The 40,617-nt window shown below is 59.4% G+C and carries 42 protein-coding genes; 13 read left to right on the top strand and 29 right to left on the bottom strand.

The genetic code is table 11. The annotated features are described in order from the left end of the window. Positions 1 to 284: 284 nt before the first annotated feature. The 4 genes from HNQ83_RS19975 to HNQ83_RS19960 form a co-directional block, all read right to left on the bottom strand. Positions 285 to 2,078: an alpha/beta fold hydrolase gene (locus HNQ83_RS19975; protein WP_175390517.1), complete on the bottom strand. Its 1,794-nt coding sequence runs from the start codon at positions 2,076 to 2,078 to the stop codon at positions 285 to 287. A 247-nt stretch (positions 2,079 to 2,325) separates the two neighbouring features. Then, positions 2,326 to 2,769: a hypothetical protein gene (locus HNQ83_RS19970; protein ID WP_175390520.1), complete on the bottom strand. Its 444-nt coding sequence runs from the start codon at positions 2,767 to 2,769 to the stop codon at positions 2,326 to 2,328. 277 nt (positions 2,770 to 3,046) lie between these two features. Continuing rightward, the gene (locus tag HNQ83_RS19965) at positions 3,047 to 3,247 is read right to left on the bottom strand and encodes a hypothetical protein (RefSeq protein ID WP_175390516.1); all 201 of its coding nucleotides are present in this window, start codon (positions 3,245 to 3,247) and stop codon (positions 3,047 to 3,049) included. A 104-nt stretch (positions 3,248 to 3,351) separates the two neighbouring features. Beyond that, the gene (locus tag HNQ83_RS19960) at positions 3,352 to 4,188 is read right to left on the bottom strand and encodes an NAD(P)H-binding protein (RefSeq protein WP_175390515.1); all 837 of its coding nucleotides are present in this window, start codon (positions 4,186 to 4,188) and stop codon (positions 3,352 to 3,354) included. A 175-nt stretch (positions 4,189 to 4,363) separates the two neighbouring features. On the opposite strand from HNQ83_RS19960, the gene HNQ83_RS19955 reads away from it, so the two are divergent. After that, positions 4,364 to 5,029, top strand: a complete 666-nt coding sequence (locus tag HNQ83_RS19955; RefSeq protein ID WP_175390514.1) for a TetR family transcriptional regulator — start codon at positions 4,364 to 4,366, stop codon at positions 5,027 to 5,029. A gap of 67 nt (positions 5,030 to 5,096) precedes the next feature. Here HNQ83_RS19955 and HNQ83_RS19950 read toward each other — a convergent pair whose 3' ends face one another. From HNQ83_RS19950 to HNQ83_RS19915, 8 genes are all read right to left on the bottom strand, one after another. Continuing rightward, complete coding sequence (locus tag HNQ83_RS19950; protein WP_175390513.1) at positions 5,097 to 5,381, bottom strand: hypothetical protein; 285 nt, start codon at positions 5,379 to 5,381, stop codon at positions 5,097 to 5,099. Between the two features lie 208 nt (positions 5,382 to 5,589). Further along, entirely contained in the window at positions 5,590 to 5,820 is a 231-nt protein-coding gene (locus tag HNQ83_RS19945; protein WP_008055683.1) for a hypothetical protein, read from the bottom strand. A 128-nt stretch (positions 5,821 to 5,948) separates the two neighbouring features. After that, on the bottom strand, positions 5,949 to 6,170 hold the full coding sequence (locus HNQ83_RS19940; RefSeq protein WP_175390512.1) for a hypothetical protein: 222 nt from the start codon (positions 6,168 to 6,170) through the stop codon (positions 5,949 to 5,951). A 72-nt stretch (positions 6,171 to 6,242) separates the two neighbouring features. Beyond that, the gene (locus tag HNQ83_RS19935) at positions 6,243 to 7,262 is read right to left on the bottom strand and encodes a DNA topoisomerase IB (protein ID WP_175390511.1); all 1,020 of its coding nucleotides are present in this window, start codon (positions 7,260 to 7,262) and stop codon (positions 6,243 to 6,245) included. Between the two features lie 89 nt (positions 7,263 to 7,351). Further along, on the bottom strand, positions 7,352 to 8,431 hold the full coding sequence (modC, locus tag HNQ83_RS19930; RefSeq protein ID WP_175390510.1) for a molybdenum ABC transporter ATP-binding protein: 1,080 nt from the start codon (positions 8,429 to 8,431) through the stop codon (positions 7,352 to 7,354). A gap of 3 nt (positions 8,432 to 8,434) precedes the next feature. Next, complete coding sequence (modB, locus tag HNQ83_RS19925; RefSeq protein ID WP_175390509.1) at positions 8,435 to 9,115, bottom strand: molybdate ABC transporter permease subunit; 681 nt, start codon at positions 9,113 to 9,115, stop codon at positions 8,435 to 8,437. Further along, positions 9,116 to 9,883: a molybdate ABC transporter substrate-binding protein gene (gene modA, locus HNQ83_RS19920; protein ID WP_256669078.1), complete on the bottom strand. Its 768-nt coding sequence runs from the start codon at positions 9,881 to 9,883 to the stop codon at positions 9,116 to 9,118. A 304-nt stretch (positions 9,884 to 10,187) separates the two neighbouring features. Beyond that, a complete protein-coding gene (locus HNQ83_RS19915; RefSeq protein WP_175390508.1) occupies positions 10,188 to 11,252 on the bottom strand; it encodes a nitronate monooxygenase family protein in 1,065 nt (354 codons plus the stop codon). A gap of 188 nt (positions 11,253 to 11,440) precedes the next feature. Between HNQ83_RS19915 and HNQ83_RS19910 the strand changes: the two genes are divergently transcribed. Further along, positions 11,441 to 12,424 carry an MDR family oxidoreductase gene (locus HNQ83_RS19910; RefSeq protein ID WP_175390507.1) on the top strand — a complete coding sequence of 328 codons (984 nt, stop codon included), beginning with the start codon at positions 11,441 to 11,443 and terminating at the stop codon, positions 12,422 to 12,424. 99 nt (positions 12,425 to 12,523) lie between these two features. Here HNQ83_RS19910 and ada read toward each other — a convergent pair whose 3' ends face one another. The 5 genes from ada to HNQ83_RS19885 form a co-directional block, all read right to left on the bottom strand. Further along, the gene (gene ada / locus HNQ83_RS19905; RefSeq protein WP_175390506.1) at positions 12,524 to 13,591 is read right to left on the bottom strand and encodes a bifunctional DNA-binding transcriptional regulator/O6-methylguanine-DNA methyltransferase Ada; all 1,068 of its coding nucleotides are present in this window, start codon (positions 13,589 to 13,591) and stop codon (positions 12,524 to 12,526) included. A gap of 87 nt (positions 13,592 to 13,678) precedes the next feature. Beyond that, positions 13,679 to 14,344: a DNA oxidative demethylase AlkB gene (alkB, locus tag HNQ83_RS19900; RefSeq protein WP_175390518.1), complete on the bottom strand. Its 666-nt coding sequence runs from the start codon at positions 14,342 to 14,344 to the stop codon at positions 13,679 to 13,681. A gap of 5 nt (positions 14,345 to 14,349) precedes the next feature. Further along, positions 14,350 to 15,054 carry a 2OG-Fe(II) oxygenase gene (locus HNQ83_RS19895; RefSeq protein ID WP_175390505.1) on the bottom strand — a complete coding sequence of 235 codons (705 nt, stop codon included), beginning with the start codon at positions 15,052 to 15,054 and terminating at the stop codon, positions 14,350 to 14,352. 166 nt (positions 15,055 to 15,220) lie between these two features. Further along, a complete protein-coding gene (locus HNQ83_RS19890) occupies positions 15,221 to 15,391 on the bottom strand; it encodes a hypothetical protein (RefSeq protein ID WP_175390504.1) in 171 nt (56 codons plus the stop codon). A 35-nt stretch (positions 15,392 to 15,426) separates the two neighbouring features. Next, positions 15,427 to 15,729, bottom strand: coding sequence for a DUF1883 domain-containing protein (locus HNQ83_RS19885; protein WP_007958929.1), 303 nt, complete (start codon positions 15,727 to 15,729; stop codon positions 15,427 to 15,429). A gap of 215 nt (positions 15,730 to 15,944) precedes the next feature. On the opposite strand from HNQ83_RS19885, the gene HNQ83_RS19880 reads away from it, so the two are divergent. Beyond that, on the top strand, positions 15,945 to 16,301 hold the full coding sequence (locus tag HNQ83_RS19880; protein ID WP_175390503.1) for a hypothetical protein: 357 nt from the start codon (positions 15,945 to 15,947) through the stop codon (positions 16,299 to 16,301). Between the two features lie 72 nt (positions 16,302 to 16,373). Next, positions 16,374 to 16,604 carry a hypothetical protein gene (locus HNQ83_RS19875; protein WP_175390502.1) on the top strand — a complete coding sequence of 77 codons (231 nt, stop codon included), beginning with the start codon at positions 16,374 to 16,376 and terminating at the stop codon, positions 16,602 to 16,604. An 11-nt stretch (positions 16,605 to 16,615) separates the two neighbouring features. On the opposite strand, the gene HNQ83_RS19870 is transcribed toward HNQ83_RS19875, so the two are convergent. Then, a complete protein-coding gene (locus HNQ83_RS19870) occupies positions 16,616 to 16,897 on the bottom strand; it encodes a hypothetical protein (protein ID WP_175390501.1) in 282 nt (93 codons plus the stop codon). Between the two features lie 126 nt (positions 16,898 to 17,023). After that, a complete protein-coding gene (locus HNQ83_RS19865) occupies positions 17,024 to 17,212 on the bottom strand; it encodes a hypothetical protein (protein ID WP_095194737.1) in 189 nt (62 codons plus the stop codon). Positions 17,213 to 17,503: 291 nt separating this feature from the next. Between HNQ83_RS19865 and galU the strand changes: the two genes are divergently transcribed. After that, entirely contained in the window at positions 17,504 to 18,343 is an 840-nt protein-coding gene (gene galU / locus HNQ83_RS19860) for a UTP--glucose-1-phosphate uridylyltransferase GalU (protein ID WP_011061681.1), read from the top strand. A 112-nt stretch (positions 18,344 to 18,455) separates the two neighbouring features. Then, positions 18,456 to 19,814: a glutathione-disulfide reductase gene (gorA, locus tag HNQ83_RS19855; RefSeq protein ID WP_175390500.1), complete on the top strand. Its 1,359-nt coding sequence runs from the start codon at positions 18,456 to 18,458 to the stop codon at positions 19,812 to 19,814. 336 nt (positions 19,815 to 20,150) lie between these two features. Here the strand turns inward: gorA and HNQ83_RS19850 are convergent, their stop codons facing one another. Further along, positions 20,151 to 21,161, bottom strand: a complete 1,011-nt coding sequence (locus HNQ83_RS19850) for a DNA-binding protein (protein WP_175390499.1) — start codon at positions 21,159 to 21,161, stop codon at positions 20,151 to 20,153. Between the two features lie 177 nt (positions 21,162 to 21,338). Here HNQ83_RS19850 and HNQ83_RS19845 point away from each other — a divergent pair, with 177 nt between their 5' ends. The 3 genes from HNQ83_RS19845 (at position 21,339) to ahpF (ending at position 24,776) form a co-directional block, all read left to right on the top strand. Then, on the top strand, positions 21,339 to 22,271 hold the full coding sequence (locus HNQ83_RS19845) for a site-specific integrase (RefSeq protein WP_175390498.1): 933 nt from the start codon (positions 21,339 to 21,341) through the stop codon (positions 22,269 to 22,271). A gap of 245 nt (positions 22,272 to 22,516) precedes the next feature. Continuing rightward, positions 22,517 to 23,080: an alkyl hydroperoxide reductase subunit C gene (gene ahpC / locus HNQ83_RS19840; RefSeq protein WP_095194743.1), complete on the top strand. Its 564-nt coding sequence runs from the start codon at positions 22,517 to 22,519 to the stop codon at positions 23,078 to 23,080. Positions 23,081 to 23,210: 130 nt separating this feature from the next. After that, a complete protein-coding gene (gene ahpF / locus HNQ83_RS19835; RefSeq protein ID WP_175390497.1) occupies positions 23,211 to 24,776 on the top strand; it encodes an alkyl hydroperoxide reductase subunit F in 1,566 nt (521 codons plus the stop codon). Between the two features lie 303 nt (positions 24,777 to 25,079). On the opposite strand, the gene gloA is transcribed toward ahpF, so the two are convergent. Next, entirely contained in the window at positions 25,080 to 25,601 is a 522-nt protein-coding gene (gene gloA, locus HNQ83_RS19830) for a lactoylglutathione lyase (RefSeq protein WP_175390496.1), read from the bottom strand. A gap of 145 nt (positions 25,602 to 25,746) precedes the next feature. On the opposite strand from gloA, the gene HNQ83_RS19825 reads away from it, so the two are divergent. Next, a complete protein-coding gene (locus HNQ83_RS19825; RefSeq protein WP_175390495.1) occupies positions 25,747 to 26,271 on the top strand; it encodes a DUF4946 domain-containing protein in 525 nt (174 codons plus the stop codon). Between the two features lie 175 nt (positions 26,272 to 26,446). Here HNQ83_RS19825 and HNQ83_RS19820 read toward each other — a convergent pair whose 3' ends face one another. From HNQ83_RS19820 to HNQ83_RS19810, 3 genes are all read right to left on the bottom strand, one after another. After that, positions 26,447 to 26,812 (bottom strand): histone-like nucleoid-structuring protein, MvaT/MvaU family, encoded by a 366-nt coding sequence (locus tag HNQ83_RS19820; protein WP_175390494.1) that lies wholly within the window; start codon positions 26,810 to 26,812, stop codon positions 26,447 to 26,449. Between the two features lie 234 nt (positions 26,813 to 27,046). Continuing rightward, a complete protein-coding gene (locus HNQ83_RS19815) occupies positions 27,047 to 28,579 on the bottom strand; it encodes an EAL domain-containing protein (protein WP_175390493.1) in 1,533 nt (510 codons plus the stop codon). Between the two features lie 112 nt (positions 28,580 to 28,691). Then, the gene (locus tag HNQ83_RS19810) at positions 28,692 to 29,564 is read right to left on the bottom strand and encodes a LysR family transcriptional regulator (RefSeq protein ID WP_175390492.1); all 873 of its coding nucleotides are present in this window, start codon (positions 29,562 to 29,564) and stop codon (positions 28,692 to 28,694) included. Positions 29,565 to 29,642: 78 nt separating this feature from the next. Between HNQ83_RS19810 and HNQ83_RS19805 the strand changes: the two genes are divergently transcribed. Next, a complete protein-coding gene (locus tag HNQ83_RS19805) occupies positions 29,643 to 30,590 on the top strand; it encodes a DMT family transporter (protein ID WP_175390491.1) in 948 nt (315 codons plus the stop codon). A gap of 245 nt (positions 30,591 to 30,835) precedes the next feature. Further along, complete coding sequence (hppD, locus tag HNQ83_RS19800; RefSeq protein WP_175390490.1) at positions 30,836 to 31,912, top strand: 4-hydroxyphenylpyruvate dioxygenase; 1,077 nt, start codon at positions 30,836 to 30,838, stop codon at positions 31,910 to 31,912. A gap of 128 nt (positions 31,913 to 32,040) precedes the next feature. Here the strand turns inward: hppD and rarD are convergent, their stop codons facing one another. The 5 genes from rarD to HNQ83_RS19775 all read right to left on the bottom strand — a co-directional run bounded on the left by rarD (position 32,041) and on the right by HNQ83_RS19775 (position 39,047). Beyond that, the gene (gene rarD / locus HNQ83_RS19795) at positions 32,041 to 32,922 is read right to left on the bottom strand and encodes an EamA family transporter RarD (RefSeq protein ID WP_175390489.1); all 882 of its coding nucleotides are present in this window, start codon (positions 32,920 to 32,922) and stop codon (positions 32,041 to 32,043) included. 215 nt (positions 32,923 to 33,137) lie between these two features. Next, positions 33,138 to 34,151, bottom strand: coding sequence for an aldo/keto reductase (locus HNQ83_RS19790; RefSeq protein WP_175390488.1), 1,014 nt, complete (start codon positions 34,149 to 34,151; stop codon positions 33,138 to 33,140). A gap of 33 nt (positions 34,152 to 34,184) precedes the next feature. Next, positions 34,185 to 35,252 (bottom strand): NAD(P)/FAD-dependent oxidoreductase, encoded by a 1,068-nt coding sequence (locus HNQ83_RS19785; RefSeq protein WP_175390487.1) that lies wholly within the window; start codon positions 35,250 to 35,252, stop codon positions 34,185 to 34,187. Next, positions 35,239 to 37,551 carry a hypothetical protein gene (locus tag HNQ83_RS19780; protein ID WP_175390486.1) on the bottom strand — a complete coding sequence of 771 codons (2,313 nt, stop codon included), beginning with the start codon at positions 37,549 to 37,551 and terminating at the stop codon, positions 35,239 to 35,241. Before HNQ83_RS19780 ends, HNQ83_RS19785 begins: the two co-directional genes overlap by 14 nt. A gap of 182 nt (positions 37,552 to 37,733) precedes the next feature. Further along, entirely contained in the window at positions 37,734 to 39,047 is a 1,314-nt protein-coding gene (locus HNQ83_RS19775; RefSeq protein ID WP_175390485.1) for an MFS transporter, read from the bottom strand. A gap of 168 nt (positions 39,048 to 39,215) precedes the next feature. Here HNQ83_RS19775 and HNQ83_RS19770 point away from each other — a divergent pair, with 168 nt between their 5' ends. After that, entirely contained in the window at positions 39,216 to 40,328 is a 1,113-nt protein-coding gene (locus tag HNQ83_RS19770) for a sugar diacid recognition domain-containing protein (RefSeq protein WP_175390484.1), read from the top strand. Positions 40,329 to 40,617: the final 289 nt, after the last annotated feature.

Raw genomic sequence — 40,617 nt, 5'->3', positions numbered from 1 at the left:
GGCGTGCCGGTTCGATTCCGGCTTCGGGCACCATGAATATCAAGGGCTTGCATGAGATACCTCATGCAAGCCCTTTTTTGTTGCAGCGTCATTCCCAGCTGGCGCGCAATGGGCCTGGCAAAAACACAGTAGCGGGTGGCAGAGTCACTGGCCGGCGACGATCCGTCCGGCCCTGGGAAATGGGAGTGATGTAGATGAAGCAGGGACCCCGGTCGATCCCCACCTGTGCAAACCGCTGAAACCCACGGGTGGCGTGGGCTCAGATCGAGGAAGAGATGGTTGCTTCAACGCTCCATGACATAAGTGCCAGGAGCGGGGCAAAGGGGCGGGTATTTGCGTGAGCCGAGCTTCTTCGGCGCCGGCAGGTGTTCGCCCGAGCGCTGCCCGATCCATTCGCGCCAATGCGGCCACCAGCTGCCTTGCTGGCGCTCCCCGGCGTTTTGCAGCCAGGCTTGCGGGGTCTCATCGGCGGCAGGCGCCGCGTAATAGAACGATTTGGGATTGCCCGGCGGATTCACCAGGCTCTGCAGGTGGCCGGCGTTGGACAGCACGTAGGTTGCGTCTTCGCCAAACAGTCGGGCGGTGCCGTAGCAGCCCTGCCAGGGGGTGATGTGGTCGGTGGTGCCGCCAACCACATAGGCTCCCACCTTCACCTGGGTCATGTCGATCGACTCGCCGGCAATCTCCATTGAGCCCGGGTTGCTGTAGGGGTTCTGCTGGATCAGGTCGAGGTAGTCCGCGTGCAGCTGGGCAGGTAGACGCGTGGTGTCGTTGTTCCAGGCCAAAATGTCGAAGGCCGGCGGCTTATTGCCCAGCAGGTAGTTGTTGACCCAGTAATTCCAGATCAGGTCGTTGGGCCGCATCCAGGCGAACATGCGGGCCATGTCCTGGCCGCTCAGCACGCCCTTGCGCCGGGAGCTGGCCTTGGCCGCGCGCAGGGCGGAGGGGGTGGTGAACAGCCCCAGGGTGGTGTCGTCCAGCGCCGAGGGCATGTCGAGTACGCACACGGCCCAGCTGGTGTTGGCCACCTTATGGCCTTCGCCACGGGCCGCCAGCCAGCCCAGGTAGGCCGCCAGGGTGATGCCGCCCGAGCAGGAGCCCCACATGTTCACATCCGGGCTACCGGTGATCCTGCGCGCCACGTCCACCGCCTGGTCGAGGCACAGGGCGTAATCGGACAAGCCCCAGTCGCGGTGCTCGCGGGTGGGGTTGCGCCAGCTGATGACGAAGAGGTTTACGCCGCTGTCCTGGATCCACTTGATCAGGCTTTTCTCCGGCGAAAGGTCGATGGCGTAGTACTTGTTGATCTGCGGTGGCGACATCACCAAAGGTCGGGCATAGACCTTCTCGGTGGTGGGCGCGAACTGCAGCAACTCGAACATCTCGTTGCGAAACACCACTTCGCCCTTGGCCGTGGCGATGTTTTCCCCCACCGTGAACGGTGTGCTGTCGACCTGCCTCGGCAGCCCACGGTTGTTCAGTACATCCTGGCCGAATTGGCGGATACCCCTGGCCAGGCTCATGCCACCGGTGTCCACCAGCTTGCGCAGCGCCGCGGGATTGGTCAGCGGTGAGTTGCTCGGTGCCATTGCATCCGCCAGGAGCGCTGCGACGAACCGCGCCCGGCTCTTTTCCAGCGGGGCAAGGTCGGTGGACTCGATGAAGCGGGTCAACTCACTTTGACCGGCCAGGTAGCTCTGCAGCAGTGCGCGCAGGAAGGCGTTGGATTGCCAGGCCGGATCGGCGAAGCGCTTGTCCTTCGGGTCCGGCGCGACGCTGGAGTTGCCGCCGACAATGCCGCGCAGCGCCTTCAGGTAGCCACCCAGATGAGCGCCAGCCTTGAGCGGCGACTTGCCCACGGCCTTGAGCAGGTAGCCGGCCGAGCTGGCCAGGTCCGCCGCCCGCATGCTGACCAGCGGATTGCCTGCCAGGGTCTGGTTGGCGGCCGTGCCGATCAGCTCTTGTTGCTGAGTGTTGTCCGGGAGATCGACATCCTTGCGAGCACGACGCTTTCGGCCGGTCGCCTGGGGGCGTTGGGTAGGGGTTGCGGTCTCGCTCGTTCGGGTGGTTCTGCTCATGGCGGCTCTCGTGGTTCCGGGCGCTGTGTTGTTATGCACCGACTCTAGGGCAGCAGCAGCTACAGCCACCTCGCATCGCACGACAGCGATTTTTCATTTCATGACAAGGGCAATTGGGCCGACGAGTTGAATCGGTGGCCTGCGGGACAGTCAGCGGCCACTTGGAGGGGGAATCGGGATAGGTATGTTTAGAATCGAACCTGCATGCTTTGTGATTGCATTCGATCTGGAGCGGACCAACCGCACATCACTGACAGGCCGTGCTGACGGCCTTCTCGGCGCGCTGGATTTCCTGCTTGACGTCCGTTGTGATTCGCTGCTCTTTGAGCTGTTGCCCAAGGAAAGGTTGATCGCCTCGCGATTTCACTTCTGCGTCCGTTGCGGCGACCTGTGCTTGTACGGTGGCGGAGTGTTCCGAAATGACCGTTTCCACTTCTTCCTTGGTTTTAGCGGTATCCAGTGCATTGATGAGTTTGCCTACTTCAGCCTTTTCCGCTTCGGCGTAGTCTTCGACAGACAAGCCGGCGGCCATGGCCCGTGCCTGGATTTCTATGGTCTTGAGATGCTCCTGAGCGACCTTGCACAGTTCTTCCTGACGCCGGTTTTTACTGGCCTCCCACGTGCTTAAACCGTACGTCAGGCCGCCCACCAGTGTCGCGACGACAGCAATCCCAATAAATCCGCCTTTCACGTTCACGTTCTCTTAAAAGGAATGATCTTCGATTCTGATTTAGAGTGGAAAGACTAGCCCAGGATGGAAGAGAAAGGTTGCCAACTCAATCGCAGGCAAGCAAACGATCCAGACCAAAGGGTACAAGAAAGCATAGGCCGCAGACGCGCGCCCGGCATTCAAGGACTGCGCAGAGCGCGGAGAAGGGAAAGGTGTTGAGCGCCTGACGAGTGGAAAAATCAAAAGCCCGGCGCTGGATGCCGGGCTTTTTTGATGCGCAGTTTCTGCTGGGGTCGAGTCATCCGCCATTGTCCGGTTCAGCCTTGCGCCGATCGCTGCCGTTGGGGTTTCCGCTATTGATCAGCCTCCTTTCCAGCAGAATATTTTGCAACGCCTCGCGGTCTGCCGGTTCCAGTTGGTGCTCTCGCTCCTTGAGTTCGAGCAGGATCGGGCTGGACCACTGGCGATAGGTTTGTTCGGCACTACGTATGGATGACATTGCTTCCTCCTTGATCAGGCTCCTGCCAATAAAGGCGCCGCAGTTCGATACGCAAGAGACCCTAGTCGAGGAAGTCGATTGTCGCCAATGCAGTACGTCGGCGCTCAATCCACTGTGTTCCAGATACCCGTCGCCGCTGTGCGGCGGACATAATCCGAAAAGTCTTTCGCAGGTCGTCCAAGGGCACGTTGCACGCCATCAGCCAGTGGCGTGTTACGCCCGTCGAGCACGGTGGTGAACAGATACAACACCAGGTCGATCAGCCCGGACGGCAATTGTTCCTGCACTAGCGCGTCACGATAGGCATCTGGCGGCACCGCGACGAAACCGATATTGCGATTTGTCGCATCGGCGATTTCGGCAACGGCTTCGGCAAAGGTGAGTGCGCGCGGCCCGGTCAACTCATAGAGCTGGCCAGAGTGCCCGGGTCGGGTCAGTGCGGCGACGGCGATTTCGGCGATGTCCTCCACGTCGATAAACGGCTCGGCGATGTTGCCGACGGGCAACGCCAGTTCTCCCTGCAGGACCGGTTCGAGAAAGTGCGCTTCGCTGAAGTTCTGGCAGAACCAGCTGGCTCGCAGGATGGTCCAGTCGACACCACTGTTCTGCACCACGCGTTCGGCCTGTTGCGCCTCTATCTCTCCACGCCCGGACAACAGCACCAACTGGCCGACACCGGCTTTCACCGCCTGGTCGGTGAAGGCCTGGATTGTCTCAAGGGCGCCAGGCACCGCGAGGTCCGGCTGGAAGGAGATGTACGCGGCGTGGACGCCATCCAGAGCAGCGGCCCAGGTCGTCCGGTCTTCCCAGTCGAAAGGCGGGTTGGCCCCACGGGAACCGAGGCGAACGTTCTGTCCGGCCGCTTCGAGACGTTGAGCAATGCGGCGTCCGGTCTTGCCCGTGGCGCCAAGAATCAGAACGGTCTGCGGGTTGCTGTTCATCGCGTTCATCTCCATTGGTAATGTGAGTGATGCTCACGTTTAAAAGATGATAGACCCTCATGTTTTGTCGTCAATCAACGGAATGTAGAACCCGACGTACGGCCACGGCCTATTGGGCGCCGACGCGCAGTGCTAAGGTGAGTGAAAGTCATGTTTTAGTTCGGGAAGTGCGGCCGTGCGCAAGAAGTCTAGCGAAGTGTTTGAACAGCCTGTTCCAGAGCCGATTCGGCGCCATCCCACGCAACAACGCAGCCGCGAACGCCAGGAACGCATCCTCGCAGTGGCGACAGAATTGATCGCAACCAAGGGCAGTGATCAGCTCAAGATGAGTGAAATTGCCGAGCGGTGCGACATTTCCATCGGATCGCTGTATCAGTACTTCCCTGATAAAAGCTCGGTCATTCGCACCCTGGCCGAACGCTACAACGCCGAAAGCCGCTGCTGCATCGAAGCGGCGCTCAGGGCGGTAGAGGATGTATCAGGACTGCAAGCTGCCTATACGGACTTGCTCGATCAGTATTACGAGCTTGTACTGGCGACCCCGGCGATGCGTGATATCTGGTCAGGCATGCAGGCCGACAAGCACCTGTTGGCGCTGGAGCTGGAAGAGAGCCGCGTGGCCGGTGGGTTGTTGGCCGAAACCATGCTGCGGGTTTATCCCCATAGCGATGCGCGACAGGTGCGGGAGTCCGCGTTTCTGGTCTGGCATCTGGGCGAGGCGACCATGCGCCTGGCGATCTCTTGCGCGCCTGAGGAAGGGCGTGGATTGGTCGAGGCCTTCAAGCGCATGTCGCTGCGCGAGATCCTGCAGCCAGCGGGCATGAACGCAACGACGCAATAACAACAATGCCTTGGCAAAATCAGGCGGCTGGATCGAATCCACTCGACTCAGCCGCCGAAGCTGTCGCCTATACGAAAGGTTGGCCGGTAAAACCACGGGGCAGCCTTTGCAGGCCGGGCAGGGCGGTCAGGCGCTCGGTCCAGGACTGACGCCAGTCAGCGGCGGTTTGGCTGGCCTTGGCTTTGCGTGCGGCGCGGCGCGCGGCGTTGCGTTGGGCTTTGCGCGCCTCTTTGTAGGCATCGGTGTTGCGGCAGCTCCTGCATTTGACCCGGTTGAGTTCGCGGGTCGAGGTGAGGTTGTTGCCTTTGTGACCGCAGGCCAGGTGCCCGCTGACTTTGAAGTGAGTAACCATTGGGACGTCTCCTCGTGACGTGTGATCGTTGGACCCCACGTGGCGGGTGACATTCGTTGCGTGTCTTGGCGCAAAAAAAATCCCAGCGCAGGGCCGGGTTGGGGGAGAAGCGTGAAATGAGCGGGCAGGCATTCACTCGGTGACGAAAATGTCGCCGATCATGCCTGCGATGTCAGGCCGTATCTTCGCATCGACTGTCCGGATCGACTCATCTGAACCGTGGCAGCGGTGGGTCGACAGGTTTGAGTGACGACAAGGTATTGCGGATCAGCGGCGTATCCTTCTCGATGTCGTTCAAGCGATCGCGAATCCTGAGGGCCGTCGGATGTCCGCCTTGATGGTCGACCCAGTCGGCGATTTCCTTGCACGCCGCAGCCAGGCGAACCTGACGGGAATCGAGCAGGGTGAGCAGGGTGGTGATGGACTCTTTTTCGGACATGGGAACACCTCCGTTGAAGACACCTGGCAGGGCAGTAAAAAGCCCGCAGGGTGCGAGCTTTCTACCGATGGGGCGCTGATCCTTCAGCTCTTTTCAGTATAGACCCGTAAAAAGCACGTCAAGGTTCATCAGCCTTGGCGGGCCGCTACTTGTGACCTGGCATTCAGCTGCCAACAGATGCGTTGGGCGTCTTCTTCAAGTTCATAGCCGTCGCCGATGAAGCCGTTGGTACGGGTATCGGCGATGCGGTACCAGACGGCGGCTTCAGGGGGTGGGTGACCGGTTTCTCCGGCCCTTCGGCCATGAATGATGATCTTGTTGCAACGCCTCACGACGAAAATGTCTTCCATGGCTTCACCGCAGCTGATTCGTGTACAGATCAACTATAGAAGTCATTTGTAATCGTGCAAAAAATAGACAGGTCAATTCGTCGGCTCAGAGGCCAGTTTCTCCAGCAGCATCGCCAGGCCGACCTCTTCGGCACGCAAACCTTTTCGCGTTCGCGGCCTGGGCATCTCGGCCAGCGCGCCGAGCAGAAAACCCTCCAGCACTGCCGGGTGGATGTAGCACTTGCGGCACACCGCCGGGGTATTGCCCAACTGTCGGGCGACGTTTTTAACCATCTCCACGACGTGTCGTTTCGCTTCGGACTCCGGCTGCCACTGCAATTTACGCAACACCGCCAGTGCCAGGGCGCTGCCGGCCCAGGTGCGGTAATCCTTGGCGGTAAAGTCGGCGCCGGTCAGTGTTTGCAGGTAGGCGTTGACGTCGGCGGACGTGATGCTATGTCGCTCACCGTCCTCGTCCAGGTATTGAAAGAGGTTTTGCCCGGGGATCTCCTGGCAACGCTTGATGATCCGCGCCAGGCGCCGATCCTTCACGGTGATCTGATGTTCGACGCCGCTCTTGCCGCGAAACTGGAACAGGATCGCACTGCCGTTGATCTCAACGTGGCGGTTGCGCAAGGTAGTCAGGCCGTAAGAACGATTGTCCCGCGCGTATTGAGTGTTGCCGACCCGGATCAGCGTGGCATCGAGCAAGGTGATGACGGTGGCCATGACCTTGTCCCGGCTGAAGCCCGGCGCGGCCAGCAGCGCTTCCAGTTGCTTGCGCAGTTTCGGCAGCGCCAGGCCGAAATCCCGTAGCCGTGAATACTTGTCGCTGTCGCGCACTTCCCGCCAGCGCGGGTGATAGCGGTATTGCTTGCGACCCCGTGCGTCGCGGCCGGTGGCTTGCAGATGGCCGCGCGGATCGGCGCAGATCCACACATCGGTGTAGGCCGGTGGCACCGCGAGCGAATTGATGCGCTGAATCTCGTCCGGATCGGTGATGCGTTGCCCGGCCGGGTCGAAATAGCAGAACTGGCCGCGTCGTTTCTTGCGGCTGATACCGGGCTGAGTGTCATCGACATAATGCAGGTCGGGCGGCAGCGCGTCGGGCATGGCGATTGTCCTGAGCGAAGAATCCGGGGTCGTTACAGCCATTGACCCCACGGCGGCCCAGTCGTGCCAGCGCCGTTATACCTGCACGGCTAGGCCAATACCGCCACCGCCTTGATCTGCGCCCAGAGCTGCTGGCCGGGATGCACGTTCAACTGGTCGCGGGAGTAACGGGTGATACGCGCCAATAGTGGTGTGCCCGCCGCATCCAGCCGCACCAGCACGTGGGCGGCGTTGTCGGCCCCCATTTCGCTGACCACGGTGACGGGCAGGCGATTGAGGATGCTGCTGTGTTCGGCGTTGTGCAGGCTCAGGCTCACATCTCGCGCCTGAACCTTGCAGCGCAATGCCTGGCCCGGCGCCATCGGCGTGTGCGCCACACGAATGTTCAGCGCCGTGTCGGGAAGGTCCAGGGTCAGTAACTGGTAATCGGCGTCATAGCGGCTGACACGTCCTTCAATGACCACGCCGGCGTCATCGCCCAGCGCCAGCGGCAAGTCGAGGCGGGCCAGGGTTTGACCGATGGGGCCGCTGGCCAGTGCCTTGCCGTTGCTGAGCAGAACGATATGGTCGGCCAGTCGCGCCACTTCATCCTGAGAGTGACTGACGTACAGCACCGGGATGTCCAGTTCATCGTGCAGCCGTTGCAGGTAAGGCAGGATTTCGCTTTTGCGCCGGGCGTCCAGTGCGGCCAGCGGTTCATCCATCAACAGCAGTTTCGGACTGGTGAGCAGGGCGCGGGCGATGCCGATGCGTTGCCGCTCGCCACCCGACAGGTGCTGCGGATGGCGATCGAGCAGGTGGCCGATACCCAACAGTTCGGTGGCGTGGGCCATATCGACCCGGCGCTGGTGTTTCGCGATTCTTTTCAGGCCGAATTCCAGGTTGGCCAACACCGACAGATGGGGAAACAGGCTCGCTTCCTGAAACACGTAACCCAGGGCGCGTTTGTGCGGCGCGACGAAAATCTTCTTGTCGCTGTCCTGCCAGACTTCATCGTTGACCTGGACAAAGCCCTGATCGGCCCGTTCCAGGCCCGCGATGCAACGCAGGCACGTGGTCTTTCCCGAGCCGGAGTGACCGTAAAGCGCCGAGACGCCGCGGCCGGGCAACTGCCAGTCGACATCCAGGGCAAACCCCGGGTAACTCAGCTTGAGGCGCGTTTGAATCATCGATCAGCTCCAGCCGGCTTTGGTTTTTCGGCTGGAGTAAAGCGCCAGCAATACCGCAAAGGAGAACACCAGCATCGCCCCGGCCAGCCAATGGGCCTGGGCGTATTCCATGGCTTCGACGTGATCGTAGATCTGCACCGAAACCACGCGGGTCTTGTCGGGGATGTTGCCGCCAATCATCAGCACCACACCGAATTCGCCGACGGTATGGGCGAAGCCCAGGATGGCCGCGGTGATGAAACCGGGGCGAGCCAGGGGCAGGGTGACACTGAAAAAGGTGTCCCAGGGATTGGCGCGCAAGGTTGCGGCCACTTCCAGTGGGCGAGTGCCAATGGCGGAAAAAGCGTTTTGCAGCGGCTGGACCACGAACGGCATCGAGTACAGCACCGAGCCGATGACCAACCCGGCAAAACTGAAGGTGAGGGTGCCGAGCCCCAGTGACTGGGTGAAGTGGCCGACAAACCCGTTGGGGCCGAGCGCCAGCAACAGATAAAAACCAATCACCGTGGGCGGCAGCACCAGGGGCAGGGCGACGATCGCCCCGACCGGGCCGCGCAGCCAGGATTGGGTGCGCGACAGCCACAATGCCAACGGAGTGCCGACCAGCAACAGGATGACGGTCGTCAGGGACGCCAGTTTCAGGGTCAGCCAGATAGCGGAAAAATCGGCACTCGTGAGCGACATTTAGAGTTGGTAACCGTAGGACTTGATGACAGCAGCGGCTTTCGGGCCCTTGAGGTAATCAACCAGTGCCTTGGCAGCCGGGTTGTCCTTGCCCTTGTTGAGAATCACCGCGTCTTGTTTGATCGGGTCGTGCAGGTTGGCTGGAACGATCCAGGCCGAACCGCTGGTGACTTTGCCGTCTTTATAGATCTGCGACAAGGCGACGAAGCCCAATTCGGCATTGCCGGTGGACACGAACTGGTAGGCCTGGGTGATGTTCTGGCCTTCAACGATCTTGTCCTTGACCTTGTCGGTCAGGCCTTGCTTGGCCAGCACCTGGGTCGCGGCCAGGCCATAAGGCGCGGCTTTCGGGTTGGCGATGGACAGGTGTTGGTACTGGTTGTCGCTCAGCACTTTGCCCTGGGCATCGACGTAGCCTTCCTTGGCCGACCACAGCGCCAGGGTGCCGACAGCGTAGGTAAAGCGCGAGCCCTTGACCGTGTCACCTTCCTTCTCCAGTTTTTCCGGGGTGGTGTCGTCCGCCGAGAGGAACACTTCGAACGGCGCGCCATTCTTGATCTGGGTGTAGAACTGGCCGGTCGCACCGAACGAAGTCACCAGTTTGTGGCCGGTGTCTTTTTCGAAATCGGCGGCAATCGCCTGGATCGGTGCGGTGAAGTTGGCGGCGACCGCCACCTGGACTTCATCCGCCTGGGCGGAGCCAAAGGCGAACACAGCGATCAGGGTCGCCAGGCAGGTGGGGGCAAAACGTGAGGCACGCAGGGTCATGAAACGGCTCCGTTGCAGGCAAATGTTATGAGGGGGTCAATCGCTATGTATTTAAATATATAGCGAAATGCCTGCAAACGGAATGTATTGAATCAGGCGTACATTGATCGTTGGTTCAAGCACTGAGTTGTGAGGCGCGCACTTCCCTGTGGCGAGGGGATTTATCCCCGTTGGGGCGCGTAGCGCCCCCGCTTTTCAAGCCTGCCTTCAACTTGCGTCTGCTGCGCAGTCGAACGGGGCGATGCGACGTTTCGCTAAATTCCCTCGCCACAGGGAAATCCTCCTCCCCAGTATTTTCGCTTGTTCAACGTCGAAGTAATTTCGCCAACCCTTCCTCCGCCAATCGCCGGGTCAGTTCCGCCGTCGTCAATTCAACCCCCAGAGTGAACGCCTGTCCGGCCCAGAGGTTGCTGAAGTCGGCTTCACCTTTGGCCCGCAACGGCATGAGGGCGCCACCCGCGAGGGGGAAGGCCGGTGCCTTGGCGTTCATCGGTCCGAGCTCGCGCATCACCCGATTGAGAATCCCCCGCGCAGGGCGCCCGGTGAACAGGTTGGTGACCGCTGTCTCGCTTTCCTTCGCGGTGCGCAGTGCCTTGTGATGCGAGGCACTGACCTTGGCCTCGGGGGTAAACAGATACGCCGTGCCCACCTGTACCGCTGATGCACCCAGCATGAACGCCGCCGCAACACCCCGTGCATCGGCAATGCCTCCAGCAGCAATCACCGGCACCTTCACCGCGTCGACAATCTGTGGCACCAACGCGAACGTGCCGACCTGACTGCTCAGGTCACCGCTCAGAAACATCCCGCGGTGTCCGCCCGCTTCGTACCCCATGGCGATGATCGCATCGCAACCATGCTGCTCAAGCCATACCGCCTCTTCGACCGTGGTCGCCGAAGACAGCACTTTCGCCCCGGTGGCCTTTACCCGGTCCAGCAGGGATTTTTCCGGCAGGCCAAAGTGGAAACTCACAACTTCCGGGCGAAATGCCTCGATCACTTCGCAGCCCGCGGCATCGAACGGTGCACGGTTGGACACCGGTGTCGGCGCATCGAAGTCGACACCCAGTTCCCGGTAATAGGGTTCCAGCAGTTGCTTCCACGCTTGCGCGCGTTGCTCGTCGACCGGCGGTGGTTGATGGCAGAAGAAATTAACGTTGATCGGGCGCTGAGTGTGTTGACGGATGACCTTCAACTCGTCGCGCAATTGCTCGATGCTCAGCATGGCCGCTGGCATCGAACCCAGGCCGCCGGCGTTGCTCGCGGCGATGACCATGGAAGCGTTGGTGGCGCCAGCCATGGGGGCCTGAATGATCGGCAGTTCGATCCCGAGCAGGTCAAGAATGCGGGTGTCTGGCCATTGGCTCATTTTGCGTGTTCTCCGACGGTGAGACCGGGCAGGGTATGTCAGGATTTGTAGCATGACTGACCCAGGGCCAGTCATGTTTTGTTTAGCGCCCCGGTCATTTCATGAATTGGCTTAAAGTCGTGTACGGGATTTTTTTGCGATGTGGTATTTAAATCACATCACAACAAGTGAAACCACCGGAGGCAGTCATGTTTCAAGGCATTTTGATCGACAAAGACGACAGCGGTTACCGAGCCACCCTGCAAGAGATCAATGACGATCAACTGCCCGAGGGCGATGTGACGGTACGTGTGGCGTATAGCACGTTGAACTTCAAGGATGGCCTGGCGATCACGGGCAGCAGCCCGGTGGTGCGCAAATTCCCGATGGTGCCGGGGATCGATCTGGCGGGGACCGTCGAAACCAGCGGGCATCCAGACTACAAGGTCGGCGACCACGTCCTGCTCAACGGCTGGGGTGTCGGCGAAGGGCATTGGGGCGGCCTGGCGCAGAAAGCGCGTTTGAATGGCGACTGGCTGATTCCGCTGCCCAAGGCATTCACCGCGGCGCAAGCCATGGCCATTGGCACCGCCGGGTATACGGCGATGCTGTGCATCCTGGCGCTGGAACATAACGGCGTGACACCTGATCAAGGCGAGATACTGGTCACTGGCGCCAATGGCGGCGTGGGCAGTTTCGCTATCGCACTGCTGAGCAAACTGGGTTATCGGGTGGTCGCTTCCACGGGGCGCACTTCAGAGCATGACTACCTCAAACAATTAGGTGCCAGCGAAATCATTGATCGCGCCACATTGTCGGAGCCGGGCAAGCCCTTGGCCAAGGAGCGCTGGGCGGCGGTTATCGACTCGGTCGGCAGTCACACCCTGGCCAACGCGTGCGCCAGCACCAAGGCCAACGGCACCGTCGCCGCCTGTGGCCTGGCCCAGGGCATGGATTTCCCGGGCTCCGTCGCACCGTTCATCTTGCGCGGCGTGACCCTGGCCGGCATCAACAGCGTGACGCAACCCAAAGCCAAGCGTGTGGAGGCATGGGGTCGATTGGCGCGGGATCTGAATTTCAATCTGTTGCCATTGATCAGCCATGAGATCGGCTTGAGTGAAGCGATCGACGCCGCTCCGCGTCTGCTGGCTGGGCAGTTGCGCGGGCGGGTGGTGGTGGATGTGAATCGCTAAATAAGGAGTGCACTGGACCCCTGTAGGAGCAAGGCTTGCCCGCGATGCTTTTGGCGGCCTCAAAGACCCCATCGCGGGCAAGCCTTGCTCCTACAGGGATTAGTTAGTGCTTTCTCGATCAAGCAACTGCCGTTTCCTCTCCACCCCCCAGCGATACCCCGACAGATTGCCATCGCTGCGCACCACGCGGTGGCAGGGGATGGCTACCGCCAGGCTGTTCGCGCCGCAGGCTTGTGCCACGGCGCGAACCGCTTTTGGTGCGCCGATGCGTTGGGCGATATCCGCGTAGCTGGCGGTGCTGCCCGCCGGAATCTCCCGCAAGGCTTGCCAGACCCGCTCCTGAAACGCCGTACCGCGCACATCCAGCGGCAAGTCCAGGCCCAGGGCCGGGGCTTCGATAAACCCCACGACCCTGGCGATCAACTGTTCGAACGCCGAGTCGGCGCCGATCAGATTGGCCCGGCGAAACTTGTCCTGCAGATCGCAGACCAGTTGCTGCGGATCATCACCCAGCAGGATCGCGCACACGCCGCGCTCACTTTGCGCCACCAGAATCGCTCCCAGGGAACACTGGCCCACGGCAAAGCGGATGTCGTTGTTCTGGCCGCCGGCGCGGTAATCGGTGGGTTTCATGCCCAGCACCTGATCGGCCGCCTCATAAAAGCGGCCGTTGGAGTTGAAGCCGGCATCGTACAACGCCTCTGTGATTGAGCCGCCATCCGCCAGTCGCTCACGTACCCGGCGTGAACGATGGGCCGCAGCGTAACCTTTGGGCGTCAGGCCAGTGACAGCCTTGAACACCCGATGGAAGTGGAAACTGCTCAGGCCTGCGGCCTGGGCCAGTTCGCCCAGTGCAGGAAGTTCATCGGCGGTTTCGATATGGCGGCACGCCGCAGCCACGGTGGCGGCATGTTGAGCGGCCCTGTCGCTTTGATCTTTCGCCGCGCGTTTACTTGGACGATAACCCGCCGCTTGCGCCTGCTCGGCGGTGTCGAAGAACTCGACATTCTGCGGTTTGGGCAAGCGCGCCAGGCTGCTGGGATTGCAATAGATCCCGGTGGTTTTCACGGCATAGACAAACTGCCCGTCGGCCTGGGGATCGCGGGCGACAACAGCGGCCCAGCGTGGATCGTTTTCGGTGCTGATTTTTGTCGATTGGCTTGTCATGGCTTTACATCCGTTGACCCGTTTGCCGCAGATTAACCAGCCGCCGATGCGCCCGCACTCCGACGCTTGCGGTCAAATTCCGGGGCGTCATCCTGCACGACGAAACGTGAAGTTGATCCGTTGTTCGCCCAGGCAGGCGTGCTGGCCGTCCTTGATCGGCAGGACGCCGTGATATCGCAAGCGATCCACACCGCCCCAGACCACGATGTCGCCATGCAGCAGTGGCACCCGCTGGCTTTTCTCGCTGCGGGTGAAGCCGCCGAACAGAAACATGGCCGGCAGCCCCAGTGACACCGAAACGATAGGCGCTGCGTAGGACTTTTCGTCTTTGTCCTGATGCAATGACATTTTCGCTCCGGGGACATAGCGGTTGATCAGGCAGGAGTCCGGCACAAAATCGGTGAATCCGGCTTCCCGCGCCGCCGCTTGCGCCAACTGGAAAAACACCTCGGGCATGTCGGGCCAGGGTCGGCCGGTTTGCGGATCGTCGCGAGTGTAGCGATAACCGCTGCGGTCGGTGGTCCAGCCCCAGGTGCCACAGCTGCTCAGGGCAACCGACATGATAAAACCGCCCGGCGTAACCATTTGCCGAAAGGGCGCGGCCGCCAGCACCGTCTCCAGCGCCGGCAGCAAACGGTCCAGCCAGGGCAGGGCAAAGCCTCTCAAGACGCAGGATTGTTCGCCGATCCGGTCGCGCCGGGGTTGTTGCTCGGGCTCCGCGTCGGTGAACAGATCCAGGGTGGTCGGGTTCATGTTGTTCATGTCGCATCGTGAAAGATGATGCCAAGGGTATGCCGTTTTCCGCTGTGCAGGCGACTGACGCCGTGGCGCAGGGTCACCCGGTAGTAGCCGCGCACGCCTTTGACCGGACGCTGGTTGACCGCGAAGATCAAGCCGTCACCTTTTTTCAGGTCCATGACTTGCGGTCGGGACTGCATGCGCGGTCGCTGCTCGGTCAACACGAACTCACCGCCGGTGAAATCCTCTCCTGGCTCTGACAGAAGAATCGCCACTTGCAGCGGGAACACGTGTTCGCCGTACAAATCCTGATGCAAACAGTTGTAGTCCTGCGGCCCATATTGCAGCAACAGGGGTGTCGGACGTTGCTGACCGGCGGCATGACAACGCTCGAGAAAAACTTCATGTCTGTCAGGAAAACGAGTCGGCAATCCCATCTGCTCATGCCAGCGATTGGCAATCGGCACCAGTCGTGGGTACAGCGCGCCGCGCAGTCGGGCCACAAGCTCCGGCAACGGATATCGGAAGTACTTGTACTCGCCACGGCCAAAGCCGTGACGGGCCATGATGACCTGCGAGCGAAAGGGGTCGGATTGAGCGTACAAGGCGCTGATTTCATCGCACGCCTTGTGGCTCAGCAGCGACCGGATGACCGCACAGCCGTCCTGGTCGAGTTGCTGTTCCAGCGACGCCCAATCGAGCTTGTCCAGGTATCGCTCGCTCATGGACTGGCCTCTCGATCCCGCGCAATACTGGCGAAAGGAATGACACGCGTGCAACAGGTGGGCATTGCTCTGACTCCTTGACCCAAGGGTAAAGTGGCCAGTCTAGGGCGCGCCGAGGATGCGGACACTCCGGCGCTTGCGGTCGAATTTCATTGCCTGGGTGACGTTACAGCGCTTTGCTGACGCTGATGTCGCTGATGACGTCGTCGCCCTGGCCGTGCAGCGCATCCAGTGCGGCCTTCGCCTCTTCCTCGGTGCCGTTTTCCAGCTGGGCGAATTCGAAGCGGCGTTCGCCGTTCAGCTTGTATTTGATGACGTATTTGGTTGTCTGGGCCACGTTGATACCTGTGTGTCTGCGTGCTGAAACGTCACTCAGCTCAGTTTCGAGCTGGAGCGGCGAATGATCTTGATCGAGTGGGTCAGGGTCGGTTTGCGGGTCACGCTGATCGCTCGACGGTTGACTGTGTCGATGGTGATGTTCCAGAAGCCGGTGCTCGGTGCCGTGATGCGCGCCGGGAAGGTGTCGAATGCGCCGCCGTGGTAGGTGTGGCGACCGCCGTTCTTGAAACTGCGGAAGTTGGCGTCGTTCATCAAACGGATGTTGCACGTCTGCGAGCATTGAATGACGACGATGTCGTCTTCGTTGAGGTGCTCGCGCTGGTGAATAAATTTCATGGGCGCCTCCAGAAGGGCTTTTTCTACAAAATCAGAACGATAGCAAGGGTCGATTGGCGCGCAGTTTATCAGCCCCGAGGCTTTATTATCCGGCTGTCGTGGCTCGCTTTGGCAATTAAAAACGGCTTTTGGGGATTTGAAGAGCGATAAAATGCAGTGGCCCCCGGAGAAAAACCGTATCTGCGCGGTCGGAGGGTCTTTATCGGAGGTTTTGTATGAAGTGGGGTGTCTGGGGCCTGCCATTGGCATTGGCGATAAGTGGTTGCGCAAGCGTTTCGGACATCAACGAGTCGCTGCCCACCATGAACGTGATTTCCGGCAAGAACCCCCAAGAGTACGCGCAATGCCTGAGCGAGAAACTTGCCGACAGCCGCGGTGCCTTGCAGATCGAGCACCAGAAAGACGGCGTGCGGGTGATCGTGCCGCTGAAACTGTCATCGGGGCCGGCGGCGGTGTTCGATATTGAAGAGCGCTCCGGCGGCAGCGGCATCAAGCTCCATGAACGGATCTCCAACGTGCCGGTGCGGCCCTGGGATGTACGCAATGCCGCGACGGCGTGCATTTCCGGCTGATAGACTGGCGCTACTTAACACCTGTGCCGTCAAAGCAACGCTTTGGCGGCATTGTCATTTCTGGAGTCTGGCATGAAGCGAGAGCAGGTACGGGAACGCCACGCAGAGGGGCAAATCTGCGCCACCCATGTGATTCAAAATCCGGCGAATCTTGGCGAATGGATCGTATTTTTCAAGAAAAGCGCCGGACGCAGTTACTTCCTGGTGGACGACAACGACGAAGTCGAATCCTTCGCGCGCCTCGACGACCTGATTGAGACCTTGCGTAGCCTGGGCATCAAGTTCGCCGAAATCCAAATGTAGGGCAGGGCGCCTTACTTGCAGATCACCACTACGCTGCGGTTTTTGTAATTGCCGACGTCGACCCCCAGGGTCTTGTCGCTTTCTTCGGGCGCCGGCGTGCCATCGGTGCCAACGATGCGGTATCCGGTGCCGGCACAGGAGGCATCGGCCTTTTCATAACAGGCCGCCCATGAATTGGCTTCCCCGGAGCAATCGATGGCCAGGCCTTGCTCGCCGTTGTTCAGGTAAGTGGTTTCGGACGTCGCGCAGCCACTCAGGGCCAATACCGCCATCAGGGGTAAAAATTTCGTCATGTCGTTGTCGTCGTCATAGGGGTGGGCAAGGGCTGTGACAGCGCCACGGGCAAAAGGTTATAGCGAAAGGCCACTTTTCGTAAACGCTCAGAAAAAAGCCCTGCGCAAGGCAGGGCTTTGGGCGTGTCAGTTCTTGTCTTTACCGCGTCGCTTGGGTTCCGGGTGTTCCAACTCCAGCACCGACGCCACTTCGATCGCCATGGCTTCGGTCGGAAAAGGGCCGACGATATTTTCGCCGCCCGCGTTGCCTATCCACCACTGGCCGTCTTTTGCCTTGTTGATCAGGTACCCGTTGACGCTTTTTGCTGCCGACATCTAGCTGCCTCGTTGGCTGGTTCAATTGCGCCATGATAGCGCCAAATAACCTGGCGGGTGTCGAAGGATGCAGGGTGGTGTGATTGTTTGTCAGCAGACATCGCGTGCAAATCGGGCGGTCTCTGCTATCACTTACAGGTTGCCGAAGGACGAACACCACCTCTTGCGGAACTATCGGCAAGAATATTTCTCTATGATGGCATCGGTTAGCCAGCGCGGGGCATTGTAAGGTGCACGCCGCCTGATTAGACTGCGCCGAAACTCGTACACACAGCCCTTTCAAGGACTTATATGATCAAGAAATGCTTGTTCCCAGCAGCCGGTTACGGTACTCGCTTCCTGCCAGCGACTAAGGCCATGCCCAAGGAAATGCTGCCGGTGGTAAACAAGCCACTGATCCAGTACGGCGTCGAAGAAGCACTGGACGCTGGTTTGAACGAAATCTCCATCGTTACCGGCCGTGGTAAACGCGCCCTGGAAGACCATTTCGACATCAGCTACGAGCTGGAAAACCAGATCAAAGGCACCGACAAGGAAAAGTACCTGGTCGGCATCCGCAAACTGCTGGATGAGTGCTCGTTCTCCTACACCCGCCAGACTGAAATGAAAGGCCTGGGCCACGCGATCCTGACCGGCCGTCCGCTGATCGGCGACGAACCGTTCGCCGTGGTGCTGGCGGACGACCTGTGCGTCAACCTGGAAGGCGACGGCGTACTGACCCAGATGGTCAAGCTGTATAAGCAGTTCCGCTGCTCGATCGTGGCCATCCAGGAAGTCGATCCACAAGAGACCAACAAGTACGGCGTGATCGCTGGCGAAATGATCCGCGACGACATCTACCGCGTTCACAGCATGGTCGAAAAACCAAAACCGGAAGATGCGCCGTCGAACCTGGCCATCATCGGTCGCTACATCCTGACCCCGGACATCTTCGACCTGATCGAACAGACCGAGCCAGGCAAGGGCGGTGAAATCCAGATCACCGACGCCCTGATGAAACAGGCCCAGAACGGCTGCGTAATGGCCTACAAGTTCAAGGGCAAGCGTTTCGACTGCGGCGGTGCCGAAGGCTACATCGACGCGACCAACTTCTGCTTCGAGAACTTCTACAAGACGGGCAAGGCTTACTGATAGCGCGCTGCTTGTTTGTATTGAAAAGCCACCTTCGGGTGGCTTTTTCATTTGCGGTGCTTGCCCATCGAGCGCCCGCGGGTATGCTGGTCACCTGCCGAGGAGATAGACAATGGCCCACGATTTTGACCTATATGTGATTGGCGCCGGTTCCGGCGGTGTGCGGGCGGCTCGATTTGCCGCAGGTTTTGGCGCGAAAGTCGCCGTGGCCGAGAGTCGCTATTTGGGCGGCACCTGCGTGAACGTCGGCTGTGTGCCGAAGAAATTGCTGGTCTACGGCGCGCACTTCGCCGAGGACTTCGAGCAGGCATCGGGTTTCGGCTGGAGCCTGGATGAAGCGCAGTTCGATTGGGCGACGCTGATCGCCAACAAGGACCGTGAGATCAATCGCCTCAATGGCATTTATCGCAACCTGCTGGTCAACAGCGGTGTGACCCTGCATGAAGGTCACGCCAAGATCGTCGACCCACATACCGTCGAGATCAACGGCGAGCGCTTCACCGCAAAAAACATTCTTATCGCCACCGGCGGCTGGCCGCAGATCCCGGAAATTCCGGGGCATGAGCACGCGATCAGTTCCAACCAGGCGTTCTTCCTCAAAGAGCTGCCCAAGCGGGTACTGGTAGTGGGCGGTGGCTACATCGCCGTCGAGTTCGCCGGGATTTTCCACGGCCTTGGCGCGCAAACGACGCTCCTGTATCGCGGTGAATTGTTCCTGCGGGGCTTCGACGGTTCGGTGCGCAAGCATCTGCAGGAAGAGCTGACCAAGCGCGGCATGGACCTGCAATTCAACGCCGATATCGAACGTATCGACAAGCAGGCCGATGGCAGCCTGAAAGTGACCCTCAAGGACGGCCGCCAGTTGGAGGCCGACTGCGTGTTCTATGCCACGGGGCGGCGTCCGATGCTGGACAATCTCGGGTTGGAAAACACCGGGGTAAAGCTCGACAAGAAGGGGTTTGTCGAGGTCGACGATCAGTATCAAACCGCCGAACCGTCGATCCTGGCGCTGGGCGATGTGATCGGGCGCGTTCAACTGACGCCGGTGGCGCTGGCTGAAGGCATGGCGGTGGCGCGGCGTCTGTTCAAGCCGGAGCAGTATCGTCCGGTGGATTACAAGATGATCCCGACCGCGGTGTTCAGCCTGCCAAACATCGGTACCGTCGGTTTGACGGAGGAGGAGGCGCGCGACGCTGGGCACGAGGTGGTGATCTACGAAAGCCGCTTCCGGCCGATGAAGCTGACCCTGACCGAATGCCAGGAGCGCACGCTGATGAAGCTGGTAGTGGATGCCAAGACCGACAAGGTCCTGGGGTGTCACATGGTCGGGCCGGAGGCTGGCGAAATCGTCCAGGGCCTGGCCATCGCTTTGAAGGCGGGCGCGACCAAGCGCGACTTCGACGAAACCATCGGCGTGCATCCGACGGCTGCCGAGGAGTTCGTCACCATGCGTACGCCGGTCGCCGGGTAATCATCCGTAGTGGGAGTGACCTTGCTCGCTAAAGCGTTGGATCAGTCAGCCGGGATGCTGACCGTGATGGACTCTTCGCGAGCAGGCTCGCTCCCACAGGGATTTGCGTGGCTCAAACATGCGTGTTCCGCCACCGTCCATTGTGGGGATGAGCCTGCTCGCTAAAGCGTTGGATCAGTCAGTCGGGATGCTGACCGTGATGGACTCCTCGCGAGCAGGTTCGCTCCCACAGGGATTTGCGTGGCTCATGACATGTGTGTGACGGCACGGTCCATTGTGGGAGCGAGCCTGCTCGCGAAAAACGTCTGGACGACGCGATCATTCAGGCAGAGCGCGTTATCGTTGACGCCCATCGCGAGCCTGCTCGCTCCTTTTGTTCTGATGCAGGCTTTCTTCAAGTTCCGCCTGGGCCTTGGTCAGTTCAATTTCCAGCGCCTTGTTGGTTTGCGTCTGCTCCTCGACATTCTGTTTGAGCGACTGACTTTCCAGTAGCGCGACGCGCAAGCGTTCCTGGAGGAGGGTGCGTTCGCCGTCAACCCGCGTCGCTTGTTCCAGCAGCTGATCCTGGCGGCTGTTGCTTTGCTTGAGTTGCTCCTGCATCAAGCTCAGCTCGCGCAACGTGCCGCGGTTTTCGGTCAGCAAGCGTTCGTTGTCGCGGTGCAACTGGGTGATTTCATCCTGGCGTACCAGTGCGCTTTGCTGCGCCTGGCGCAACTCCATCTGCAACTGCTGCACCTGGCTTTCATGGCGACTGTGTTCCTGCTCGCGCTGCTCCTTGACGGCATTGCGGTAGTGCTCCAGCGCATCTCGCGCATGCAGGTGTTTCTCCTCCAGCGAGCGGATCTGCTCGTCCTTGTCTTGCAAGCGTAATTCGAAATCGGCCAGCGCCTGATTCAACCCGGCATTGCGGGTTTGTTCGGACTGCAGCAGGGCGCGGGTTTCCTGCAATGCCTCCGACTCCTGGGTCAGGGCCAGGCTCTGAATCTCGTACTGCTGATGCAGTTCGGTGTTGGCTTCCCGGGCTTCTTCCAGCTGCGTCTCCAACCCTTTACGTTGCGACTCGAACTGTTCGCGGGCCTGATCGATCGGCGCCTGCCCCTGTTCCTTCAAGCGTTGCGCCAATCGCGCAACCAGTGCCAGCAGCTCATCGTCGATGGGCTCGGCAGGTGCTGCTTGCGCTGCTTGAGGGTTCTCCCCCAATTCTTTCAGGTACCGATGAATCGTGGTTTTCGAGCCGGTATTGCCCATTTCGATGCGTATCGCATCGATGCTGGGGTTCTCGCCTCGGGCGAGGATCGCCAAACGCGCAGCCTGTACTACTGCCTTATTTACACCGCCACGGGCCATGACTGCTCCTACGATTTCGTGATGTGGTACGTATTACGTAAATACACATTGTACCATCCAAAAACTAAAGTTAAATACAGTATGTTAATGACACGGGATATACTGGTATTACCCCATGTGAGACACCGAAAACCGGTTTAGTGCCCGTGAATGCGGTACATATTCGAGAGTGACCCCATGACCGAGCTGGACCGTTACCTTCAAGCCGCCACCCGCGACAACACCCGCCGCAGCTATCGCGCGGCCATCGAACACTTCGAAGTGACCTGGGGTGGCTTCCTGCCGGCCACCAGCGACAGCGTGGCGCGTTATCTGGTTGCCCATGCCGGCGTGCTCTCGATCAACACCTTGAAGCTGCGATTGTCGGCGCTGGCGCAATGGCACAACAGCCAGGGCTTTGCCGACCCGACGAAAGCACCGGTGGTGCGCAAGGTGTTCAAGGGCATACGTGCGTTGCATCCGGCCCAGGAGAAGCAGGCCGAGCCGTTGCAGCTTCAGCATCTGGAGCAGGTGATAGATTCGCTGGAGCGAGAGGCGCAAACCGCCTTGAGTCAGGGTGACCGACCGGGACTGCTGCGCGCCAGACGCGACACCGCGCTGATTCTGCTGGGGTTCTGGCGCGGATTCCGTAGCGATGAGTTGTGCCGTTTGCAGGTTGATCACGTACAGGCCAATGCCGGTTCAGGCATCACCCTGTACTTGCCGCGCAGCAAGAGTGACCGCGACAACCTCGGCAAGACTTACCAGACACCGGCCTTGCAGCGGTTATGCCCGGTGCAGGCGTACATCAACTGGATTACAGAAGCCGCTTTGGTGCGCGGACCGGTTTTTCGCGGCATCGATCGTTGGGGGCATGTGAGCGAAGAGGGCCTGCACGCCAACAGCGTGATTCCATTGCTGCGGCAGGCGCTCGAACGTGCAGGAATTGCAGCCGAACACTACACCAGTCACTCCCTGCGCCGCGGCTTTGCCTCGTGGGCGCATCAGAGCGGCTGGGATCTGAAATCATTGATGAGCTACGTGGGCTGGAAGGACATGAAGTCCGCCATGCGCTACATCGAAGCCAGTCCGTTTCTCGGCATGACGCGCCTCGCGGAGAAACCTTTGTAGGAGCGAGCCTGCTCGCGATGGACTTGTGAGGGCGTCGCGTACTTACAGGAAGCACGCGTTATCGTTAGCGTCCATCGCGAGCAGGCTCGCTCCTACAGCGTGTGTAGAGATCGTTTTCTTCTATTAATACCTCTGGCTAATAGCGAAAGCCAATCAGCAGCATCAGGTTTGCCAATGAGCCATCCGTTCGTCGAGTGGGTAAAGTTCTCTCCATCAACTTCTTAACCCCTGACGGAGAGTCAACGATGCCTATCATCAACAGCCAAGTTAAACCGTTCAAAGCTACCGCCTACAAAAACGGCGACTTCGTACAAGTGTCGGACGCTGACCTGAAAGGCAAGTGGTCCGTCGTGTTCTTCTACCCAGCCGACTTCACCTTCGTTTGCCCAACCGAGCTGGAAGACCTGGCCGACAACTACGACGCATTCCAGAAGCTGGGCGTCGAGATCTACAGCGTTTCCACCGACACTCACTTCGCTCACGCTGCCTGGCACAACACCTCGCCAGCCATCGGCAAAATCCAGTACACCATGATCGGCGACCCGACTCACGTGATCTCCCGCAACTTCGACGTGCTGATCGAGGAAGCCGGTCTGGCTGACCGTGGCACCTTCGTGATCAACCCGGAAGGCCAGATCAAAATCGTCGAGCTGAACGACGGCGGTGTAGGCCGTGACGCTTCCGAGCTGCTGCGCAAAATCAAGGCTGCCCAGTACGTCGCTGCTCACCCAGGCCAGGTTTGCCCTGCCAAGTGGAAAGAAGGCGAGGCCACTCTGGCTCCGTCCCTGGACCTGGTCGGCAAGATCTAAGTCTGTGACGCGCAACCCAGGGCGGAACTCCGCACCTACTCAGTAAGCTGCACCGCCCAATAAAAACGCCCGGGCGAGATTCGCTCGGGCGTTTTTTTATGCAAGAAATTCACTAAAGGAAATCGCCCGTATGTTGGACGCCAATCTTAAAGCCCAGTTGAAATCGTACCTGGAACGGGTCACCCAACCGATCGAGATCGTTGCATCCCTCGACGACGGTGCGAAATCCCGGGAAATGCTCGAACTGTTGAAAGACGTTGCCAGTCTTTCCACCCAGATTACTTTGCTCGACAACGGTGATGACACACGCAAGCCATCGTTCTCGATCAATCGCCCAGGGGCCGACATCAGCCTGCGTTTCGCCGGCATCCCGATGGGTCACGAATTCACCTCGCTGGTGCTGGCCCTGCTGCAAGTCGGCGGTCACCCTTCGAAGGCCAGCGTCGAAGTCATTGAGCAGATCCGTTCGCTCAAGGGTGAGTTCAGCTTCGAGACGTACTTCTCGCTGTCCTGCCAGAACTGCCCGGACGTGGTCCAGGCGCTGAACCTGATGGCGGTACTCAACCCGAACATTCGCCACGTCGCCATTGACGGTGCGCTGTTCCAGGCCGAAGTCGATGAGCGCAAGATCATGGCCGTGCCCAGTATCTACCTCAACGGCGAAGTGTTCGGCCAGGGCCGCATGGGCCTGGAAGAAATCCTCGCCAAGATCGACACCAGCGGCGCTGAGCGCCAGGCCGAGAAGATCAGCGCCAAGGAAGCGTTTGACGTGCTGGTGGTCGGTGGTGGCCCAGCCGGCGCTTCGGCGGCGATTTACGCTGCACGCAAAGGCATTCGTACCGGTGTGGCGGCTGAGCGTTTTGGTGGTCAGGTGCTCGATACCATGGCCATTGAAAACTTCATCTCCGTGCAGGAAACCGAAGGGCCGAAACTGGCCAGTGCTTTGGAAGAGCACGTCAAGCAGTACGACGTCGACATCATGAATCTGCAGCGGGCCACTTCGCTGATCCCGGCGAAGAATCCTGGCGAGTTGCACGAAGTTCGTTTCGAAAGCGGCGCCAGCCTGAAAACCAAGGCGCTGATTCTTGCCACCGGCGCCCGCTGGCGCGAAATGGGCGTGCCGGGCGAGCAGGAATACAAAGCCAAAGGCGTATGTTTCTGCCCGCACTGCGACGGCCCATTGTTCAAGGGCAAGCGCGTAGCGGTGATCGGCGGCGGTAACTCCGGCGTTGAAGCAGCGATCGATCTGGCGGGCATCGTCAGCCATGTCACGCTGCTGGAATTCGACAGCAAGCTGCGCGCCGATGCGGTGCTGCAACGCAAACTGTTCAGCCTGCCCAACGTCGATGTCATCACCAGCGCGCTGACCAGCGAAGTGAAGGGTGACGGCGAGAAAGTGAGTGGTCTGGTCTACAAGGATCGCGATTCAGGCGAATTCCAAACCATCAACCTCGAAGGTATCTTCGTGCAGATCGGTTTGCTGCCCAACACTGACTGGCTCAAAGGCACTGTCGAGTTGTCGCCCCGTGGCGAGATTATCGTCGATGCCCGTGGCGAGACTTCGCTGCCGGGCGTGTTCGCCGCCGGTGACGTGACCACCGTGCCGTACAAGCAGATCGTGATCGCGGTGGGCGAGGGCGCCAAGGCTTCCTTGAGTGCATTCGATCACCTGATCCGGACTTCGGCCCCGGACTGATTGCCCACGCTGAAAACGCGAAAACCTTGTAGGAGCGAGCTCGCTCGCGATGGACTTTAACGATAACGCTGGTTGGTTGGTACCCCGCGGCGTTCTCAGGTTCATCGCGAGCAAGCTCGCTCCTACAGAAAAAACCCCATGAGCGATCATGGGGTTTTTTGTGTCTGGTATTTCGATGGAGGAAGCTGCTTCTCTGTGGGAGCGGGCTTGCTCGCGAAAGCGGAGTGTCAGCCAACATCAAGGTCAAATGATCCACCGCCTTCGCGAGCAGGCTCGCTCCCACGGGGGGATGAGTCTTGTGTCTTACAGCGGTGCAGGCTGGATGATCTCGACCCAGTAGTTGTCCGGGTCCTTGATGAACGCCAGGCTTTTCATGCGGCCGTCGTTCAGGCGTTTCTGGAAGTCACAGCCCAGCGCTTCAAAGCGCTCGCACGCGGCGACGATGTCCGGCACCGAGATGCAGATATGGCCAAAGCCGCGAGGGTCGGTGTTGCCGTTGTGGTAGGCGAAGTCCGGGTCGTTCTCGGTGCCGTGGTTGTGGGTCAGTTCGAGAATGCCGGGGATCGATTTCATCCATTCGGTGCGCGCGGCGGCGTCGGCCGGGATCTGGTCTTTGTCGACGAGCGCAAGGAAGTACAGGCTGAATTCGGCTTCCGGAAAGTCGCGCTTTTCCACCAGCGTAAAACCAAGGATGCGTGTGTAGAAATCCAGGGATTGGGTGATGTCCTTGACCCGCAGCATGGTGTGGTTGAAGACGAATTTCTGGGTCGCGGTGTCAGGTTGTGCGGTGACGCCGGGGAAGGTGTTCAGTTCGTGCAGGCTCATGGGCCCTCCGGAAAATAAGCGGGGCGATTGAATGGCAACCATGATACGCAAGGGTTCGGACATCACCAAACCCAAAGCGTCGGGTATTGCCTGACCGTCGGTCGAGCCTCAGACTTCACGGCTCAAAACCTGAGTGTTGATTGCAATGATTCGATTCGGTAAATCGGTGTTCGTCCTGATTGGCGTGCTGTCCGCCGTTGCCGGCGCCCACGCCGAGGCGCCGGTCATGACCTGGCCTGCCGGTTGGCAGGTCGAAGAGATTGAGCAGGGTGATGCGGCTTCCGGTGTTTCCCGCCAGCGTGCGGTAAAAAATGATGAAAATGGCACGCCGGTGATGGTGATGGAACTGACCATGACGCGGGTAGAAAGCGGTCATCAGGTCAACCTGGAAGGCGTGTTGCTTGAGATGCGCAAGTCGGTGCAGAAAGACTTTTTCCAGGGCGGTTATCAAAGTGTCTGCAACCGTATTCACCCGACGACCTTGAGTCGGTTGTCGGCGTTGGAAACCACCTGCACCATCACGCAAAACGGCCGACATGTGCTTTCTCAAACATTGGTCGCTGCTGTGGATGCCGATAAGGCCTACGTTCTTTCCTACGCGGGGCAGGCCGAAGCTTATAAGCTCAGCCAGGATGAAATAGAGACAGCGCGTAACGCTTTGAAACTTTAATCGAAGACTTTAGTAGCTGCAGGCTTTGGGGCCGTGGTTGAAAAATTTAGATACCCAAATGGATTAAGCAAAAAGTTAATCGGCAAGTAGCGAGTTGAGCGGTCAACATCGTGGCATTGAGAAGATATTCATGAAAAAGCCCTGCATTGGCAGGGCTTTTTTATAGTGCGTGTGCTTATCCACGCAGCCAGGAGTCAACGGTGGCAGCACCGTATTGTTCCTTCCAGGCTTTCAGGCCGCGATGGTTGCCGCCCTTGGTTTCAATCAGTTCACCGGTATGTGGGTTCTGATAAACCTTGACCACGCGAGCGCGGCGGGTTTTAGGTGCCGCGGCGAGTTGCAGGCCGGATTTTGCCGGGTTCGGATCGAGAATGGCGATGATGTCGCGCAGGCTCTTGCCGTAGGTTTTCATCAGCCCCTGGAGCTTCTCTTCGAATTCGATTTCTTTCTTGAGCCCGGCATCGTTCTTCAGGGATTCCAGCTGCTTGAGCTGCTCTTGAAGGGCCTTTTCAGCTGCACGAAATTCAGCGAGTCTGGACAATATCTTTACTCCAATAGTGTGTTTGGCTGATACCAACCGCAAACAAAGCTATAAGCCAAGAGCCTTGAAGCGACTCGGTGATAAGTGGCTCACCTGCCAAATTACCGCAGGCATGAAAAATTGTAGTAGTTAATGAGCCAAGAGTAAATCATGTCTTTTTTTTCATGTAACAAGAGCAGTGTTTTGATTCAAATTGGTGCGCCCTAATGCCATCCCGTCGCTAAAAACCGCTAGTTAATGGTCACTTAATGCACTAATGAACTCTGCACCGGGCATTGGTCGGCCGAACAGATAGCCTTGCAGGAAGTTAACGTTATGAGCGGTCAGGTAATCACTTTGCGCCTGGGTTTCCACACCCTCGGCCACCATCGCCAGATCGAGCTTTGCTGCAAGTTCCATGATGCTGTCCAGTATGTGGCTGGACAGGGCGTCAATACCAATCATGGCGACGAAACTCTGGTCGATTTTCAGGTAGTCGACATTGAACTGACGCAGGTAACCGAGACTGGAATGGCCGGTGCCGAAGTCGTCGATGGCGATCTTCACGCCCAGTTCGTGCAACTGCTCGAACAATTGATGGGTAATAGCCGTGGGTTCGATCAGTTCGCGCTCGGTCAACTCAAGCACCAAATGAATGGAGCCCGGAGCGAAAGCCGCGAGGAAATCGCGGCAATCCTCGACCAGTTCCAGGTCCTGGCAATGGTTGGCAGTGATGTTGATCCCGATATGAAAGGGCTCCTCGAACGACGCGGACAGCGGGGCGAGCAAGGTGGCGGTCTGTTGCATCAATGAGCGGGTCATCGGCACGATCAGTCCGGAGTGTTCGGCGAACGGAATGAACAGATCGGGACGCACCAGACCTTCTTTCGGGTGATTCCAGCGCATCAGTACTTTAATGCCCGAAATCTTTTTGCTGTCGCCATGCACAACGGCCTGGAAGTACGGAACGAACTCCACCGCGTCCAGCGCACGCTTCATTTCATGGGTCGGTGACGATGAACGCTTCTGCAGAAGGTGCCCAATCAGGCCCGACACGACGCCAAAGAATATCAGCAGGCTGAACAACGGCGGGTACTCGCTGCTCATGTAGCGCCAGGTTTCGCCTTCGGGAAAGCCTGCCTGCACGCCAAAGGCGTAACGTGAAGAATCGAGCCGGGTTTGCGCCACCGCAAAGTCGTGGAGGGGGCCTTCATGGAACTGACCGTCAGCGGTCAACCAAGGGGAGCCGACCTGCAGGACCAGCAGGGTATGACGGCCGATCATGCGCAATACATTGCTCAGGTGGTAGCCATCGAGCGTGCTCATCGCGCCGCGCTTGCCTTCGCCAAGCCGATAGACCAGCAATGCCGTGTCGGGCGTGACCGGGTTGCCCTTCATCAATACCAGGCGGCCACCGGCGTAGTCCCCGGACGCAATCTTCTCGTGATAGTCGCCAAACAGGGAGCTGCAATAAATGGTGTCGTCCCACACCAGATTGGTCGAGCGCACAAAGGGGCGGCGGGTGACCTGTTCGCGCAAGAGAAGGTTGACGTCGATGCAACTCTGTCCGGCCAGGGGCAGTAACTCACGCGCGGCCTGGGCCGTGTTGTCGAGCATCAGTTCAAACTGGCGAATCGCTTCTTCGGCGGTCAGTCGAGCGCTTTGCTGGAGTGTTCGTTCAGCCTGCAAGTAAAGAATGACCACGCCCAGCACGACCGGGAGCAATCCGCTTGCGAGAGTGACAGCAATCCTGGTGCTGCGTTTACGGGGCTTGGCTTTCAGTGGCATTCGTGGAACCTGTGACGATGAAATAGGGCTCTCAAATGCTGGCAGGGCCAAACACCCTGCAAAAAGAGGTCACGTGCGAGCCATAATAGTTGGCCCATGGCATTTATGCCGCTCATCGGTAATCCAGCCGCTGTGCGAGTTTGATGAAGGCTGTGGCCGCCGGCGATGCCTGGCGCTCATCGAGCACGGCCAGCCCGACTTGCCGGACGACGGCGGGCGACAAGGGCTTCTTCACATAGCGGCTGTCGTTGTGCTCGGGCAATGAGCTTTCGGCCACCACGGTCAGGGCATCGCCGCGACCCACCGTGTCCAGGGTGCTCAGCAACTGCGAGCAGCGAAACCGGATGTTGGGCGTCAATCGGGCTGCGTTGAACAGTCGTTGCACAAGCTCTGACGAACCGGCCTCGGTCAATACAAAAGGGTCGTGGCACAAATCAGCCAGGCTCACGCTGTCGCGTGACGACAGCGGATGATTGACCGGCAGAAGCGCAACCATCTGGTCTTGCAGCAGCGCCACCGTGTCGAAACGCTCCTCGGGCAGCACCACAAAACCGATGTCGATCCGTCGTTCCTCCAGCCATTGGATAACCTGACGGTCCGGCCCCTCATCGACGTGGACCTCGATGCCCGGATGGGCGGCCCGGTAGTGCTGCAAGATCAAAGGCAATAATTTGATCGACGAGGTGGGGCCGAACGAGCCGATGCGCAATGTACCGCGCTTCATGCCCCGGGCATCCGCGGCTTCCTGGCGCAAGGTATTGGCCAGCCCCAGCATGGCCCGTGCCCGCAGCAACAGCTGCTGGCCGATGTCGCTCAGTTCAACCTGAGACTGATGGCGGCGCAGCAGCTCCACACCCAATTCCAGCTCCAGCGACTTCAACGCATGGGAAACCGCCGATTGGGTAATGCCCAGGCGATGGGCCGCCGCCGTAAAGCCGTGCAGCTCGGCGACGGTGGAGAAGATCTCCAGTTGAGTCAGGGTCATGAGTGTTTACTCATTTTACGATGATCAAGTATTAGTCGAATGATACGTCATCCAACCGATCTTCAGCTCCGGGGACTTATGACAACGTGTGAACAGAGCCTGACTGACAACGCCAATGTGCTGGTTTATCTGAAGCTGGCGAGCGTCACCATGATTTGGGGTGGCACCTTCGTGGCCGGGCGCTTCCTGGCCGACGGCGTCAGCCCGCTGTTTGCGGCCAGCTTGCGGTTTCTGCTGGCCAGCGCGGCACTGCTGCTGTTCTTACTATTGAGCCGGATACCGCTGGCGCGACCCAACCGCAGGCAATGGCTGCAACTGGCGCTGCTGGGCTTTTTCGGGATCTTCTTTTACAACCTCTGCTTCTTTTATGGCCTGCACTACATCAATGCCTCGCGGGCGTCGTTGATCGTCGCGCTGAACCCCGCCGTGATCGGCTTGGCGGCTTGGCTGCTCTTCAAGGAGCGCTTGAGCCCGGCGAAAGTCATCGGCATCGTGATATGCATAGCTGGCGCCAGTTTGGTGATCGTCAGTCGCAACCCGCAATTGCTCGCCGACAATCCCGACGCCTGGGTCGGTGACCTGCTGATTCTGGGTTGCGTGCTCGGCTGGGGCATTTACTCACTGTGCTCCCGGGAGCTGACTCAAAGCCTGGGGCCGGTGCAAACCGTGACCTGGTCGATTCTGCTGGGCACGCTGATGCTGTGGCTGACCTGTGCGATACGCGGTGAGGTGAGGGTGGATGCACTCACCAGTCTCGGGCCGTCACAATGGCTGAGCCTGATGTACCTGGGTGTATTGGGTTCGGCGCTGGCCTACATCGGCTATTACGACGGCATCCGCAAAATCGGCGCGACCCGTTCCGGCGTGTTTATCGCCCTGAATCCATTGACCGCGGTGATCTTCGGCGCGCTGCTGTTGGGCGAGCAACTGACGCTGGCGATGTATGTGGGGGGAGGGCTGATTCTGGCGGGGATTTACCTGTGCAACAAACCCCTTGCGTCCACGGGGAAAAAGCGGATTTTATAGAGAAGGCGGACAAACTGAGTTACGCTGTGTAGAATCAGGTTACGCATATAAGAATAACGTCTTCTGGCAGCAGAAGCCTCGCCCGCAAGAGCCTTGGGTCGACAATGAAGATACTTGGGTTTCAATTGATCTACGGTGATTTCCTCGCCCGCAGCGTGCGGGGCATCTCCTGCGCGCCACCCACCGGTCTCAGCATTGCTAGCAACTAACCTTTGTTAATTGATAAGAATGATGAGGCGCCAACCATGGCAGATTTATACGAAAACCCAATGGGCCTGATGGGCTTCGAGTTCATCGAATTCGCATCGCCAACCCCCAATACCCTGGAGCCGATCTTCAAGATCATGGGCTTCACCAAGGTCGCGACCCACCGTTCCAAAGACGTGCACCTGTATCGCCAGGGCGCGATCAACCTGATCCTCAACAACGAGCCCAACAGCGTTGCTTCGTACTTTGCCGCCGAGCACGGTCCGTCGGTATGCGGCATGGCGTTTCGGGTCAAGGATTCGCAGAAAGCCTACAAGCGCGCCCTTGAACTGGGTGCGCAACCGATCCACATCGAAACCGGCCCGATGGAACTGCACCTGCCAGCGATCAAAGGCATCGGCGGCGCGCCGCTGTACCTGATCGACCGTTTCGGTGAGGGCAGCTCGATCTACGACATCGACTTCGTGTACCTCGAAGGTGTGGACCGCCACCCGGTCGGAGCTGGCCTGAAGATCATCGATCACCTGACCCACAACGTGTATCGCGGCCGCATGGCCTATTGGGCGAACTTCTACGAGAAGCTGTTCAACTTCCGCGAAATCCGCTACTTCGATATCAAGGGCGAATACACCGGCCTGACCTCCAAGGCCATGACCGCACCGGACGGCATGATCCGCATCCCGCTGAACGAAGAATCGTCCAAGGGCGCCGGGCAGATCGAAGAGTTCCTGATGCAGTTCAACGGCGAAGGCATCCAGCACGTCGCGTTCCTGTCCGACGACCTGGTCAAGACCTGGGATCACCTGAAAAGCATCGGCATGCGCTTCATGACCGCGCCGCCAGACACCTACTACGAAATGCTCGAAGGCCGCTTGCCGAACCACGGCGAGCCGGTTGGCGAACTGCAAGCGCGGGGCATTCTGCTGGACGGTTCGTCCGAGGCGGGCGACAAGCGTCTGCTGCTGCAGATCTTCTCGGAAACCCTGATGGGGCCGGTGTTCTTCGAGTTCATCCAGCGTAAAGGCGATGACGGTTTCGGCGAAGGCAACTTCAAGGCGTTGTTCGAATCCATCGAGCGCGACCAGGTTCGTCGTGGCGTGTTGTCCACCGATTAACCCGGTCCACCGCTAAAAAACTGTGGGAGTGAGCCTGCTCGCGAAAGCGGTCTATCAGCCAACATCAATGTTGAATCTGAAGACGCATTCGCGAGCAGGCTCGCTCCCACATTTGCTTTCTGGTTGCGTTAAGGGCGGCGCTGTCGGACCAGATGTTTGAACCCTTCAAACACCAACACCAGCACCGCCATCCAGATCGGGATGTAGGTCAGCCACTCACCGGGCTTGATGCTTTCCCCCAGCAACAACGCCACACCGAGCAACAGCACCGGCTCCACATAGCTGAGCAAACCGAACAGGCTGAACGGCAGCAAGCGACTGGCGATGATGTAGACCACCAGCGCCGAGGCGCTGATCAGACCCAGCAGCGGGATCAGCCAGGCCAAGGCCGGGTGCTGATCGAAGACGCCGAAGCCTTGTTCGCCCCCGTGCACGAACCAGTAGGCGATTGGCAGCATCAGGGTCATGTCCACCCAGAGTCCGCCGAGGTGGTCGGTCCTCAGCCATTTGCGCACCACGAAGTACAGCGGATAACCCACGACCACCACCAGTGTGGCCCAGGAAAATCCGCCGACCTGATACAGCTCATTGACCACGCCCAGGGTGGCGAAGAACACCGCGACCTTTTGCAGGTACGACAGGCGTTCGCCGTAGGCGATGCGCCCGGTCAGCACCATGGCCAGCGGTAACAGGAAATAGCCCAGCGACACATCGAGGCTGTAGCCATTGAGCGGCGCCCACATGAACAGCCAGAGCTGTACGCCCAGCAACGCCGACGAGACGATCAGGCCACCGACCAGTTTCGGTCTGATACCGATTCGTCGCAGCAGGTCGGCCACGCGCCGCCATTCACCGGACACCACCATGAACACGGTCATGCATGGCACGGTCAGCAGCATGCGCCAGCCGAAAATCTCCACGCCGCTCAAGGGTGTGAGCAACGACGTGTAGTAATACATGACGGCAAACAGCACCGAGGCTGAAACCGATAGAGCAATACCTTTTGACAAGCTGTCCTCGCGAGGTTGAACGTGAAACGGGGTGCGGAGGATACGTGGTTTTTGTGCTGAATATTGGCCGGATGATCAGAATTTTCAACATCTCGGAGGACGAAACCCTGTGGGAGCGAGCCTGCTCGCGAATACGGTTTCACATTCAACATTGATGTTGAAGGGTAGACCGCTTTCGCGAGCAGGCTCGCTCCCACAATGGGTGATGTGTTTGTTCAGTGGTTTTGGGGTTTACGGCCCGAAACGAAATGGCTCACATCATTGAACCCCGGTGTCGACGCATGCCCCGGCGTCACCAGCGAGTCGATGAAGGCTTCATCTTCAGCCGTGATCTTCACCGCCTGCGCCTTGGTGTAGGCATCCCACTGCGCTTCGGTGCGCGGGCCAACGATGGCGGAGGTGACGGCGGTGTTGTTCAGTACCCAGGCAATCGCGAACTCGACGATGCCCACGCCACGGCTTTGCGTGTACTGCTGGATCTGCTGAGCGATGCGCAGGGACTCCACGCGCCATTCGGTTTCCAGGATGCGTTTGTCCGCACGCCCGGCGCGGCTGTTGGCGTCCGGCTTCACGTCCGGCGCGTACTTGCCGCTGAGCACGCCACGCGCCAGCGGACTGTACGGCACTACGCCCAAGCCATAACTTTGTGCGGCGGTGATCTGTTCGGTTTCGGCCTGGCGGTTGACGATGTTGTACAGCGGCTGGCTGATGACGGGACGATCGACACCCAATGCGTCGGCCACACGAATGACTTCGGCAATGCGCCAGCCGCGATAGTTCGACAAACCCCAATAACGAATCTTGCCCTGGCGAATCAAATCGTCAATCGCCGACACCGTGACCTCCAGCGGCGTGTTGTGGTCTTCGCGGTGCAGGTAGTAGATATCGAGATAGTCGGTGCCCAGGCGCGTCAGGCTGGCGTCGATGCCATTGAACAGGTGCTTGCGGCTCAGACCGCTGCGATTCGGCACACCGTCCACCGGGCCGAAACCGACCTTGGTGGCCAGCACCCATTCATGGCGGCGGCTGGCGATGGCTTCGCCGACGATTTCCTCGGAGCGGCCGTTGGTGTAGACGTCGGCCGTGTCGATGAAATTGATGCCCTGGTCCCAGGCCTTGTCGATGATCCGCAGGGAGTCTTCGGTGCTGGTCTGTTCGCCGAACATCATGGTGCCCAGGGTCAGGGTGGAAACCTGCAAACCCGAATGACCCAGCGTGCGGTAGCTCATGTCGAAATCCTTTTGCCAGTGGGAAAGACTCAATCAAATACCAGAAAGGTCGCACGGATCAAAATGAAATATCGGTGCGGCGGACAGCCAGTCGGGTGGCGTCGGGTGCGCGGCGTAGAGCTCGCGCATTTTCCTCAGGTCACGCTCGAACCAACTGTTCAGCCAGTGTCGGTACTGATGCTCGATGCTAGGGCGGTGGTTGGGATGAGCAAGGCTTTCAACCACGGCATGGGCGGCCATCATCCCCGACATGATGGCCTTGAGCACGCCATGGGAGGTGCCCGGGTCGAGCACGGAGGCAGCGTCACCCACCATGAAGTAGCCCGGCCCGGCGCATTGGCGACAGGCACGCCAGGTCACATCGGCACCTCGGGCCCTGGAGAGGTGCTGCAGGTGCGCGAATGCCGCAGGCGCTTGCCTGTCGGCTTGATGAATATCGAAATTCAAGCGGGTCCAGGCGTAGGCATCGCTGCCGATTTTCGCCATCCAGTACCAACCGTCCTGATCCGCGATGATGGCGGGTGCGTCATCACACGCGGCGCAGGTGCCTTGGCCATAACCGTACATTGCAAGCAGTGGCGGTGAATAGGCCTGACGCTCCAGCTCAAGCTGTCGCGCCAGCCAGCCCTTGGCGCCGCTGGCGTCGATCAATTGGGCGCAATGGAAAGCACCTTGGTCGGTGTCCACGCCAACCACGGCCTGGTCTTTGAGGATGACGCTCGTGGCGCGACACGGTCGCACGATGAATACACCGGCTGCCCGAGCCTGACTGAGCATGAAACCGTCGAGCAGGCGCCGGGGTATCTGGAATCCACGCCACGGACCATCAGCGTTACCACCAAAAGCATTGAAGTGATGGTGTGGGCCCCATTGCACCCAGTTCCCGGTATGCCGAATGAAATCACCTGACAACACCGAATCAGCAATCCCCAGTTGTTGCAGCAACGGCTCGATGCCCGGGGGCAAGGTTTCGCCGGGGCGATCCCGATAAACCGACGACTGTTCAAGCAGCGTCACGCGCAAACCCTGCCGCGCGCAAAAAATCGCCGCCGCGCTGCCTGCCGGGCCGGCGCCAATGATGACGACATCAGGGTTGTACAAAGTAACGCACCTGCCATGGGCCTTGCTCACGCTTGATCAACAGCGCCGTCGGGCCGACGAATAGATGAACCATCTCGATCACCACGGCATGAAGTTTGGTGAAGTCGTGGTGGGAGGGCGTGGTGAGGCAAATGTCAGTCTTATAGATTTGATAACCGTGAACAGGTGCCGGCAACACGAACCCCGTCTCTGACTCAGCCTGTTCCAGATCGGCATCGGGATGTTCGACTTTCCTGAAGGACAGAACGGGCCACTCCTTTTTTTCCTCTCGGCTGCTGAGACCCAGCGCCAGGTAGGCGCGGTGCATCGACAGGATTCGCGCCTCAAAATCCTCGGCAGTCGTTTGGGCCAGGTAATGCAAATGCAGCAGGTCGGTGAGGGTGTTTTTCGTAAGGTCGGTGAAGTCGAAGTTTGTGTATTCGACGAGCCGTTTACCGTCGTCGTCGGTGATCGGTCGCGGGCCGTCGGTACCGTCCCAGTTGCCAAGTTCCTCGTCCGTTAACGGTATGATCGAAATCCAGTCGCGCTTTGGCGCAAAGGCCCTTGAGTTATCGGGCGAAACGGCAGCCCAAAAACCGCCAATTGAAGCGCAGATTCTTACATCCTCCAGAAAAGGGCTGCCTAGTTCGAAGGCACATAAGGATTTTGGATCGAACCCTTGATCAGAGGGGTAGCTAACTTCCCAGCCTGGGCTGAACGTGCCTGTGGCCGCATCAGGTAACGATGTTTGCCGTTGCGCATGGGCGACTGTAACTGCGTCGGGTTGCTCTGTTTCGCCCAAGGGGTGCGTGATGATGGCGGTGATGCTTGTGTCATCCAGCATGAAGTGCTGGCCCGGCAATTCGGGGTTCCCGGCCACTCGTCTGTCCGCCAGCACCCTGAAGGTGGTGGGTAGAAAGTCTGCGGGAAATTGATGTCGATTGATCCACTCAAGCAATCGGCGTTGAGTGTATTCAGGGTAAAAATCCGGAGCGGCGACCAACGAGTAAGCCGCCACGCTCTTCATTGTCGCAGCCAGTTGTTGGCAATACGCAATGACCCATCCTTCGGCGGTGAAGTCGATAAAATGCAAGGCGTTATAACCACCGCCCTCTACGATTTCCACGACATCAGGATGCTCATTCAAATCCTCGATCGAGCCATCTCTACGTCGTTTGTAGCGTCGATTAATGATGAAACCGGCAAAATGCTGACCTTTCGGAATCCGGAAAAACAGTTTCTCATCTTCATAAATCGCTTCTTCCACCAGTCGAGGCTTTGGTACTGGCATCAACAAGCCTTGGCCGTAAATCTGCTCGTTTGCCCAATCCACAAGATTTTCGGTGATGACGAACGGTGGTTTGGATAGGTCCGGTTGACCGATGGTGGACAAAGGAAACCTGATGTGAAATTTCCGGAGTTTTTCATTGAGTTGATAAACCTCCTTGTCCACTTTCAGATCCATGTCGGCAATGCATTCAGGGCCGTCAAACAGCTTGTGCAAAGGCACCCAGATTTTCAGGTTCTCATCACCGGGTTGAACAGGCCAGGGCCCGAAACCGGGGGTATCACCCGTTTTTTCCATGGCGATGTAGGAGTAATACCGCGCCGGGGTCACGCAAATGGCCTGCGGGTCGTCTTCTTTCCATGGCAGAAAACCCCGTCGCGCAGGGTCATAACGTGCTGGCGCCGTGCCGACGCGAGCAATGCCCGTGCGGGAGAAACACATGTCGGCATGTTTTTTATGACCAGTATCCGGTCCCGGTCGATACTCGGCGGCAAACACGACAATGGCCAATGGCGCGCCACCCGCTAGCGCTTGAAGGTCCTCCAGTGAAGGCGGCTGCACGCCGTAGACATAATCCAATACCGTTTCTATCTCCGCCGCGCTCGGGAACAGCTGCAGCAGGTTGCCGACTGGATCAGTGGTGACATTGGGCGAGGCGAGGGCGTGAAACAAAAGGCTGCGGGCCGGGCTTCGCGGTTCGATGCCGCGCTGGCCGTTCCACGAAAAATCTTCGAACCCCTTGACGTTGCGATCCACTGCCAGGGTTTTTTCCAGCTCTGCCGCCAACGGGCGAGCCTTGAGATCCAGGCCATGGCGCAACAACAGCGCGTGCCAACCCTCGTCAGCGGCCAGACGTTCGCAAACCGCCTCGACAGCCGTGAGCAAATCCCCGGGTGCGTTGACGCTCGAGGTCGCCTTCCCTGGATTGAACAGCGCGGATCTGAAAAGTTGTTTGAGGAAGCGGAGCAGGCAGGTTTGAAAACAGGTTGCCCAGCGCAAACAAGCCGTTGCGACCGTTTTGATTAAATCCATGATGAGTACAGCCCAAAGAGAATGTGACTTCACAAACTCGGGCTGACTTTCATGGATTCAATAGAGCGGATCCGAACAACGTTGTGACGTGATGTATCAGCCTGGTGTGGGAGGAAGGGCGCACAAGATCGGTTGTCAGAAATGATAGGCGCCGGAACCCTTTGCTTCCGGCGCCTCGACTATCACGCGTTACGCAACGTCCGTGTCATGCGCAGCGCCAGCAGGCTGCCGCAGACAATCACCCCCGCCAGCAGATACAACGCCGCGTCGGTCGAGCCCGTGCTGTCCTTGACCCAACCCACCAGGTACGGGCTGAGGAAACCCGCCATTTGCCCCATGGAGTTGATCAGCGCCAGGCCACCGGCGGCCGCGCCGGCACTGAGCATTGCGGTGGGCACCGGCCAGAACATCGGCAGGCCGGTGAGGGCGCCCATGGTGGCGATGGTCAGGCCGAGGATGGCGATGGCCGGGTTGGCGGCGAAGTTCACGGCGATCAACAGACCGACAGCGCCCATCAGCATCGGCACCACCAAATGCCAGCGACGTTCCTTGCGCAGGTCCGCCGAGCGACCGACCATCAGCATGAACAGCGCTGCCAGCAGATAGGGAATCGCACTCAGCCAGCCAATCACCAGGTTATCGCTGAAGCCCAGGTTCTTGATGATCGACGGCAGCCAGAAGTTGATTGCATACACACCGCTCTGGATGCAGAAATAGATCAGGCCGAAGGCCCAGATTGCCGGGTTCTTGAACACCGCCAGCAACGAATCGGTAGTGGTTTTAGGCTTGTTTGCGAGGTCTTCGGCGTGGTCGGCTTCCAGCACCGAACGCTCGAAAGGCGTGAGCCATTTGGCGTTGGCGTAGCTGTCACTGAGCAGGAAATAGGCGAGGGCGCCGAGGATCACGGTCGGGATGCCTTGCAGCAAAAACATCCACTGCCAACCCGCCAAACCGCCTTGCCCTGCGGCGAAGTGGTTGAGGATCCAGCCGGAAAACGGACTGCCGAGCAAACCGGAAACCGGGATCGCCGACATGAACAACGCCATGATGCGGCCACGGCGGAAGGTCGGGAACCACTGCGAAAGATAGAGCACCACGCCCGGGAAGAACCCGGCCTCGGCCGCGCCGGTGAACAGGCGCAAGGTGTAGAACTCGGTCGGCGTGGTGACGAACAGCAGGCAGGTCGACAACGTGCCCCAGGTGATCATCATCAACGCGATCCAGCGCCGCGGGCCGAATTTGGTCAGGGCCAGGTTGCTCGGCACGCCGCACAGCACGTAACCGATAAAGAAAATCCCGGCACCGAGGCCGTACACGGTTTCGCTGAACTTCAGCGCGTCGAGCATCTGCAACTTGGCGAAGCCAACGTTCACCCGGTCGAGGTAGTTGAACAGGTAGCAGATGAAGATGAAGGGGATCAAACGCAGGGTGATGCGCTTGTAGACGGCATTTTTTTCGTCAACGATGGCCTGGGTAGCAGCGGCGCTCTGTGACATGGCGGGCTCTCTCTTTATTATGATTTTTTGCGATGCAAAGGGTAAGTTGATCGCCCTGCGAGTCTCGGACACCGCCCGGGTTGTTGTCTTTGTGCCGGCGCACAGGGATTGCCATCCAGCCCTGTGCGGGCGAACAATCAGCCCACTCTGCATTCAAGGAACACCGTCATGTTCGAACTCGATCACGACCTGGCCCAGGACATCGTCGACCGGGCGATGGCCATCCTGCCTTACAACGTCAACGTCATGGACAGCCAGGGCCTGATCCTCGGCAGCGGCGAACCGGAGCGGGTCAACACCCGCCATGAAGGCGCGCAACTGGTGCTGGCCAACGGGCGGGTGGTGGAGATCGATGCGCAGACCGCGATCCATCTCAAGGGCGTGCAACCGGGCATCAACCTGCCGCTGATGCTCGACCAGCGCTTGATCGGCGTGCTGGGCATCACGGGCGAGCCCGATCAACTGCGCACCTACGCCGAGCTGGTGCGGATGACCGCCGAGATGCTGGTGGGCCAGCGCAACCAGCAGGCCGAACAACAATGGCGGCGCCAGCGTTGCGATGATCTGCTGGCGTTGCTGCTCAGCGATGCCGGCAGTTCCCCGCGCTTGATCGACGAGGCACAACAGCTGGGGCTCAAGCCACAGATGACCCGGGTGCCGTACCTGTTCGAACTGGGCCTGGAGCATGGGCCGGGGCAAACCGTCGAGGCGCTGAGTGCCTGGCTGACCAGCCGCTACCCCGACAGTTGGTGCGTGAGTTCGGCCAAGTCCTCGTTGCTGTGGTGCCGACCGGCCAGCCAGAGCGTCGAGAACGAGCGCTTATTGGAAAAGCTCGATGGCCTGGGCTGGAACATTCTGCGCATTGCCGTGGGCGGGCAGGCGGACGGATTGACGGGGTTGCGTCGCTGTTATCGCCGGGTCGGCGACCTGCTGGCCTATGGGCGCGATGTGCTGCCGCAATCGCGTTTGTTGACACTGACCCGCTATCGTTTGCCGGTAATGCTCTGGCGCCACCGCAACGACGACGCCCTCGACGAACTGCTTAACCCGCTGCGCAAAGTCATCGCCAAGGACAGCAACGGCCAACTGCTGGCGACCCTGCGCAGCTGGTGCGACCACGACGGCCAGAGCCAGGCCTGCGCGGACGCCCTGGGCATTCACCGCAACAGTTTGCGCTACCGAATGGAACGCATTGCCGAACTCAGCGGCGTCGATCCGCTACGCCTGGACGGCATGCTCGCCCTCTACCTGGGCGTGCAACTGCTCCCCCAGACTTCCTGAGCAACGCCAATCCCCTGTGGGAGCGAGCCTGCTCGCGAAGAGGCCATCACTTCCGCCCTCTATGCCGACTGATCCACCGCCTTCGCGAGCAGGCTCGCTCCCACCATGGACGGCGGCGGGACACACATGTCATGAGCAACGCCAACCCCCGTGTGGGAGCGAGCCTGCTCGCGAAGAGGCCATCACTTCCACCCTCCATGCCGACTGACCCACCGCCTTCGCGAGCAGGCTCGTTCCCACCATGGACGGCGGCGGGACACACATGTCATGAGCAACGCCAACCCCCGTG

Origin of the sequence: Pseudomonas sp. C2B4, assembly GCF_013359695.1 — a bacterium.
Lineage (GTDB): Bacteria > Pseudomonadota > Gammaproteobacteria > Pseudomonadales > Pseudomonadaceae > Aquipseudomonas.
This window is presented reverse-complemented; position numbering and strand designations above follow the sequence as displayed.

Bases quoted from the DNA above. Each gene is read 5' to 3' on its own strand.
- gloA (WP_175390496.1), bottom strand. From the start codon at position 25,601: ATGAGCCTGCACGAACTGAACACCTTCCCCGGCGTCACCGCACAACCT.
- HNQ83_RS19940 (WP_175390512.1), bottom strand. From the start codon at position 6,170: ATGGAAGACATTTTCGTCGTGAGGCGTTGCAACAAGATCATCATTCAT.
- HNQ83_RS19965 (WP_175390516.1), bottom strand. From the start codon at position 3,247: ATGTCATCCATACGTAGTGCCGAACAAACCTATCGCCAGTGGTCCAGC.
- HNQ83_RS19815 (WP_175390493.1), bottom strand. From the start codon at position 28,579: ATGCCACTGAAAGCCAAGCCCCGTAAACGCAGCACCAGGATTGCTGTC.
- HNQ83_RS19960 (WP_175390515.1), bottom strand. From the start codon at position 4,188: ATGAACAGCAACCCGCAGACCGTTCTGATTCTTGGCGCCACGGGCAAG.
- HNQ83_RS19845 (WP_175390498.1), top strand. From the start codon at position 21,339: ATGACCGAGCTGGACCGTTACCTTCAAGCCGCCACCCGCGACAACACC.
- HNQ83_RS19895 (WP_175390505.1), bottom strand. From the start codon at position 15,054: ATGAGCGAGCGATACCTGGACAAGCTCGATTGGGCGTCGCTGGAACAG.
- ada (WP_175390506.1), bottom strand. From the start codon at position 13,591: ATGACAAGCCAATCGACAAAAATCAGCACCGAAAACGATCCACGCTGG.
- HNQ83_RS19850 (WP_175390499.1), bottom strand. From the start codon at position 21,161: ATGGCCCGTGGCGGTGTAAATAAGGCAGTAGTACAGGCTGCGCGTTTG.
- ahpF (WP_175390497.1), top strand. From the start codon at position 23,211: ATGTTGGACGCCAATCTTAAAGCCCAGTTGAAATCGTACCTGGAACGG.
- ahpC (WP_095194743.1), top strand. From the start codon at position 22,517: ATGCCTATCATCAACAGCCAAGTTAAACCGTTCAAAGCTACCGCCTAC.
- modA (WP_256669078.1), bottom strand. From the start codon at position 9,883: ATGACCCTGCGTGCCTCACGTTTTGCCCCCACCTGCCTGGCGACCCTG.
- HNQ83_RS19910 (WP_175390507.1), top strand. From the start codon at position 11,441: ATGTTTCAAGGCATTTTGATCGACAAAGACGACAGCGGTTACCGAGCC.
- HNQ83_RS19825 (WP_175390495.1), top strand. From the start codon at position 25,747: ATGATTCGATTCGGTAAATCGGTGTTCGTCCTGATTGGCGTGCTGTCC.
- alkB (WP_175390518.1), bottom strand. From the start codon at position 14,344: ATGAACCCGACCACCCTGGATCTGTTCACCGACGCGGAGCCCGAGCAA.
- HNQ83_RS19790 (WP_175390488.1), bottom strand. From the start codon at position 34,151: ATGAGCTACCGCACGCTGGGTCATTCGGGTTTGCAGGTTTCCACCCTG.
- modC (WP_175390510.1), bottom strand. From the start codon at position 8,431: ATGATTCAAACGCGCCTCAAGCTGAGTTACCCGGGGTTTGCCCTGGAT.
- HNQ83_RS19945 (WP_008055683.1), bottom strand. From the start codon at position 5,820: ATGTCCGAAAAAGAGTCCATCACCACCCTGCTCACCCTGCTCGATTCC.
- hppD (WP_175390490.1), top strand. From the start codon at position 30,836: ATGGCAGATTTATACGAAAACCCAATGGGCCTGATGGGCTTCGAGTTC.
- galU (WP_011061681.1), top strand. From the start codon at position 17,504: ATGATCAAGAAATGCTTGTTCCCAGCAGCCGGTTACGGTACTCGCTTC.
- modB (WP_175390509.1), bottom strand. From the start codon at position 9,115: ATGTCGCTCACGAGTGCCGATTTTTCCGCTATCTGGCTGACCCTGAAA.
- HNQ83_RS19870 (WP_175390501.1), bottom strand. From the start codon at position 16,897: ATGACGAAATTTTTACCCCTGATGGCGGTATTGGCCCTGAGTGGCTGC.
- HNQ83_RS19810 (WP_175390492.1), bottom strand. From the start codon at position 29,564: ATGACCCTGACTCAACTGGAGATCTTCTCCACCGTCGCCGAGCTGCAC.
- HNQ83_RS19805 (WP_175390491.1), top strand. From the start codon at position 29,643: ATGACAACGTGTGAACAGAGCCTGACTGACAACGCCAATGTGCTGGTT.
- HNQ83_RS19885 (WP_007958929.1), bottom strand. From the start codon at position 15,729: ATGAAATTTATTCACCAGCGCGAGCACCTCAACGAAGACGACATCGTC.
- HNQ83_RS19935 (WP_175390511.1), bottom strand. From the start codon at position 7,262: ATGCCCGACGCGCTGCCGCCCGACCTGCATTATGTCGATGACACTCAG.
- HNQ83_RS19915 (WP_175390508.1), bottom strand. From the start codon at position 11,252: ATGAGCCAATGGCCAGACACCCGCATTCTTGACCTGCTCGGGATCGAA.
- gorA (WP_175390500.1), top strand. From the start codon at position 18,456: ATGGCCCACGATTTTGACCTATATGTGATTGGCGCCGGTTCCGGCGGT.
- HNQ83_RS19975 (WP_175390517.1), bottom strand. From the start codon at position 2,078: ATGAGCAGAACCACCCGAACGAGCGAGACCGCAACCCCTACCCAACGC.
- HNQ83_RS19950 (WP_175390513.1), bottom strand. From the start codon at position 5,381: ATGGTTACTCACTTCAAAGTCAGCGGGCACCTGGCCTGCGGTCACAAA.
- HNQ83_RS19780 (WP_175390486.1), bottom strand. From the start codon at position 37,551: ATGGATTTAATCAAAACGGTCGCAACGGCTTGTTTGCGCTGGGCAACC.
- HNQ83_RS19880 (WP_175390503.1), top strand. From the start codon at position 15,945: ATGAAGTGGGGTGTCTGGGGCCTGCCATTGGCATTGGCGATAAGTGGT.
- HNQ83_RS19875 (WP_175390502.1), top strand. From the start codon at position 16,374: ATGAAGCGAGAGCAGGTACGGGAACGCCACGCAGAGGGGCAAATCTGC.
- HNQ83_RS19865 (WP_095194737.1), bottom strand. From the start codon at position 17,212: ATGTCGGCAGCAAAAAGCGTCAACGGGTACCTGATCAACAAGGCAAAA.
- HNQ83_RS19770 (WP_175390484.1), top strand. From the start codon at position 39,216: ATGTTCGAACTCGATCACGACCTGGCCCAGGACATCGTCGACCGGGCG.
- HNQ83_RS19775 (WP_175390485.1), bottom strand. From the start codon at position 39,047: ATGTCACAGAGCGCCGCTGCTACCCAGGCCATCGTTGACGAAAAAAAT.